Genomic DNA, 45,950 nt, shown 5'->3' on the forward strand with positions numbered 1-45,950 from the left:
CCCTATGACTCGTTCGCCACCAGCGTGCAGCGCTTCATCGAGCAGGCCGCTGCCGACCCGCAGGTCCTCGCGATCAAGCAGACGCTCTACCGGACCTCCGGCGACTCCCCCATCATCGATTCGCTCGTCGACGCCGCGCGTGCCGGCAAGCAGGTCCTGGTCCTCGTGGAGATCAAGGCGAGGTTCGACGAGCAGGCCAACATCCGCTGGGCCCGCAAGCTCGAGCGGGCAGGCTGCCACGTGGTCTACGGCCTGGTGGGGCTCAAGACCCACTGCAAGCTCGCCCTCGTCGTGCGCGACGAGCCCGACGGGCTTCGCCGATATGCCCACATCGGGACCGGCAACTACAACCCCAAGACCGCACGGCTGTATGAGGACTTCGGCCTGCTGACGGCTGATCCTGACATCACACACGACCTGACCGACCTGTTCAACAACCTGTCGGGCTTCGCACAGGACTTCTCCTACCGCCGGCTCATGGTCGCGCCGGCCGGGATGCGTGATGGCATCAGCGCTCGGATTGACGCCGAGATCGCCCATCACGCAGCCGGGCGACCCGCAGGCATACGCATCAAGGTCAACTCACTCGTCGATGAGTCCCTGATAGACAAGCTCTACGAGGCCTCCCGTGCAGGTGTCAAGATCGATCTGATCGTGCGCGGCATCTGCACGCTGCGTCCCGGGGTCCCCGGTCTGAGCGAGAACATCCGGGTGCGCAGCATCTTGGGCCGGTTCCTCGAGCACAGCCGGATCTACTGGTTCGCCGGCGGCGGCGAGGCCGAGGCATGGATGGGCTCGGCCGATCTGATGCACCGCAACCTCGACCGGCGGGTCGAGGTCCTGGTGCGAGTGCCGACTGCCGCGCACACCGAGAAGCTCGGCGACCTGCTCGCGTTGTCGGCCGATCCCGAGACCATGTCCTGGCACCTCGGACCCGATGCGCAGTGGACACGCCACCTGGGCTCGAAGAACCTGCAGTCGGTCCTGATCGAACGCGCCCGAGCGCGCCGATCGCGGCAATAGCGCAGGTCAGCAGCCCGCGAAGACCAGGGGCCCCTCACCGGTCATGTACGGCACGGAATCCGGATCGTGGCGGAACCGCAGGGCCATCGTGCTGCCCTGCACAGCGGACGAGCGCAACACGAGCGACTCCTCGATGCGTCCGGACCGCCCGATGAACGGGCCCGACGCGAGAGCTTCGCGCGCCCGCAGCTGCCGGGCAGCGACCTCCGGTGATGCGAACGCCAGGGCGAATCGCATCGTCTCGGTCGAGCTCGACCCGCCGTCGAGTGCCCGGCCGGTGAATGACGGCCTCACGAGTCCGCCCGCACGATCGATCGCGGCGCGGGCCTGAGCCGCGACCTCGGGGCCGGCGTCCCGCAGGCTCGTCGTCTCGCAGGTGAAGGGTCCGCTCTGGAGCAAAGCCGTGTCGGCGCCGGCGAGTGCGGCGGCCACGCCCGACACGCTCCGCACGCTCAACAGCGACATCGCCTCGCCGTCGACTGTCTTGAGGACGGTCGAGACGTAGGCCGAACGGTCGGCCGCCACGATGAGCCGCTGACGAGGCAGCAGGGCGATCGAGCCGAGCGTCGAGGTCAGCTCAACCCCGGCCTCGGTGGTGGCGTCGTCTGCCCCGAGACTCCACACTCCGCCGTCCTCGGCGTACCCAAGATCCTTCAGCCGCGATCGCACAGTCGAGAACGACACCGACCGGTCGAGACTGGCGATCATGGCAGCCCCATCGGCCGCCTGCCCATAGGCTTCCCACTCCAGATCCGCAGGCGACCAGCCGTAGACGTCGTGCATCTCTTCGGTGTACTGCCCCAGCACGGAGCGAGTCGTCAGATCGCGCAGCAGGGCGTCGTCGGTCAGTGCCGCACGGTCGGCGGGAGTGGTTGCCGAGCCGAGGTCGAGCTCCGCGCGGATCTGCGACCAGTCCGTGAAGCTCGCGACCGAGGTGTCGTCGGGGAGCGCGTCGAGCGCTGCGGTCAGCGACGATCGGGTGTCGGCAGCCACCTCGCCGCCAGCCCACCGTCCCGCCGTGATCGCGGCGGCGATCACGAGCAAGGGGACGAGGATCGAGGTGAGGGCGAGTCGCGGCTGCATCCCGTCCACACCTCCTTCATCCGTCGGCCACCTTCTCAGGGGAGACTACGCGTATGGCAAGTGAACGGATCGTCAACGCTGCAGGTGGACTCGTCTGGCGCAAGCGCGCCGGGTCTGCTCGCTCCGAGCCCCGTGTCGAGCTGTTGGTGGTGCACCGGCCGGCCTACGACGACTGGACGTTTCCCAAGGGCAAGGGTGATCCCGGGGAGGCGCTCCAGGCGACTGCGGTCCGTGAGATCGCCGAGGAGTCCGGGCTTCGAGTGCGCCTCGGGGTGCCGTTGCTGCAGGTCAGCTATCCGATATCGGCCGGCACCAAGGTCGTCGACTACTGGACCGCCCGCCCGGTGGGAAAGGGCGAGGCTGAGCCGTTCGCGCCCAACAAGGAGGTCGACGAGATCCGCTGGCTCGGCGTTCGCGAAGCACGCGACCTGCTGACGTACGAGCACGACATCGCGGAGCTGGAGGCCTTTCGCAGCGTGCGCGAGCGCCAGGGCCACCGCAGCCGCACGCTGGTCGTCCTGCGCCACGGAAAGGCCGCGTCACGCTCAGAGCGCGGCAAGGACATCGACCGACCACTCACTGCGGCAGGTGCCGAGCGGGCGCAGTCGCTGGCGGCGCTGCTGGGCGCCTATGGCGTACGCCGCGTCGTGAGCAGTCCGGCGGTTCGGTGCGCCCAGACCGTCGAGCCCTACGCGCACACCATCAGCACCTTCCTCGAGATCGACGACCGGCTGTCAGAGGACACGCGCGCCGCGCAGGTGCAGCGGTCGGTCGCCGCCCTGCTCGACCGCAAGGAGCCGGTGGTGCTGTGCTCGCACCGGCCGACCCTGCCGTGGATCTTCGACACCATCGGCACCGACGTGCACGATCTCGCACCCGGCGAAGGTGTGGTCATCCACCACCGCAAGGGCAAGGTCGTCGCCACCGAGAAGCTCCCCTGACCTGCGGTTGGTCCCTCACCACCCATTGACCGTTACATCACCGTTCACCCCGCGTTCACCCACGGTCGGACATCGATACACCTGCGACTCCTAGCGTCACGCAGGTAAGCATCTAAAGAATCCCAGAGAGGGACCTCCCGTGAACCGCAACTCACTGCGTACCGCCGCCCCCGCGGCCGTGCTCGCACTCGCCTTCGGCCTCAGCGCCTGCGGTGCCGCGAACGAATCAGATGATCCCGGTACCGGCTCGGGCGACGCCAAGGCAGTCTCCGGCACCCTGAACGCCGGCGGCTCGAGCGCGCAAGAAGCCGCTGTTGCCGCTTGGAAGAAGCAGTTCCAGACCACCAACCCCGACGCCACCGTCAACTACGACCCGGTCGGATCCGGCGGCGGACGCGAGCAGTTCCTCGCCGGCGGCCTGTCGATCGCCGGTTCGGACTCCTACCTGGACGACGACGAGCTCGCCAAGGCCAAGGACGTCTGCAAGGGCGACGTCGTCGAGGTCCCCGTCTATGTCAGCCCCATCGCCGTGATCTACAACCTCGAGGGTGTTGACGAGCTCAACCTCTCGCCGAAGACCATCGGCTCGATCTTCGAGGGCAAGACCACCAAGTGGGACGACGCCGCCATCAAGGCCGACAACCCCGACGCCAAGCTCCCGAGCACCGACATCACGCCGGTACACCGCTCGGACGACTCCGGCACGACCAAGAACTTCACCGACTACCTCGCCGAGGCCTCCGACGGTGCCTGGAGCGGTGGCGAGGTCGAGACGTGGCCCATCAAGGGCGGCGAGGCTGCCGAGGGCACCTCGGGCGTCGTGGCGGCCGTCACCGGCGGCAAGGGCACGATCGGTTATGCCGATGAGAGCCAGGCCGGCGAGCTCGGTCAGGCCAAGGTCAAGGTCGGCGAGGAGTTCACCGCTGCCTCGCCCGAGGCCGCAGCCAAGGTCCTCGACACGGCGGCCCCGGTCGAGGGTCGCGCGACGACCGACATCGCGGTCGACGTCGACCGCAAGTCGACCGAGTCCGGCGTCTACCCGATCGTCCTGGCGTCCTACCAGATCGCCTGCCAGACATACGAGGATGCGGAGACCGCGGAGCTCGTCAAGGCCTGGCTGACCTACATCGCCAGCGACGAGGGACAGGCCGCGGCGGCCGAGTCGGCCGGTTCGGCTCCGCTCTCGGCGGACTTCAGCACGAAGGTCCTGGCCGCGATCGAGACGATCAAGGCAGCCTGACCCAGTTGGCCGCCCGGTCCGACCTCGGACCGGGCGGCTGCTTCACTCTCCAGATCCAGCAGAGCCCGAAAGGCACCACCTGTGAGCAGCACAGTGGCTCCCCGCAAGACCTCCGTCGTGCAGCGACGGGGCGACCGGATATTCTCCGGCCTGTCGCTTGGCGCGGGCTTGCTGATCCTCGCGCTGCTCGCCGGCGTCGCGATCTTCCTCACCGTGCAGGGCATCCCCGGCATCACCGCTTCACCCGATGAGGTCAAGAGCGGCAAGAGCTTCGTGCCGTACGTCTGGCCACTGGTCTACGGAACGCTGATCGCCGCGACCGTCGCGCTGATCATGGCCGTCCCGGTCGCGATCGGCGTGGCGCTGTTCATCTCGCACTATGCACCGCGCAAGCTCGGACAGATCCTCGGCTACCTGATCGACCTGCTGGCCGCCGTGCCGAGCGTCGTCTATGGCCTGTGGGGCATCCAGTTCCTGTCGCCTCGTCTGGTGCCGTTCTATGAATGGCTCGAGGACAACCTCGGTTTCATCCCCTTCTTCGCCGGCCCCGCCTCGGCCACCGGCCGGACGATCATGACCGCGTGCGTCGTGCTGGCAGTGATGATCCTGCCGATCATGACCGCCATCTGCCGGGAGATCTTCCTCCAGACGCCCCGCCTGCACGAGGAGGCTGCCCTGGCCCTCGGGGCAACCCGGTGGGAGATGGCTCGGATGGCGATCTTCCCGTATGCGCGGTCAGGCATCGTGTCGGCCGCGATGCTCGGCCTCGGACGCGCCCTGGGCGAGACCCTCGCCGTCGCGATGGTGCTCTCGGCCACGGCCGGCGTCGTCACCGCCAACCTGATCAGCAGCACCAACCCCAGCACGATCGCGGCCAACATCGCCCTGAGCTTCGCTGAAGCCAGCGGCAAGAGCGTCAATGCGCTCATCGCCAGCGGCCTGGTGCTGTTCGTGATCACGTTCCTCGTCAACTTCGCCGCGCGGGCCATTGTGGACCGCCGCAAGGAATTCTCCGGAGCCAACTGATGACGACAACCCTGACCCCGCCCCCCGTCGACATCTCGCGCGAGCTCTACGGCGCGCAGCTACCGTCGTGGGGCCCTCGCACGGTCGTCGTCCTCGGACTGGTCGCCGGCGTGGGCGCCTATCTCCTCGACCTCGGTGTCGTCCGCAGCGTGCTGATCGCCTGGGCCATCTGCCTGACCGTGCCCCTGTGGTCGGTCGTCGTCGAAGGCCGGCGCAAGGCCACCGACCGGTTGGTGACGACGTTGGTCACCTCGGCGTTCGTGCTCGCGCTCTTCCCGCTCTTCAGCATCCTGTGGACCGTCCTCAGCAAGGGCACCAAGGTCATCTCCGCGGAGTTCTTCACCTACTCGATGCGCAACGTCGTCGGCGAGGGCGGCGGCATCTATCAGGCGGTGGTCGGCACCCTCATCATCACGGGTGCCGCGGCGGTCATCTCGATCCCGATCGGCATCTTCACCGCGATCTACCTCGTCGAGTATGCCGACGGCAACCGGCTCTCACGATGGATCCGCTTCCTCGTCGACGTCATGACCGGCATCCCCTCGATCGTGGCCGGCCTGTTCGCCTACGCCTTGTTCGTGCTGTTCTTCGGCGAGGGCGTTCGCATGGGCATCGGCGGCTCGGTGGCGTTGTCCGTGCTGATGATCCCGGTCCTGGTGCGCTCGACCGAGGAGATGCTCAAGCTCGTGCCCAATGAGCTGCGCGAAGCGGCATACGCACTCGGCGTGCCGAAGTGGCGCACCGTCTCCAAGGTCGTGCTGCCGACCGCCCTGGCCGGAATCGTCACGGGCATCACACTCGCGATCGCCCGCGTCATCGGCGAGACGGCTCCCCTGCTGATCATCGCGGGGACGACCGACTCGGTGAACTTCAACCTGTTCGACGGCCGGATGGCGTCTCTGCCGGTCTTCGCCTATGCCTCACAGCGCAATCCCGGGATCCCGCCGGAGTTCAGCATCGACCGTGCCTGGGGCGCCGCCCTGGTACTCCTGATCATCGTCATGCTGCTCAACCTGATCGCCCGGCTCGTCTCCTACTTCTTCTCGCCCAAGGGCGAGCGCTGAGTTTCGAAAGGACTCTGACATGGCCAAGAGCATCGACGTCTCTGACCTCAACATCTACTACGGCGACTTCCTCGCCGTAGAGGATGTCACCATCCCGATCGCGGCGAAGTCCGTCACGGCGTTCATCGGCCCCTCGGGCTGCGGCAAGTCGACCTTCCTCCGCTCGCTCAACCGCATGCACGAAGTCATCCGGGGCGCCCGCGTCGAGGGCAAGGTGCTGATCGACGGCCAGGACCTCTACGGCGCCGACATGGATCCGGTCAACGTACGCCGGATGATCGGCATGGTCTTCCAGCGACCCAACCCGTTCCCCACGATGTCGATCTATGACAACGTGCTCGCCGGACAGAAGCTCAACAGCAAGCGCATGAAGAAGGCCGAGTCCGACGACGTCGTCGAGCGGTCACTGCGCAGTGCGGGTCTGTGGGCCGAGGTCAAGGAGCGCCTCGACCGTCCCGGGTCCGGCTTGTCGGGTGGTCAGCAGCAGCGGCTGTGCATCGCCCGTGCGATCTCGGTCGAGCCGGAGATCCTGCTGATGGACGAGCCGTGCTCGGCCCTCGACCCGATCTCGACGAGCGTCATCGAGGACCTGATCCACGAGCTCAAGTCGCAGTACACGATCGTCATCGTGACCCACAACATGCAGCAGGCGGCGCGGGTCTCCGACGAGACCGCGTTCTTCAACCTGTCGGGAGTCGGGAAGCCCGGCCGGCTCATCGAGCACGGCCGCACCGAGACGATCTTCTCCAACCCGACCGACTCGGCCACCGAGGCCTACATCCAAGGACGGTTCGGCTAGGCCCCGAGCAAGTCCCGGACCGGACGTCAGGGGAGGAAGATGCGGGCGACGAAGTAGGTCGCCGCAGCCACTCCGGCGGCAGCCGGGATCGTGATGATCCACGCGACGATGATCCCCTTGGCGACGCCCCAGCGAACGGCGCTGAAACGTTTGGTCGCACCGGCACCCATGATGGCTGACGTGATGGTGTGAGTCGTGGAGACCGGTGCTTGGAGACCGATCGCCATGCCATACAGGACGGTCGCCGCGGTGGCTTCGGCCGCGAATCCCTTGGGTGGGTCGAGATCGATGATGCGCCGGCCGAGTGTGCGCATGATGCGCCAGCCGCCCGAGTAGGTGCCCGCCGCGATCGCGGTGCCCGCTCCGATGATGACCCACAGCGGCACGCCGTCGCCGTCGGAATAGCCGCCGGCGACCAGTGCGAGCACGATCACGCCCATGGTCTTCTGGGCGTCCTGTAAGCCGTGACCCAACGACATGGCTGCCGCGGAGACAGTCTGCGCGTGGCGGAAGCCGCGCCCGATGCGGTGCGGATTGGCCCTGCGGAAGATCCAGGTGATGGCCGTCATGAGCGCGAAGGCTCCAATGAAGCCGATCGTCGGGCTCAGCACCATCGGGATCGCGACCTTCTCCACGACCGTGTCCCACTCGACTGTCGTGGCCGAGGCGAGGCCCGCCCCGATGATGCCGCCGATCAGCGCATGGGACGACGAGGACGGGATGCCGAAGTACCACGTCAACAGGTTCCAGGTGATGGCCCCGACGAGTGCCGCAAGCACGATCGTCAGCGCGTGGGCCGAACTCTCACCCGGCGCGGTCTCGATGTCGATGATGCCCTGGATGGTCTTGGCGACACCGACGCCGAGGAGCGCGCCCACGAAGTTGAGGATCGCTGCCATCGCCAGTGCGATGCGCGGAGTCAGCGCCCTGGTCGAGATCGACGTCGCGATGGCATTGGCCGCGTCGTGAAAGCCGTTGGTGTAGTCAAAGATGAGCGCGATGATGACGACAGCGACCACCATCGCGAGAGTCTGATCCACTGCCTAGGACTCCTTGACGGCGATCTGTTCGATGGTGTTGGCCACCGATTCCAGGGCATCGATCGCGTGCTCGAGCGAATCTGTCACGTCTTTGCGCTTCATGACCTCGAGCGACTTGTAGCTCCCGTTGAACAGGTCGGCAACGATCCGCCGGTAGGACCGGTCGCCCTGATTCTCCAGTCGATTGATCTCGATCCAGTACTCGTCGAGATCCTTCATCGTCCGCAACCGCGGCATCGAGTCGGCCGTCAGCTGCGTGGCTCGCTGAAGTACCTCGACCTGGGGCGCGAAGTCGGGCGGCAGATCGCCCAGCTCGTAGAGCCCAACGAGGTCGACGGTCTCCTCCATGTAGTCCATGACGTCGTCGAGGCTGCTGGCCAGACGGTAGATGTCCTCGCGATCGAAGGGAGTCACGAAGGTCGAGTTGACTCGCCGGATGATCCGGTGGGTCGTCTCGTCAGCCTGGTGCTCGGCCTCGCGCATCTGCTCGCCGATCGCGGTCTTGTCGGTGCCGGCGTCCAGCATCTGGGCCAGGAGATCTGCGCCGAGAACGAGGTGGTTCGCCATTTCCGTGAACAGATCGTAGAAAGATGTCTCGACCGGTCGGATGCGAAATCGCACGACTAACTCCTGTCAATGCTGGATAGGCCACGCCCATGCTAGAGCCACGGCGATCAAGAGTGTCAATCGCGGGTGTGTTCTGAGCGGTCAGCTGGCTCTCGGGACGCCGAGGATCTCGTCGACCTCGCTCTGGGAGAGATGGAAGTCACGCGAAGATGCCGCGATGATCAGCTGACTTGTCAGCTCGATCTCGTCGAGTGCCTCGTCGTCGCGAAGGCGACTGTCCAAGGGCTCTGGCATCGGGGACTCCGGGTAGCGGTCGACGGATTTCCTACCCCCCTCCGAGGCTATCCCGTCGGTCCACACGACGCAGCCGATTCCCGGTGAACGAATCATTCGTCGCACTGGCAGACTGTGTACGCGCGACCACGCACGGGCCCCTAGCTCAATTGGCAGAGCAGCGGACTTTTAATCCGCGGGTTGTCGGTTCAAGTCCGACGGGGCCCACCACGAGCCGGCAACGGAACACCATTTTCAGGTCTCTTCACCGATTACCGCGTCGTTCCGTCCCGGTTGGGTAACCAGTCCGTAGTTGACCGGTCCCGTGCACGAGCTCGGTCAATCTTGAGGCGTTACGACGTCGGGGCGACCAGTTGAGAACACAGCTGGTCGCCCTCTCTCTGCCACAACCCGTTGGGCGATCACCGCGAGCTTGACGTTCTCGGCCTGCGACATCTCACGCAGCTGCGCAAATGCGGCCGCAGGGTCAACACCGTCGAGCGACATCAGCAGGCCCTGGGCCTGGCCGATGATCGTCCGTGAGGCCAGGGCAGCAACCAGGGTCGCGGACTCGACCTTGGCGGCCAGCCCGACTGCCGCGTGAAAGGCGAACGTCCCGATGGCTTGGGCCTCGAACTCCGAGAATGCACTGGGTGCCGGCGAGTAGGCACTCAACGATCCGAGCACCCGGTCCGGGGTCTGCAGGCGCACGCTCAGCACGCTGCGCATTCCGAGCCCGGCGCAGCGCGTACTCCAGTGCGGCCACCGGCGGTCGATCGTGGTGTCTCGTACGATGAACAGCTCGCCCTCACCACGTGCTGCCGACGAACCCGGACCTTCACCGAGCTCCAGCTCGAGCGCGAGCGGCAACGCTCCTGATGCTGGGCCACCCGCGTCATGATGGCCGGGTCCTGCAGCGATCAGGAGCCCGCAGGTCTCAGCTTGCACCACCAGACACGCGTGGTGCGCTATCGCGGCGACAGCACGTTCGGGAGTCTCGGAGCCGTGCACCGCGAGCACCATGTCGACGAGCTGCTCGTGCAGATCCGCATCCTGGACCCCGTCAGGCTCACGGTCCAGATCCCACCGCGGCATGTCGCTGCGACCACCCACATCGACGCTCATCGCACTCCCTCCAGAACCCGATGCCACGATTGTTGCTCCGTGGATCTCTGGTCGTTCGATCCAAACTTATGCACTTTGTCCTCAGGTGATGAGACAGTTTGGCCATGGACCCGCATGACGTGCTGGACGAGGCTGAGGGGCCGCCCGTTGCCCTGTCGATCCAGGACGTCAGCAGCCTGCTCGAGGTCCCTGCCCCCACGATCCGCTCCTGGGAGCGCCGCTACGCCATCCCGTCACCGAGCCGCAGCGATGGCGGCCACCGGCGCTACTCGCCCGCGGACGTGACAACCCTGCGGGTCATGCGCGATGAGGTTGCCCGGGGCCAGCGTGCCATCGACGCCGCGGCGTGGGCCCGTGACCAGACCTCCCGCCCGCTCCCCCGCCAGAGCACGATCGACGAACTGATCGAAGCTGCTCGACGACTCGACCGGCCCCGCTTCCTGGAGGTCCTCGATGCCTCGGCCGAGCGTGAGGGGATCGACGTCACGACCTGCGGTGTCCTGCTACCGGCGATGCGTCGCATCGGTGTCTGGTGGCAGGCCAGCCGGTGCGACGTCGCCCACGAGCGGCTGGCTTCCGAGACGGCCATCGCGTGGCTTCACCGGGTGCCACAGCCGGAGGGGACGGGAGTCGGCGTGGTCCTGCTGGCGTGCGGACCGAGCGACCAGCACACGATTGGCCTGGAGTCGCTCGCCGCCTTGCTCCGACAACGTGGCTCGGACGCCCGCACCCTGGGAGCACGCGTCCCGGCGGCCTCGCTGCGCGTCGCAGTCGAGTCGTCAGGGGCCTCTGCCGCGATCGTCGTCTCACACCTCGCGGTCGCACGGCGCTCCGCGATCGAGTCCCTCACGGCCGCATCTGCCGCCGCGACCGAGTTGTTCTACGCCGGCAACGCCTTCAGCTCGCACACGGCTCGCCGGGGTGTGCCGGGGCTCTATCTCGGTGACGACTTCGTCGCAGCGGCCGACACCATCATGTCGGTGCTCGGTGCTCGACGCTCCGCCTGATCGAGCCCAGACCCAACGCTCTGGCTGGACGCCCGCTCGCGATCGGCACCCTGCCGCATGTTCTCGGCGGGAGCGCCGACGCCGCGGAGCTCGGCGACCCGTTCGCGCGTCTTCGCCACGAAGTAGGGCAGATAGATCAAGGCTGCGCCGATGAGGAGACACAGGAACAATCCCCCGAAGGGGCGAATCACCAGATCGACCATCTCAGCGGGTCCCGGATGTGTGACTGGTGGTGCTGGTGGTGCTCGTGGGGAAGGAGTGCATGGTCCATCATTACCCGACACGGGCAAATCTCGTCGCAACCTGACGTTACCGAAGGTCGTGCCGCGTCACGTGCGCCGTGACTCAGCGCGGCCGGCGTCACATCAAGAACTGGCGTAGTGGTCCGGGGTCTCGACGTCACCGCGCAGGATGCAGAACTCGTTGCCCTCGGGATCGGCGAGGACCATCCACCCGAGACCCTGAGGCGTACGTCGGTCCGCGACCTCGGTCGCGCCGAGTGCCAGCAACCGCTGGATCTCTTGCTGCTGGGTGCCGTCGGTGGGCCGGAGATCCAGATGGATCCGGTTCTTGATCTGCTTGTCGTCGGGGACCTCGATGAACAGCAGGCGGGTCCGGCCGTCCTTGGAGAAGATCATGCACTCCTCGTGGCCCGGTTCGTTGGGATCGTCGGGGTCCTGCTGCATGCCGAGGACCTCGGCCCACCACGCCGACTGGGCGTGGGCGTCGCGGGAGTCGATCGTCGTGTGCGAGATGCGGCTCGTCATGTGTCCAATCTGACACACGTCGGTCAGAAGCGGGCTGTTGAGCATCGGCACGTAGCCTCGGAGTGCCCGACCGAACGCACTGATGAGAGAGGCCCCGATGACCGCGCACCTGGTGTACCTCCTCGGCGGCGCCTCGCTCCTGCTGGCGGTCGTCCTCCCGTACGCCCTGCGCACCGTCGCGCTCTCGGCCCCTGTCGTGCTGCTGGGGGTCGGTGCCCTGATCGGGCTGCTCCCCGGAATCCACGAGTCGGCGTTCTCACCCATCGAGCACCACGTCTTCGTCGAGCACCTCACCGAGTTCACCGTGCTCATCGCTCTGATGGGTGTCGGGCTCGCACTTGACCGGCCGCTGAGCCTGCGATCGTATGCTCCGTGGCGACGATGGGGCGCGACGTGGCGGCTGCTGGCGATCGCGATGCCGCTGTCGATCGCCGGAGTCGCGCTGCTGGGGTGGTGGGTCATGGGGCTCGCGCCGTCCGCTGCGCTGCTGCTGGGAGCGGTCCTCGCTCCGACGGATCCGGTGCTCGCATCCGATGTGCAGGTCGGAGGGCCGACCACCGACCAGGAGAATGCCGAGGAGATCGACGAGACCGACGAGGTCCGGTTCGCGCTCACGTCCGAGGCCGGGCTCAATGACGGCCTGGCGTTCCCCTTCGTCCAGGCGGCGATCCTGCTCGCCGCCACCGGCCCGTTCGCGGAGTGGGGCGTGACCTGGCTGGCGTGGGATCTCGTCGGCAAGGTCGTCATCGGGAGTGCTCTGGGCGTCGCGGTGGGGTGGCTGCTGGCGAAGGTCGCATTTCGCTCGACCCGGGCGTCGCTACGTACGTCCGAGTCCGGCGAGCCACTGCTCGCGCTTGCAGCAGTCCTGCTGGCATACGGACTCGCCGAGGTCGCCGGGGGATACGGCTTCCTCGCGGTGTTCGCCGCCGCCATGACGATGCGCTCGGCCGAGCGCAATCATGACTACCACGCGTTGATGCATCAGGTCATCGAGCGGCTCGAGCGGCTGCTGACGCTGATCGTCCTGCTGCTGCTCGGCGTTGCCCTCACGAACGGGCTGCTGGCCGATCTGACCTGGCCGGCCGTGGCTGTCGCCGTGCTGCTGGTGCTGGTGGTTCGCCCCGTGGCCGCAATGCTGGCCCTGACGATCCGTCCGCCGCGGACACCGCCGCGAGTCGGCGATGCAACCCTGGGACCTCGCGAGCGAGCGGCAACCGCATTCTTCGGTGTGCGTGGGATCGGCTCGATCTTCTACCTCGCCTATGCCGCCGGCCACGCGGACTTCGAAGATCTCCCTCTCCTGTGGTCGACCGTCGGCTTCGCGATCACACTCTCGGTCATACTCCACGGTGTGACCGCCACCCCCGTCATGCGTTGGCTGGACTCGCGGCGCGAGGACTTGAGTCCGGGCGAACCATCTCGCTGACGATACGGTGACTGGCATGACGGCTCTCAAGAGTCCATGGCTCATCGCATTCGCGGTGGCCTCGGTCGTGCACCTCGTGCTCAATGGTGCGGACGCAAGCCCATGGGACAGCATCACCAAGTGCCTCCTCGCCCCGTTCCTGGCAGCGTGGGTCATCGAGCAGGATGGCCCGAGGCTGCTCGTCGTGGCGCTCGGATTCTGCTTCCTCGGCGACCTCTTCCTCGAGCTCGACGACGACGTCTTCGTCATCGGGATGGCCGCGTTCGCAGCGGCTCACATCTGCTTCATCCGGTTCTTCGTGCAGCGGGGTGCAGTCGACCGGTTGCGCCGCAGGCCGCTGATCCTGGTCGTGTACGTCGCCGCGGCGATCGGCCTCGTGGCGTGGTGTTGGGGCGGCCTCGAGCCCGGCCTTCGGCCGGTCATACCAATCTATGCCGCGCTGCTGATCGGGACCGCATCCACATCGCTCGCGACGGACCTCAGGGCCGGGATCGGTGGCGCGTTGTTCCTGGTGTCGGACGGCATCATCGCGCTGGGCGAAGCCGACCGGATCGACAAGGAGACCACCGGGACCGGTCTCGCGATCATGGGTCTCTACATCCTCGCGATCTTCTTCCTCACGACTGGCATCCTCGGCCGCGAGAAGGCGACGATCGCCGCCGGCCCAGGGTTCGATCCCACGGTCCGCACCGACTGCTGGCCACGGCTGCCCGACACGATGTAATACCTCACGGCGACGTGGACATAAACGGTCATGACTGCCGATGAGGACGAGCGCCGCCGCGCCTTCGAGACGCTCTACCGGGTCACCCTCCCGTCGATCCGCTCGTATGCGCGACGACGCGCGCCCGAGGACCTCGCCGAGGATGTCGTCGCACAGACGTACCTGACGGCCTGGCGCCGCTGCGACGAGGCAGTGGCGGGCGGGCTGCCATGGCTCTACCGCACGGCGCGCTTCACCCTCGCCAACCACCACAGGACCGAGCGGCGTCAGCTCCGCGTCGTCCAACGCGTCACCAGCACGACCGAGCTCTTCGAGGCTGACGGCACGGCCGTCGTCGACGAGCGATCACTCGTTCTGGACGCGATCGAGCGACTCAACGAGGACGAGCGAGAGATCCTGCTGCTCGTCTACTGGGAGCACCTGACCGTCAAGGCCGTCGCGGTCGTGCTCGACTGCCGGCCCGGCACCGCGGCCGTACGACTGCACCGGGCCCGCCGCAAGCTGCGCGATGCGCTCTCGGATCCACCAGGACAACAGCGCCTGCCGGTCCATCCCCAACCCCACACCACCGAGGTGCCCTCATGAACACCGTCACCCGAACGCTCGCCGAGCTCGATCCCGAGGGCGGCCCGTCCACCGACATCACCGCGCAGGACGAGGACCTGCTCCGCGCCATCATGGCCGTTCCCATCGCTGAGCCGGCCGGCAAGCAGCGCACGCACGTACGCCGCACGCTCGTCATTGGTGGCCTGGTCGCGGCGACCGTCGCGCTCGGCATGACCACGGTCGACATCGGCAGCCACGAGGTCGGCGCGTCCCCGGCTGCGGCGGCCGTCCTGGAGCGCGCCGCCGACATCGCGATCAAGACGTCCGACCCGGTCGTCGGTCCGGGTCAGTACCTGCGCATCACGACGGTCGAGCGATCGTGGATGTCGCCCATGGACCTGACCAAGCTCGGCAGCGACGGCAAGCCGCTCTACTACGAGAGCCTCAGGACGCAGCATGCGTGGGTGCCCCACGACCGAGATGACACCTGGGTCTTCGATGAGCGGTCGGTCGTGACGGACCGGGTCAGCACCGACGCACCGACGCCAGGCTCCGTCGAGGAAGCGCACCACACCTGGACCTCCCCGGGTGGTCGTTCAACGAATTGGCACGAGCACACCAAGTACGAGGACGCCGCCTGGTATGCCTCCCTGCCGCGTGATCCCGGACGGCTGCTCGACCAGCTGCTCGCCGGCGGGCCCAGGTATGACCCACGCGAGCACTACGAGGAGCTTGACCTGGCCGTGACGCCGATCCTCACGAGCGGGTTGGCGCCGGCGGACGTGCGGGCCGCGCTGTTCCGGGCACTCGCGGACGAGCCGCAGGTCAGGATCGTCGACGGCATCAGCCATGTCGACGGCCGCCCGGCGATCGCGCTACGCATGGGCTACGCACAGGAGATGCTGTTCGACCAGCAGACCGGTCAGTACGTTGGGACCCAGGGCCGGGGCACCGACTTCCCGGTCATCCCGCAGGTCGGAGCCGATCAACCCTCGACCACCACGATCGTGCGCACCGCCGTCGTCGATGCGGCGCCCGGACAGGACTGACAGGTCGCGTAGCCTGAGGGGCGTGCCGGGATCTGATCGCACCTATCGGGTGGTGGTCCGGATCTTCGGCATGCTGTTCCGGTTGATGGGCTATCGCTTCGACGTCCGGGGTGTCGAGCACCTCCCGACAAGCGGCGCCGCTGTGGTCGCCGGCAACCACATCGGATTCCTCGACTTCACCTTCATCGGGTATGCCGCTCGGCCCCGCAGGCGCCGCATCCGCTTCATGGCCAAACGCTCGGCGTTCGAGCTGCCCGTGGTCGGGCGACTCATGCGGGCGATGCACCACATCCCGGTCGACCGCCGCTCCGGCGCTCGGGCGTACCGGCAGGCCCTCCGCCTCCTCGATGCGGGCGAGCTCGTCGGCGTCTTTCCCGAGGCGACCATCAGTCGCTCGTGGCTGCTCAAGCCGTTCAAACGCGGCGCCGCAGGACTGGCGATCAACCGCCAGGTGCCCCTGATCCCTGCCATCGTGTGGGGCGGCCATCGCATCTTCACCGTCGACGGCCATCGATCGCTGCGGCGCGGCATGCCGATCACGATCGTGGTCGGTGAACCGCTCCGGCCCCGCGAGGGTGAGACCGTTGCGCAGCTCTCGCTGCGGCTGCGTGCCGCAATGAACGCCCTGCTCGCCGAGGCCATCGACACGTACCCGGCGATGCCCACAGGCGATGGGGACCGCTGGTGGCTGCCCTACGACCGCGGTGGGAGCGCGCCGGATCCCGAGACAGCGGCGGTGCTCGACCGCGAGGCGGTCGCCCGCATCGGCGACGTGTTCGACTGACCGATCCGACAAAGGAGCGACATGACCTACGACGAGATGACAGCTGTGAGGGTAGGCGAGCTGACCTTCGACGTGCGCACGCTCGGGGCCGATGACGGGGATCCGATCGTCCTGCTGCACGGGTTCCCGGAGAACTCGCTGTCGTGGTCGGCGGTCGCACCGCTGCTGGCCGACGCCGGCCTGCGAGTGATCGCACCAGACCAGCGCGGCTACTCCCCCGGCGCGCGGCCGCCGGGTGTCGAGTCATACACGACCGACGTGCTGGCCGACGATGTCGCCGCTTTGGCAGATGCCCTCGGACTCGACACATTTCACCTCGTCGGTCATGACTGGGGCGCGGCCGTCGCCTGGGTCACGGCCGTTCGACACCGGGATCGTCTGCGTACGCTGACCGCCGTGTCGGTGCCCCACCTCGCGGCATACGGAGCGGCCCTCCAAAGTGATCCCGACCAACAGGCTCGTGGCTCCTACATCGGGCTGCTGCGTCAGGCCGGCAAGGCCGAGAAGCTGCTGCTCGACGCGGACGCCGGGCGGTTGCGCGCGATGTATCAGGACCACGTCCCGCCTGCGCAGGTCGACAGCTATGTCGCCCAGCTCTCCGAGCCAGGTGCCCTGACGGCGGCGCTCAGCTGGTATCGCGCGATGACGTCCGACCTCGACTCGTTGCCGCCCGTGACCGTCCCGACGACATTCGTGTGGAGCGATGAGGACCAGGCCATCGGTCGCGCCGGCGCCGAACGCTGCGGCGACTACGTCGATGCCGACTACCGATTCGTCGAGCTGGCCGGCATCAGCCACTGGATCCCCGAGCAGGCTCCGACCTCACTCGCTGAGGCTGTCCTGGACCGCACCGTCGGGCGGCCGTGACCCTCGATCAGCCGAGGACTGCGCCCGCGTCGACGTCGCCGTCCTGAGCCTCGATTGCCTGGGCGAGCCGATCGAGCTCGTCCGCGGAGACCTCGACCCCGGCCTCGTCGAAGCCCTTGGTCAGCTCGGCGTTGACGGTGCCCTCGGGCGCGCCGTCCTGATAGGCCGAGACCCGGTCGACGACGGCCTGGATGGCTTCGGTTCTTGCTGTCTGCTCTTCACTCATGGGTGTGGAGTACCCACCTGCAGGTCCTCCACACGCGGCCGCGACGCCGTCACGCGATCTGCGAGATCGCCCCGTCGAGCCGCAGGAGCGGCCAGCCTGCGGGATCATCGAGCGAACGGCCGACCCTGCGGGCGTAGTGATTCCAGTCCTCGGCTCGACCGGCGTACCAGACGCCCTGGTGCCTCATGAGGTTCTCGAGGTCCCCGGCCGCGACCGTCTGATGACGCCGGCCGATCTCGTAGGCGATCTCGCGAGCGGCCCGGGCATCGGCGGCCGCGTCGTGGGCGTTGTCGAGCGGCACGCCGTAATAGGCGGCGACGTCGGTGAGTCGGCGTGGTCCAAGGCCCCCGCGCTCGATGCCCCAGTCGATGACATAGGGGTCGACGACCAGCAGGCGGTCCCAGTCAGGCTGGGCCAGGGCCCAGCGGGTCGCCTCGGCACGCAGCATCGTGAGGTCGTATGCCGCGTTGAAGACCACGAGCCCGACCCCGCGCTCGATCAGGTCCTGCACCCACGCGATGACCTCGGCGAGTGCGTCGACGGGCGCCGGGGCGCCGGCGAGCGCTTCGGCGGTCAGGCCATGGACCTCGGCCGAGGCGGCGGGGATCGGGACCCCGGGATCCACGAGACCCGAGAAGTCATGCCCCCGATCGTCGAGCAGCGCATAGCTCAGGACCCGGTCGGTCAGCGGGTCGATGCCCGTCGTCTCGAAGTCCATCGACGCCAGTGCCGTGCGATGCCATCCGTCATGATCCCCGCGCGGAGGTGGTGAGGGCGAGCAGGTCACACAGATCGTGCGCCAGCTGCCGGGCAGACCTATCAGCTGTCCGGCCGCGGCCCCCACCGCGGTCTCGCACTCGGCACACGTGCCGGCGTACTTGTTTGCTCTCACAGTGCTGTCACCCTCACTTCTGACGTCTGCTGCTCACGGTAGGCCGCCGCGGGGACAACAAGACTTCACGACACGAAAACGATACGATTGCCTCACTTTGAGTTCGAGGGGATCCACATGACAAAGAGCACATTCGACGCCAAGACGGTCGTCATCACAGGCGCTGGCAGCGGGATCGGACGATCAGCCGCGATCCAGGCCGCGGCGAAGGGCGCGCGGCTGCTGCTGACCGACGTCAACTCGGCAGGACTGGACGAGACCGTGGCACTGGTCGCGGCATCGGGCGGCACGGTCCTGCTCCATGAAGCGTTCGACATCTCCAACGAGGATGCCGTCGCGGCATTCGCCCACCGCGCACTCAGCGCCGCGGGAGCCGTCGACATCGTGATGAACGTCGCCGGCATATCGACCTGGGGCCGCATCCAGGACCTCGATTCCAAGCACTGGCGCGATTGCGTCGAGATCGACCTGATGGGACCTATCCACGTCATGTCGGCATTCGTGCCGACCATGATCGAAGCGGGCAACGGCGGGCACATCGTCAACGTCTCGTCGGCCGCGGGGTTGTTCGGGCTGCCGATCCACGCGCCTTACAGTGCCGCGAAGTTCGGGCTGCGTGGCGTCAGTGAGGTCCTGCGCTTCGACCTCGAGCAGTACGACATCGGGGTCACGCTGGTGTGCCCCGGCGCGGTCGACACACCTCTGGTCGGCACCGTCGACATCGTCGGGGTGGACCGCGACAGTCCTGTCATCGCCAACAGCATCGGCAAGTTCCAGCGCCACGCGGTCAGCCCCGACAGCGCCGCCGCGACGATGATCCGTGGAGTCGAGAAGGGCAAGTACCTCGTCTTCACCTCCCCCGACATCCGCATCGGGTGGTACGCCCAGCGCTACGCGCCGTGGGGATACAACTTCGCCATGCGCAGGCTCAACCGGCAGTTCACGGCAATCCTGCAGAAGGCCACGAGCAGCGCCTGACTCATGGCGATCAGGACTGGCCGCCGGCGGCATCGACCAGGGCACGGAACAGGCCGGCATCTTCCTTGGTCTCGGGATGCCATTGGACGCCGAGCCAGAATCGGCGCGACGGGTCCTCCATCGCCTCGAGGGTGCCATCGGCCGCGTGCGCCGCGGGTATGAATCCAGGATGCTCCCGCACCGACTGATGGTGGTGGCAGTGCACGAGCCCCTTGTCACCGACCGCGCGGCCGAGGAGCGTACCGGGTACGACGTCGACGTCGATCACGCCGAACTCGTCACCCCCGGGCGAGTGGTCGTCACCGCCGACCAGGTCTGGGGTGTGCTGGTCGAGCGTGCCGCCGGCATGCACCGCCATGACCTGCATGCCGCGGCAGATCCCGAGCGCCGGGAGCCCCGCCGTCGCAGCCGCGTCGAGCAATGCGAGCTCCCACGCGTCGCGGTCCGCGCGCCAGCCCACCGTCAGGTCGTGGGGCTGCGCGGCATACCGAGCGGGCTCGACATCGGCGCCCCCGGCGATGATCAGGCCGTCGACACGCGCGACCACGGCTTCCGCACCGCTGGGGTCACCCGGTGGGAGCAGCACCGCGATCCCCCCAGCCGCCTCGATCGACCGCGAATAGACCGCGTGGAGCACATCGGCCTGCTCGTGCCAGATCCCCCACCGGACCTGCTCCCGGTAGGTCGTGACTCCAATGAGTGGTCTCATGCTCATACCGGCGTGACGTAGGCCCCGGAGATGCCGCCGTCAACGAGGAACGTCGATGCGGTCATGAAGCTCGACTCGTCCGATGCCAGGAACAGCACCGCATTGGCCATCTCCGCCGGCTCGGCGAAGCGGCCCATCGGGACGTGCACGAGCCGGCGCGCAGCGCGGTCGGGATCGCTCGCGAACAGCTCCTGCAGCAGCGGGGTGTTGACCGGGCCGGGGCACAGGGCATTGACGCGTACGCCCTGGCGGGCGAACTGCACGCCGAGCTCTCGCGACATCGACAGCACGCCACCCTTGGACGCCGAGTAGGAGATCTGCGAGGTGGCCGCGCCCATGACCGCGACGAACGACGCCGTGTTGATGATGGATCCGCGCTTCTGGTCCAGCATGTAGGGCAGCGCGGCCTTGCAGCAGAGATAGACGCTGGTCAGGTTGACGTCCTGGACCCTCTTCCAGGCCTCGAGGTCGGTGTCGAGGATCGAGTCATCCTCTGGCGGCGAGATCCCGGCGTTGTTGAAGGCGATGTCGACCGAGCCGTAGGTGTCATTGGCCGCTTTGAACAGTGCGTCGACCTGCTCCTTGTCGGTGACATCGACGTGCACATATGTCCCGCCCACCTCGTCGGCGATGCCCGGGCCCTTCGTGTCGTCGAGGTCACCGATCACGACGTTGGCGCCCTCCTCCGCGAAGCGGCGTACGGTCGCCAGCCCGATGCCCGAGCAACCACCCGTGACGACTGCGGTCCTGCCTGCGATGCGTCCTGCCATGATTCCTGCTTTCTGGTCCATTCCCCGCTGGGAGTGACGGTCTTGAGGCCCGTGTCGGCGTGTCGCCTCAAGAGCGTCACTCCCAGCGCGGGCGCGAGGCTAGTCGTTGGAGATGAAGATGTTCTTGACATCGGTGAAGGAGTGCGGCGCGTCCGGGCCGAGCTCGCGACCGATGCCGGACTGCTTGAATCCACCGAACGGCGTCCAGTAGCGGACCGAGGAGTGCGAGTTGACGCTCAGCGCACCAGCCTCGACCGCGCGTGAGACTCGCAACGCCCGCCCTATGTCGCGGGTGTAGACCGAGCCGGACAGACCGAACTCGGTGTCGTTGGCCAGCTCCACGGCGTGCGCCTCGTCGTCGAACGGCATGACCGCGACGACCGGGCCGAAAATCTCCTCACGCCAGATCCGCTGCTGCGGGTCGTCGGCAAGGACGACGGTCGGAGCGAACCAGAACCCCGGACCCTCGGGCGTCGTGCCGGCAAAGGCGACCTCAGCCTCGTCGACGAATCCCTTGACGGTCGACCGCTGTGCCGCCGAGATCAGCGGGCCCATGTCACTCGTGCGGTCTGCCGGGTCCAGCACCTTGACTCCCGCCACGGCGGGTTCCAGGAGCGAGACGAACTCGTCGTACGCCGACCGCTCCACCAGGATCCGCGACCGGGCACAGCAGTCCTGCCCGGCATTGTCGAACACTGACGCCGGAGCTGAGGCCGCGGCCTTGGCCAGGTCGGAGTCGGCGAACACGATGTTGGCACTCTTGCCCCCGAGCTCCAGGGTCACGCGCTTCACCTGATCCGCGCAGCCCGCCATGATCTTCTTGCCGACGTCGGTCGACCCCGTGAAGCACACCTTGCGAACGGCCGGGTGGCTCACGAACCGCTCACCGACCACCGAGCCCTTGCCGGGGATGACTGTGAAGACGCCCTCGGGCAGGCCCGCCTCGAGGCCAAGCTCGCCGAGCCGGATCGCGGTCAACGGGGTCAGCTCGGCCGGCTTGAGCACGACGGTGTTGCCGGCCGCCAGCGCGGGAGCGAAGCCCCATCCGGCGATCGGCATCGGGAAGTTCCACGGCACGATGATGCCGACGACGCCGAGCGGCTCGTGGAATGTCACGTTGATCCCACCGGCGACGGGGATCTGGTGACCCGTCAGGCGCTCGGGTGCAGCCGAGTAGTAGTTGAGGACGTCGCGGACGTTGCCTGCCTCCCAGGTCGCATTGCCCCAGGTGTGGCCTGAGTTGCGCACCTCCAGCTCGGCGAGCTCCTCGATGTGCTCGTCGACGAGGGTGGCGAAGCGTCTCAGGAGTCTGGCCTTCTCACCCGGGGCGACATCGCGCCAGGCCGGATAGACCTCGGCGGCGCGCGCGATCGCCGCGTCGGTCTCGTCGAGGGTCGCCAGGTGCACGTCCGTGACCTGTTGCTCCGTCGCCGGGTTGACGACGGTGTACGTACTACTCATTTCATCTCCTCATTGACTGAATGATTGCTGGACCACGCGATGCAGCCACTGGCCGAGCGAAGCGAGGCAAGCGCCCACGCGGAGCGTGGCAGCGACGAAGTCGCTGGCCGGGCGCAGCCCGGCGCGCTACATGCGTTCGAAGCTTCTTCGCAGCTCCCAGTCGGTCACGGCCGCGTCGAACGCCAGGAGCTCGACGTCGGCCATGTTGGTGTAGTGGTCGACGACCTCGTCGCCGAAGACCTCGCGGGCGATCGCCGAGCCGGCCCACGCCTCACGCGCCTCGCGAAGCGTCGTCGGAACCTTGGGCTTGTCCGACGCATACGCGTTGCCGGTCTGCTCGGGTTCCAGCTCCAGCTCGTGCTCGATGCCGTAGAGGCCGCCGGCCACCATGGCCCCCAGCGCGAGGTAGGGATTGGTGTCGCCGCCCGGCACGCGATTCTCCAGCCGGGCCGACGGCCCTTTGCCCACGAGACGAACGGCGCAGGTGCGGTTGTCCAGGCCCCAGGCCACGGCAGTCGGCGCGAACGAGCCGCCGGCAAATCGCTTGTAGGAGTTGACGTTGGGCGCATACAACAGCGTGAAGTCCCGCATCGTCGCGAGCACTCCCGCGATGAAGCGGTCGTATGCCGGCGTGCGTTCCCCTCCATCAGGACCAGTGCCGTCCCAGAACACGATGCCGTCATCGGTGCCGCGAAGCGAGAGGTGGATGTGGCACGAGTTGCCCTCGCGCTCGTTGAACTTGGCCATGAATGTCAGCGCCTGCCCGTGCGCAGCGGCGATCTCCTTGGCAGCGGTCTTGTAGACAGCGTGGTTGTCGGCCGTCACGAGAGCCTCGTCAAAGAGGAAGCCGATCTCGTGCTGGCCGAAGTTGCACTCGCCCTTGGCGCCCTCGACGTTCATCCCGGCGGCGTACATCGAGTTGCGAATGTCGCGCAGCAGCGGCTCGACCCGCGTCGTCCCGACGATCGAGTAGTCGACGTTGTACTGGTTGGCGGCCGGCAGGTCCTGATAGCCCGCGTCCCACGCCGCCTCGTACGTCGTGTCGAACACGATGAACTCGAGCTCCGTGCCGGCGACCGCCGTGAAGCCTGCCTCGGCCGCCTTGGCGAGCTGCGCCTTGAGGATCGTGCGCGGGGACTGGACGACCGGGGCATGGTCGAGCCACACGAGGTCGCACTGGATCATGACGGTGGCCGGCAGGTGGGTCAGCAGCCGAATCGTGTCGAAGTCGAGGGCGAACTCCATGTCGCCGTAGCCCTTGTCCCATGACGACATCGCATAGCCGTCGACGGTGTTCATGTCGACGTCGACGCTGAGCAGGTAGTTGCACCCCTCCGTGCCCTGCTCGACGACGTAGTCGAGAAAGTACTGCCCGTGCAGCCGTTTGCCCTGCAACCGGCCCTGCATGTCGGTGAAGGCCACGACCACGGTGTCGACCTTGTCCTCCTCGATCTGGACGCGCAGCTGCTCGAGGCTCAGCAGGTTCGGGTGTCGTGTGGTCATTGGTTCCCCTTCACATGAGTCCTCGGAGCAGAGCCGCCGTGTCATCGCAGTGGCTCTCCATGGTGCGTCTGGCCCTCGTCGCATCGCCGGCGAGGATGGCCTCGGCGATCGCGGCGTGCTGCTGGCGCGAGTGAGCGATGTTGCGGTCGAGCACCGGGATCGCCGCGAGCATGTCGTGCAGACGGATCTGCACACTCGTCACCGCGTCGATCAGCATCGGCGAGTCGGTCAGCGACGCGATGGCGAGGTGGAACAACGAGTCCGCCTGGCGGTGCAGCGCCTTGCTCGACGCCGAAGTGACCTGGTCGAGCGAGGCACGCAGCATCGCCGCCTGTTGATCGGTCAGAGGCCTCCCGGCGGCCGCGTGTGCAGCACCTGGCTCGACGATCCGCCTGAATCCCAGCGCGTCGAGCAGCTCTTCGCGCGGCCGGTCGAGGATCGGCGAGGAGCCGGGCTCCTCGGGCCGGAAGTCCACCACGCTGCCGCCGCCGCGCCCGCGACGGGTCGTCAACAGGCCCGCGTCACGCAGCGCGCCGATCGCATCACGCAAGGTCGACCGTGACACCCCCAGGCGCTCGGCGAGCTCCCGCTCGGGTGGCAACGTGCTGCCATCGGGATGGATGCCGAGCCGGATCGAGGTGGCCAGCACCTCGACGCAGGACTCGAACGCGTGGTGGGCCCGCCGCGGCCGAAGCAGGACAGCGGCGAGGTCGTCCTGCCGCTCGACGACTGCCACCTGCACTCCTCACGACGGCTTAAGGTCTGATTTCGAACCTTATCGCCCGCACGGCGCCGATGTCCACGCTCAGGGTGGCCGGATCTTGTCACCGGCGGGGTCGAACAGCGGCTTGAGGCTGACTCGTGCGGGGACACGACGGCCCCCGACGTCGAGCTGATAGTCGCCCGCGCGGACATACGCCGCATCGACCTTCCCGCCGACGGGCGCCTGCACCCACGCCAACCCGACACCGGTCCCGAGCGTCGCCCCCCAGGATCCTGAGGTCACCTGCCCGGCGGCGACCCCGTCACGTATGAGCAGCTCGCCGCCCCACACCATGACGTCCGGGTCGTCGAGTGCGAACGACACGAGCCGGCGGGACGGGCCGGCGGCCTTGACCTTCTCGACCGCCTTCCGGCCGAGGAAGTCGACGTCGGTGCCGAGCTTGCAGGTGAAGCTGAGCCCCGCCTCGACCGGGTCGACCTCGGGGGTGAGCTCACGGCCGAACGCGCGATAGCCCTTCTCCAGGCGCATTGCCTCGATCGCGTAGTAGCCGGCGTCCACCAGACCGAGGTCGGTGCCGGCGGCCTTGAGCGCGTCGTAGACAGTGAGCGCATCGGCGGTGCGGACATACAGCTCCCAACCCAGCTCGCCGACGTAGGTGATGCGGGTGGCTCGAACCAGGACACCCCCGAGCTCGATCTCCCGGCTCGATCCGAAACCGAAGCTGTCATCGCCCAGCGCCACATCCGTGAGCCGCGCCAGCAGCTCCCGTGATCGCGGGCCCATGACGCCGAGCACCGCGAGCCGATCGGTGACGTCGATGACTTGCGCGTCGAGGCCCGCAGGGATGTTGCGCCGGATCCAGTCCTGGTCCCGCTCGGTCGTGGCCGAGCTCGCGACCAGGAAGAACTCGTCGGACGCGATCCGGGTGACGGTCAGGTCGGATTCAAAACCCCCGCGTCCGTTGAGCAGCGCCGTGTAGACGGTCTCGTCGGGCGCGACCGCCACGTCGTTGCTGCAGATCCACTGCAGGGCAGCCTCGGCATCGCCGCCCCACACGACATATTTGGAGAACGAGGACTGGTCGAATATCGCGACGGCTTCACGGCAGGCCCGTTGCTCCGCCGCGGACCAGGGGACCCAATTCTGCTTGCCCCAGGCATAGTCGATCGCGGGGTCCTGCCCGCCCGGTGCGAAGAAGTTGGCCCGTTCCCAGCCCATCTTGCTGCCGAACCCGGCGTTGGCCTCGGCCAGCCGCTGGTGGACCGCTGAGGTGCGCAGCGGACGGGCTGTGTCGTACTCGCGGTTGGGCCACGGCACGGCGTAGTGCAGGCCGAGCACCTCAGTGACCCGTTGCCGCAGGTAGGTGAGGTCGTTCTGGAACGGTGCAAACCGGCGGATGTCGACGGCGAGCAGGTCGACGGTCGGCTCGCCCTGCAGGATCCACTCCGCGAGCGCGCGCCCGGCACCACCGGCCGACGCGATGCCAACGGAGTTGAAGCCCGCTCCGACGAAGAAGCCTCGGACCGCCGGCGCCTCGCCGAGGATGAACTGGTTGTCCGGCGTGAAGCTCTCGGGCCCGTTGTAGAACTTGCGGATGCCGGCCTCGTGCAGCGCCGGGATCCGCGCAAGCGCGCTGTCCATCAGCACCTGGAAGTGGTCCCAGTCCTCGGGAAGCAGCTGGAACTCGAACGGGTGAGGGATCTGGTCGGGCGCGACCCACGGCTTGGCCTCGGGCTCGAAGCCACCGACGACGAGCCCGCCGACCTCCTCCTTGAAGTACGTGTATCCGTCCGGGTCGCGCAGGATCGGCAGGTCCGCGCGCACGCCTTCGATCTGGTCGGTCACGACATAGAAGTGCTCGGCGGAGTGCAGTGGCACCACGACCCCAATTTGGGCCGCGAGGTGGTGGGCCCATTGCCCGGCGCAGTTGACCACGATGTCTGCCTCGATGTCGCCCTTGTCCGTGCGCACGCCGGTGACGGCTCCCTCGCCGACCAGCACTTCGGTGACCCGGACGTGCTCGATGATCTCGGCTCCCCGACGCCGCGCTCCCCTGGCCAGCGCCTGGGTGAGATCGGTGGGGTTGGCGGTGCCGTCACCCGGGATCCAGATGCCGCCGACCAGGTCCGCGGTCTCGAGCAACGGATAGCGCTCGCCAGCCTGATCCGGCGTGAGCAGCTCGCACTCCAGGTCGTATGCAGCCGCGGTCGCGACCGTACGACGCAGCTGCTCCATGCGGTCCTGCGTGCGGGCGACCGTGACACCCCCGCACCGCTTGAATCCCGAGCTGAGGCCGACCTCGTCCTCGAGCTGGGCGTAGAGCTCGGCGCTGTATTGCACCAGGGTCGTGCCGCTCTGCGTCGCACGGAGCTGACCGACGAGCCCGGCAGCGTGCCACGTCGTCCCGCAGGACAGCTCGCCCTGCTCGAGCAGCACGACATCGGTCTCACCGCTCTTGGTGAGGTGATAGGCCACGCTCGTGCCGACGACCCCGCCGCCGATGATGACGATCCGCGCCCTGCCCGGCACGCTCATTCGACACCCGCCGCAGTGGCGAGCCAGGTGTTGAAGTGCGGTCCCCGGAAGTCTGCGGCAGCCTTGTCGAGGCGCTCGGCACCCCAGCCGTGAAAGTCGAAGTCCGCACTGTTGGTCGCGGCCTGGATGAATCCCCAGAGCGACCAGCCATAGCGCGACACCGTGGCCTGCAGCCGCGTGCGCGCGATCAGCTCGGGCGACTCCCGTCCGACGTATGCCGTCACGAGCTCGGCGAGCTGGCCGTCGTCGAGATCGCACTCGGTCCACGTGTTGCCGAGCTCGAAACAGGGATCGTTGTTGCCCGCGTAGTCATAGTCGATCAGCCAGATCCGCTCACCGTCGTCGACGATGTTGCCGGCCAGAAGGTCGTTGTTGCACGGGACGGTCGGGACCGGCCGATGCGCGAGCGCAGCGCGGATGCGGAGGAAGTCGTCGGCGTGCGCCGAATAGTCGTCGGGGATCGGGAAACCCCTGTCGAGGCAGGTCCGCAGGTAGCCGTGCTGGCGCGTGAACATGTCGAAGTCGCCGAGGAAACGCGGACCCGCATGGAGCGTGCGGATCACCTCGGCAACGCGTACGAGCGCACCAGGCTTGTGCAGGTCCGCATTGACGTAGCTGCGCCCGCCCACGAAGCCGATCACGAGAAGCCCGAGGTCAGGACGGTAGTCGACGAACGGCGCTCCGGCGCCGGAGCGCTCGGCCGCCCGGGTGTTGTGGGCCTCGGCTTCACGGTCGATGCCGAGCAGGTCGTTGTCGCTGCGGCTGAACCGCACGACGAAGACGCCGGCAGGAGTTGTGACCTTGAGATTCTGGTTGGTGAGACCCCCGGGCAGCTCCTGCACCGTTCGCGGAGAGCCCGCAAAGACGGGGACCTGGTCCAGCAGTGCCTCGAGGTCCGCCATGCCCGCACCCTATCCGCGGCGCATCCTAAGGTCTAGACAGATCGACATCTCCAGCAGTGGGCATCCCTGCTCGCGATCGTGAGACTCTCGATGTGTGAAATTGACGCAGACCTTCGATTGGCGTGGCCGCTCGGTCGCTTGGGATCGGGTCGGAAGCGGGCCCGCAGTCGTCATGTGCCACGGAACGCCGTGGTCGTCCGAGGTGTGGGTGCCGTTCGCAGAGGCCCTCAGCCGAGATTTCGCCGTCTACCTCTGGGACATGCCCGGCTACGGACAGTCGTCGAAACGGCCGGCCGATGCAGTCGACCTGGGCACCCAGGCAGAGCTCCTGAGCGATCTGCTGTCGCACTGGGATCTGCCGGCGCCCCACGTGGTCGCTCACGACTTCGGTGGCGCCGTCTCGCTGCGCGCGCATCTCCTGCACGGCGTCCCGTGTGCCAGCTTGGCGTTGGTTGACGTCGTGGCGCTGCGCCCGTGGGGCTCCGACTTCTTCCGGCTCGTCGGCGAAAACGAGCACGTCTTCGCCGCCCAGCCTCAGGGCATCCATCGGGCCGCACTCGAGGAGTACATCGCCGGCGCCAGTCATCATGGGCTGTCGCCGGCGCAGATGGACTCGCTGACGGCGCCATGGCTCTCAACGGAGGGGCAGAGCGCCTTCTACCGGCAGATCGCCCAGGCTGATGAGAGATTCACCGACGAGATCCAGGATCGCTACGCCGAGATCGACCTCCCCGTGAAGATCATCTGGGGCCGTCAGGACGCCTGGATACCGATCGAGCGAGCCATCGACCTGGCTCAGCGGATTCCAGGAGCGGACCTCGAGCAAGTCGACGGGGCCGGCCATCTGATTCAGTACGACGCGCCGGTGCATCTCGCCATGGCCCTGCATCGCTGGCTCGTGGACCAAGCCGCCAGCCGCGAGGCGTGAGGCGGCTGGGAGATCAGACCGGCTCGACGAGCAGCTCGGCGCCGGCGCCAGGGTCGACCCCGGTGTTGAGACTGATCCGCGTACGGTCGGGGCGATAGCGGTCCCGCGCGAACTCGATCGCCACCCCCGATGAGGTCGACGCCTTGCGGGTCACGAGCATGACCGCCGACCCAGGCTCGATCTCGAGCAGCACGGCATGCTCGTCCGAGACGATCTCCGGCTCGAGCCACTCCTGGGCGTGGTGGGGTGAGAGGTCGTAGTGCTCGCGCATGAGTCCGTACAACGAGCCGGTGAGGCTGCGGTCGAGCAGGCCGGGGAACAGCTGCGCAGGCAGATAGGTCTCTTCCAGCGCAAGCGGGCGGCGACGGGCCGACCTGACCCGGACGACCTCGATGACGTCCCGCTGCCGGCCGAGATCGAGGGCCGAGGCGATCTCCGACGTTGCCTCCACCAGTCCGGCCCTGACGATGCGGGCGCCCGCTCGTACGTTGGCCCGGCGCATCAGCTCGGTGAATCCCGGAAGCCCGCTGAGGTCGACCTCGATCAGCGGCTCACGGACGAAGTTGCCGCCCGAACGGCCGCGTCGGCGTTCGATGAACCCACGCGACTCCAGCGATCCGAGTGCCTGCCGCAGCGTCATGCGGCTGACGCCGAGCGCCGCGGCAAGCTGCTCCTCGGGGGGCAGCCTGTCATCAGCACGGATCCTGCCCGCACCGAAGCGCCCGAGGAGCCACGACGCGATGCGGGCGTGTGAGGGATCAGTGCTCGGCGCCTGGAGGTCGGGCATGTCACCCAAGGCCTCGCCGCCGACCTCCAGATTCCTCACCCGCCCGACCGTATCGACTCCACCTAGTCCTTGAACGCCTCAGTCACTGCGGTGTCGATCGTGTGCTTCGGACCGGTGAACCAGTTCTTCGCAGACGCGAACCACCAGATCGTCAGAGCGAGCAGCGTGCCGCCGGTGAGAATCGGCGCATAGTTGACGAACTTCCAGGAGAAGTCGTCGTTCCACGGAATGGCGGCCGGCGTGAACGGCAGGACGAAGTAGATCGAGATGATCACGATCTCGGCACATGCCACCAAGTTCATCCACTTGTACTTCTGGCCGTTGTTCCAGCTGCCCGGGACGAACTCGTCACCCATCTTCCACCTCAGGAAGATCGGGACGAGGAATGCAAGGTAGAGCCCGATGACCGCTACCGACACCACGGCGTAGAACGCGATCGGCACTGGCGCTCCGTTGATGTCGACCTCGATGAGGGCTGGCAGCGTGATGATCGCGCCGATGACGGCGACGAACACGACGGCATTCGCCGGCACCTTCGAGGACGAGACCTTCGACCAGATGCCTGAGCCCGGGATCGCTCCGTCACGGCTGAACGCGAACGTCATCCGCGACGCGCTGGTCAGACAAGCGATGAGGCAGAAGAACTGACCAGCAGTCGAGAGCGCCAACACCGTCACGTGCCAGCCCTGCGACAACGCCTGGTCGAGGATCAGGTTGACACCTCCACCACCCTTGGTGACCGCATCCTTGTCCTGGACCGCGAACAGGAATGCCAGCAGGAGCACCCAGCCACCTATCGCGGAGTAGAGGATCGAGCGCCAGATGCCCTTGGCAGAACCCTCCGAAGCCCCCTGCGTCTCCTCCGAGAGGTGGGCGGATGCGTCGAAGCCGGTGATCGTGTATTGAGTCAGCAAGAATCCGAGCGGCAGGACCAGGAACCAATAGGTGTTGCCGGATGACGCGAAGTTGGCATAGCCGGAGTTGTTGACCTTGTCGGTGAAGACGAAGTCCAGCGACTGGTGCGCCTTCGGGACGAAGGCGAGAATCGCGATGATGAGGGCGACGCCGCCCACGTGCCACCACACGGAGATGTTGTTGATGACCGCGAGGAGGTGGCCACTGAAGATGTTCAGCACGGCGGCAACTGCCAGCAGGACCACGAAGATGAGGAAGACCCGCTGCAGGCTGTAGTCCTCTGCCCACCCGGTGCTCAGTGTGCCCAGTGTGAGATCGAGGAACGTCGCGCAGCCATAACCCACGGAGGCCGTGACCGCGAGCAGACCGATCAGGTTGAGCCAGCCGGTGAAGAATCCGGCGGCGGGTCCACCCATCTTGGAGGCCCACCAATAGATGCCGCCAGAGGTCGGATAGGCCGACACGAGCTCGGACATCGTGAACCCGATGATGAGGATGAAGATCGAGATGATCGGCCAGCCCCAGGAGATCGCGACCGGTCCGCCGTTGTTCCACGCCTGGCCGAATGTCGTGAAGCAGCCCGCGAGGATCGAGATGATCGAGAACGAGATCGCGAAGTTCGAAAAGCTGGACCAGGAGCGGTTCAGCTCCTGCTTGTAACCGAGTGATGCGAGGTGCTTCTCGTCATCGGTGAGCTGATCCGCCATGGTGCACCCAACTTTCAGTGAAGTTGGGTGCATGCTAGCGCGGCATCACCCCAAGCATCTAGACCTTTGATGCTTCGGGTTCACAGAGTTCACGCGACGGAAACCGTGGCAGCCGCCGACCGACTCAACTCGATCCGTTGCCGCCCTCATCGCGCCGTTGGCTGCGTCTGAGGTCGTCCCGTTCACCGCGAAGCCGCTTGACCTGCTTCTTGCTGTGCTTCATCCGCATGCTGGTGCCAGCGATGATCAGCACCAGGATGGCTCCCACGATGACGCCTCCGAGCGTACCGGCCCGGAAGCCGGGCGCCTCGACATCGAAGATCCGTTCGCCGGCGTGCGCGGCCTTGCTGTTGCCGGCGACGACCGACAGAGTCAACCAGTTGGGTGCGGCCAGGAGCAGCGCGATCACCGCGACGATGATGCGCCAGGTCCAGCTGAAGAATCCGCGCCGGACCTGGAGGAGCAGCAGCAGCGGGATGGCGGTGAACACGAATCCGTAGAACAGGCCCCAGAGAGTTCCCTTCGTGACGCCGCCGCCAACCTGGTCACCGATCCGCTGCGCCCACCAGCGCGGGAAGAACGCTGCCGAGATGCGGAAGACGACATATGCCGCGACGGCCAGGACGAGGAACAGCACGATCCGCTTGATCCAGCGGCTCGGCGCTATGTCGGGTTGATCCTTGATCCTGCGATCGAGCTCGTCGTCCTCGTGTGGCTCGTTGGTTGCGGCTGATTCGTCCCGGGTCATGGCCCCATCATGGCATCGAGGCCGTCCCGCCGTGGGTCACCGGAGTGCGACCGCCATGGCCCGCCACTCCTCGCCGCGGACCACGCCGTCCTGGGTGAGGCCTGCGGACTCCTGCATCTTCTTGACAGCGGCGAGGGTCACGGTGTCAAAGAACCCGTTGCGGTCCGCGGCCGGCAGGCCGAGGGCGATCTGGAGGAACATCGTCGCCTTGCCGACATTCGTACGTTTGATCGTGCTGCCGGAGTAGTGCTCGAGCCCATAGGCGACGGCTTCGGACCGGGTATAGCCGGACACGACCCTGCTCGTGACGCTCGACCGGCTGAGCGAGGCCCAGGTGGGTTGGTCGAGCACGCCGGTGTAGGGAATGTCGTGGGCGCGTTGATACTTCTTCACCGCGGACCACGTTGCGGCGTCGAACCTGGAGGTCTTGGTGACCCCCAGCAACACCTGGGCCTTGGCGACGGTGTCACCGGTCCGGCCATATTGCCGGTCCCCGAGCGACGTCTTCACGAGCAGGCCCGAGGAGGGCGGGCAACTACCGGTGCGAGGCGTGCTGGTCCGCGCGCCGTAGGTCCCGGTAAACCGTACGCACGGGCCGTAGTCAATCGCGCCGACCTTGCCGGTCCAGAACGAGGTGTTGCCGCGGGCGCCGTTCCAGCTGAACGAGACGTGCACGTGATCGGTGTGTCCTGAGCTCGTCCGCCAGCCCTCACCAGCGCGATAGACCGACCAGATCTTCTTGTTGTAGATGACGTACATGATGCCGAGCCGCCGCGCATTGCGGCCATCGTTGCGAGTCACCCAGGACAAGAAGTCAGCCGCGGCGGCCTTCTCGCTCCTGTCGCCGACATCGACCATCCAGTCCCAGGCGCGGCCCTCGCTGTGCTCGGACAGGCCGTCGGTGCAGCCGCGACTGATGCCACCGGAGCGGCCTTCGGCGTACGTCTTGAGCACCAGCGCCTGCAACTTGACGACGCCCGGCATGTCGATCGGGCTGCACGAGATCTGCGGCAGGTATGGCGAGGCTGGATCAACGCCGGACGGCAGCGCCACCGGTCCGCGGAGTCCCGTGGGGCTCGAGGCAAGCGCGACCGGCGGATCGCCGGCGAGAGCCGGCGAGGCCAACAGCCCAGCACCCATCGCAAGGGCCGCCAACACGATCACCAACCGGCGCATCTCAGCGCCCCCTTCCGCAGACAATCTCTCCATACTGCGTCCCACAGGCCCCTTCTGTCACGCGAACGGCCCAGCCCCTGCGTGCCGGGTTGCGTGTCAGCGGGGTCCGATAGGTTCAGTGCGTGCGCATCGCGACCTGGAACGTCAACTCCATCCGCAGCCGGATCGACCGCGTCACCGGGTGGCTCGAGCGCAACGACATCGATGTGCTCGCGATCCAAGAGACCAAGTGCCGCGAGGACCAGTTCCCCGGCCTCGAGCTGGCGGCGATGGGATACGAATACACCCATGTCGGACTCAACCAGTGGAACGGCGTGGCGCTGATCTCTCGCGTCGGGCTCGACGACATCGCGACCTCATTTGCCGACGACCAGCCGATGTTCGGCGACCCCGAGGTCGTCGAGGCCCGGTCGATCGGCGCGACCTGCGGCGGTGTGCGCGTCTGGAGCTTCTACGTCCCCAACGGCCGCGAGGTCGACCACCCGCACTACGTCTACAAGCTGGCCTGGCTCGAGCGTCTACGTCAGGCCTCGGCTGATTGGCTGGCCGAAAACCCCGAAGCGCAGATCGCCCTGACCGGTGACTGGAACGTCGCGCCCCAGGACGATGACGTGTGGGACATGTCGGTCTTCGAGGGTCACACCCACGTCTCGGCGCCTGAACGAGCCGCCTTCCACGCCATGATCGACGCCGGCTATGCCGATGTCGTACGCCCGCACACCCCCGGAGAGTTCACCTACTGGGACTACCAGCAGCTTGCGTTTCCCAAGAAGCGCGGTCTGCGCATCGACTTCATCCTCGCCTCCGAGGCGCTTGCCGCGCGGGTCGACTCCGCCTGGATCGACCGTGAGGAGCGCAAGGGCAAGGGCGCGAGCGACCACGCCCCCGTCGCGATCGAGATCAGCTGAGCGAGATCGGGCCCGCAGGCGCTTGGGCCTGGAGCAGCGCGCCGCTCAGCTGCCCCAGGTCGGGCGCAGCGGCCAATCGGCGTTGCCGTGCGCGTCGGTCTTGACCGCGAGGACGTGGTGCAGCTCGATCTCGTTGCGCTCGAACGCGAGTCGTGAGCCGGCCATGTAGATGCCCCACACCTTGGCCCGGCCCAGACTGACCTCGCCCAACGCCTCGTCCCAGTGCTCGGCCAGGTTGTCGCACCAACCCTCGAGCGTCAGCGCGTAGTGCTCGCGCAGGTCCTCGACGTGGCGCACCTCGAGACCGGCGTCCTGGATCGCCGTGGTGATGCGGCCGACGCCGGTGAGCTCGCCGTCCGGAAAGACATAACGGTCGATGAACGCCCCGGTTGACATGGTCTTGTTGTGTGGCCGGGTGATGCAGTGGTTGAGCATCCGGCCGCCGACCTTGAGGTGATCGCGGAGGAACCCGAAGTAGGCGCTGTAGTTGCGTACGCCGATGTGCTCAGTCAGGCCGATCGAGCTGATCGCATCGAAGTCGGTCTCGGTCACGTCGCGATAGTCGAGGAAGCGCACCTCGGCCAGATGATCGAGCCCCTGCCGCTTGATCTCCTGCTGGGCCCAGGTCGCCTGCTCGCGGGACAGCGTCACCCCGAGGGCCTTGACGCCATGGTGCTTGGCGGCGTGACGGACCATGCCGCCCCACCCGCACCCGATGTCGAGCAGTCGCTGACCCGGCGCCAGAGCGAGCTTGCGCGCAATGAGGTCGTACTTCTCGAATTGCGCCTCCTCGAGACTCGACTCGAGGCTCGGGTAGACCGCGCAGGTATAGGTCATCGACGGGCCGAGCACGAGCTCGTAGAACCGATTGGAGACGTCGTAGTGGTGGTGGATCGCGTCGGCGTCACGCTTCTTGTTGTGGCGCAGACCCTCCATGGCACGGCGCCACTTGGGGAGGTGCTCCTCGGGCGGAGGCGGAGGCGGCTTGAGGTTGCCGAACCCCAGGCTGCGGACGATCTGCAGCATTTCCGCGGCCGAGGGGACCTTGAACTTGAGCTGGCTCATGATCAGGACCATGGCGTCGTAGGGGTTGCCCGGGTGGACTCCCTCGAGCTCGAGATCGCCCGAGACGTACGCCCGCGCGAAACCGAGGTCGCCCGGCGAGGTCATCAGGTAGGACAGGCCCCGTTCGTTGAGGAGGCGCATCTTGATGGGGGCGTCCTCAGGCCCGGCCACGCTGCCGTCGAAGGCCTCGAAGCGGAAGGGCAGGCCATCCTTCATAAGCCGGCCGAGCGCGCCCGCGATTGACAGCCGTACTCCGACGTCTGTGGTCATGAGTTCGTCACCGCTTTCTCATAGAGAGTGCTGAGTCTGGCCTCGGGGTCGTATCGCCCGCGGACGGCGGCGAGCACCTCGCCGCCATACATCTGGTCGAAGGTCTCCTGGTCGTAGAAGGCCTCCGAATAGAGGGACTTGTGTCCGCCGAGCTCGTGCACGGCGGCCTCGATCCGGCGGTTGACCGTGCCCGCGGGGGTGCCCGCCGGGACCTCGACGGTGCCCCAGAAGCCCACGTTGACATAGGTATGGCCGGGTGCGAGCGGATAGACCGGCCAGGGTCGGGTCGTACGTAGCGGGCACAGCCACACCGGACGCATACCGACCTCCGCGTCGAACCACTGCAGGAACTCTGGCAGCCGGTCGAGCGGCACCTCGATGTCCTGGATGACCCGCTCCCGACCGGGGACACGCTTGAGCCGGTCGAGCACCTTGACGATCCCGACCTTTTCGTCGAGGCCGACCAGGCGGTGGTAGACGTCGCTGCGTCGCCACTTGGCCGGCCAGACGCGACGCACCCACGGGATCTGCGCGCCGAAGGCCCCCGAGCACCAGAACCAATCGGTGTCCCAACGCCAGATGTAGTCGTGGATCGTCAGCGCATCGGTCTCGCGCCGTTGGATCGACCGGTAGTAGACATCCATGCCGGTGTAGTCGCTGACCGGCTGCTCGACGTCGGTGAATGACGCCAGTGTCAGATAGATCTCGTCGGGGCTGAATGCCGTGCCATCGAGTCCGTCGACCCGCTCGCCGTGCCACTCACCGGTCTCGGCAATGACTTCGATGGCCTTGACCGCTGCGGCGGAATCGGCGACCTGGACGTGCCTCAGCGTGACGTAGGCCGGGACCCGCTCGAGTGAGATCTTGAGCCGGGTGGCATAGCCGAGACTTCCGTAGGAGTTGGGGAACGCCTCGAACAGATCGGCGTGAGCGCCATCGGAAGACGCTGTGACGACGTGACCCGCGCCGGTCAGCACGTCCATCTCGAGCACTGACTCGTGCGGCAGGCCGTTGCGGAACGACGTCGACTCGATGCCGAGCCCCGTGACGGCGCCGCCAAGAGTGATGGTCCGTAGTTGTGGAACGACCATGGGCATCAAGCCCAAGGGGAGGGTCTCGGCCACGAGCTGCTCGTAGGTGCACATGCCCTGCACATCGGCGGTCCAGGTGTCGACGTCGATCGCGATGACGCCGTCCAGACCGCTGACGTCGAGTCCCGCAGAGTCATTGCTCTGGCGCGGACGAAACAGGTTGGACGTCTTCTTCGCCAGTCGTATGCGGTCGCCCGGCGCCAGGCGCCCGTAGGACGCGAGCAATCTCTCGACGGCTTGGGCGTGGGCCTGCCAACCTTTCACGTACTTCAGGCTAGACCCGGGGGCGGACATCCTGTTCCGCAGGTCGCTCTATGAGACGGCCAGGTATCGGATCGCAGCGGCATAGCCCTCCAGGCCCATGCCCACCACGACAGCCGCGGCGATGTCGCTGAGGTAGGACGTGTGGCGGAAGGCCTCCCGCGCATGCACGTTGCTGAGGTGCACCTCGACCAGCGGAGCGCTGAGCTGGCTCGCCGCATCACGCACGGCGACCGAGGTGTGGGTCCAGGCACCGGCGTTGAGGATCACCGGCGAGCCGGCGTCGGCGGCGTCGTGCAGCCAGCCGATCATCTCGGACTCGGTGTCGGTCTGCCGAACCTCGAGCTGCAGCCCGACCTCCCGGGCGACCTGCTCGCATCGCGCGACGAGGTCGGCATAGGTCGACGTGCCGTAGACGTCGGGCTCGCGCACGCCGAGGCGCCCCAGGTTGGGGCCGTTGAGGACGAGGACCGTCATCGGTGTCACCTCTGCAGTTGCCAGATCAGCGCGGTCGCGGCGCTGGACGCCCTCAGATCGTACTCACCCGAGTCGGTGAACCGGGCTTCGTCTCCGGCCTCGAGCGTGGTGTCGCCCGATCCGGTCGCGTCGGCCAGGCCGATCGAGCCGCTCGTCACGTGCACGAGGCTCCGCCGGGACGCAGGAACCGTGACGCCCTGGCCGGCTTCGAGGCGCACTGCGAACAGCTCGGCCGCGGCATGGACGCCGACCGTCGGGGTGAGCTCTCCCGGCTGAGGGTCGACCTCGACCTGGGCATAGTCGGGCTCGCCGTCGTGGTCGGAGGCGAGCATCATCTGCACGAAGACCAACGGCTCATCGGCCGAGGCGTTCTGCTCGGAGTGCTGCACGCCGGTGCCGGCGCTGAGTCGCTGCGCCGTGCCGGGACGGATGACACCGCGGTGACCGGTCCCGTCCTCGTGCCGAAGCGCCCCTTCGAGGACCCACGTGACGATCTCGACGTCGGCATGGTGGTGCAGGTCGTAGCCCCGGTCGCCCTCGATGCACTCGGTGTTGATCGCGATGAGCGGCCCGAAGCCGACATTGTCCGGGTCGTAGTGCGCTCCGTACGAAAAGCTGTGCCGGGTCGACACGCCCTGTCCCTCGGTCCGGAAGCGGTCAGCGGAGCGCCGGATGTCAGGCATAGCCCAGCTCGTGCAGACGGTCGTCCTCGATGCCGAAGTGATGCGCGATCTCATGCACCACCGTGATGCCGACCTCCTCGACGACGTCCTGCTCGGAGTCACAGATCGAGAGCGTCGGATTGCGGTAGACGAAGATCCGATCGGGCAGCACTCCGCCGTATGACGTGTCCCGCTCGGTCAGGGGGATTCCGTCATAGAAGCCGAGCAACGTGGGGTCGTCGGCCGGGGCGTCGTCCTCGATGAACAGCACGACGTTGTCGAGCAGCCCGGCGAGCTCCTCGGGGACCGCGGCGAACGCGGCCTCCACCAACTCCGCGAAGCGATCCGCGCTCACGTCGATCATGACCCCATCCTGCCCCACGCGGTTTGGGCGCGACTCGCCTCACCCACTATGCTGAACGGGCTTTCCGGCCCCCATCGTCTAGCGGCCTAGGACGCCGCCCTTTCACGGCGGTAGCACGGGTTCGAATCCCGTTGGGGGTACTTCTCGGTCGAGGTGGCGCCACCATCCGACCGAAGGTCGCAGCTTGGTGTCACCTTGAGCGAGAAATCGTCTCAGCACAGTGATTCGAGGAGGAGCCGCGAGGCACGAGCGGCGACGGAGTCCCGTTGGGGGTACTTCAAGGTCGCATGGCACCGCCATCCGACCGGAGTCGCCGCTACCCGGTGCGGCGCAGCACGTAGGCGTAGGTCACGGCGAGCAGCAGAGGCGCCCACAAGATGGCGGGGCCGTACGCGGCGACCATCAGGATCGCCCACCCCGATGTCGGTGAATCGGCGAACCCGCTGACCTGTGACCAGTTGGTGATGCTGAGCGCGACCAGCCCGGCCACCGCGACCGCGCCCAGGACGGCCAGCCCTGCTGCGAGCCAGATGGGTACCCGTCTCCCGCCCACGACTGGGACGACAGACGGAATCTCCTCGCCCCAGCGGTAGATCAATCCCAAAGTGAGCGCGGCAGCGGCTATTGATCCAACGCTGAGTCCGATGACGTAAAACGTGCCGAAGCCCGGTATGCGTTCGAGTCGCAGGTGCGCGTCACTCCAGCCCAGGGGCACGCCCAGTCCAACGGCGGTCCTCCACACGCTCGACGGGAGCACGCACACCAAGGTCGCCCACGCGGCGACCACCGCCCACCGTGGCGTGCCTGGTAGCGCGGTCAAACGACCCGCGGCTGCTGGTCTCCTCATGGGTCCGTCTTCCTCGAGACTTCTGAGAGGCCAGCCTCTCAAGGTTGTCGACAAGGGTGGACAGAGGGCTTCGATCTCCGGTCCGGGTCAGACCGCGAGACTCATCTGGCCGCCGCTTCGGCTCGCGCTACTTCGCGAGGAAGTCGATCAGCGCGGCGTTGAGCTCGTCGGCGTGGCTCACGTTGAAGCCATGAGGTCCGCCCTCGACCACGTGCAACGTTGCGTCGCTCAGCTGCTCAGAGCTGCGCTTGCCGGACACTTCGAACGGGACGATGGCATCGGAATCGCCGTGGATCACGAGCACCGGCACGTCCACCGCGTCGAGGTCTGCACGGAAGTCCGTGCGCGAGAACGCCTCGATGCACCCGACGACGGCCTCGTCGAGGGCCGGCCGCGCCAGCGTGAGCGCCTCCTGCCGCTGCTCCTCGGTGACCTGGAGCTCGCCATTGGCCGAGAAGAAGTTGGTCATGAACCCGTCGAGGAAGCCCTCGCGGTCATCACGAGCGCCGGACTTCATGCCCTCGACGTCATCGTCGCCCAAACCGCCGTCCGGGTTGTCGTCGCTCTTGAGCAGGAAGGGCGGCACGGCGCCGGCCAGGACCGCCGAGCGGATGCGACCGGATCCATTGCTGCCGATGTAGCGAACGACCTCGCCGCCACCCATCGAGAATCCGACGAGCGTGGCGTCGGAGATGTCCAGGGCCTCAAGGAGGCCGGCGAGATCAGCGGTGAAGGTGTCATAGTCGTATCCGCTCGTCGGCTTGTCGGACTCACCGAAACCGCGACGGTCGTAGGTGACGACCCGGTAGCCCGCTGCCGTCAGCGCCGGAACCTGATCCGACCACGAAGCCCCGCTCAGTGGCCACCCGTGGATGAGCACAACGGCGCGTCCGTCACCACCGGAGTCGGTGTAGTTGATCTCGATGTTGTTGGTCGTCGTGGTGGGCATGGTGCGTCCTCTCGATGGCAGGCGTGACACCTGCATCCTCCTCGATCATGGCTCCCGCCGCTCGGTCAGTCGCAGGGTGACGGTGTCGCCCGCGTGTCTGTGCAGCGTGCTCACCGTGACTCCTCGATGACCTCGAAACCGTTGCCGAACGGGTCTTCGAAGGTGTACATGGGAGGGACGCCCTCCCAGCGCAGGAGGTCCCCGACATTGACGCCGCGGTCACGCATCGCATCGTGCTCAGCCCCGGCGTCGGGCACGGTGAAACGCACTCCGGTCTCGCCGCCGGCGGCCGGGGTGTCGTCACCGCCGATGAGCGCGATGGTCGTGGCGGCGCCCGGTGGTGCGACCTCGATCCAGCGCATGGTCGGGCTGATCGTGGCGTCGAGCCGCTTCTCGAACCCGAGCGTGTCGACGTAGAACTCGACGGCCTTGTTCTGGTCGCTGACGTGCACGCCAATGGTGTGGACGCCAGTGATGGTGGTCGATTGCATCATGCCTCCTGTTGTCGGTCGGGTTCAGGGCGCTCCGTACATGAGCGAGCCGGGGGTGGTGAGCTCCTCCCCGGTTTCGAGCCAGGTCTTCAATCCGGACAGGATCATCGACCAGCCGCCATACACCTCTTCAGGGGCGTCTTCGGCCAGCTGGTCATGGGTGACGGTGAGCCGGCAGGAGTCGCCGACCGGTTCGATCTCCCAGGTGACCCTGGACGTGCCCGCGGCGTCGGCGTGCTCGCCCCAGATGGCGTGCATGGACTGCACCAGCCTGCGCGGCGGATCCACCTCGAGGTTCTCGCCCTCGATCAGTGGACCGTCGGCCAGGGGATTGGTGACGACGTATGTCGAGCCGGGTGTCCATTCGGACTCGACCCGATTGCCGAAGTGGAAACGGCGCCGGGTGTCAGGGTCCGTGATCGCGGTCCACAGACGTTCGGGCGTGGTTCGGATATAGATCTCGAAGACCTTTTCCATGGGTGTCTCCAGCTCCTTCTTGAGTTCGACGAGCCCTGCGGCCCAGTCCTCGGTGTACTTGCTCACCCACCGATCGTGGATGACCCGGATGGGGACGGCGTTGAGATAGTGGAGCTTTTCCCGACCCCTGGGTCGGGTGGTGACCAAGCCTGCGTCGCCCAGCAGACCGAGATGCTTGGCGATCCCGACCCGGGTCATCTCGAACCTCGAGGACAACGCCACCAAGGACTGCCCGTCCTGCGCGAACAACTCGTCGAGAAGGGCCCTTCGAGTCGGGTCCGCCAACGCCTTGAACACCAAGTCCATGACCACAGAATAGGAAACCAAATGGTTTCCTGTCAACCTGCGGCGGATCCCCGCCGCGGCTGTCTGCGAGCTGGGTCAGGCCGAAGGCAGGTCGACCCCTGGTCTCGGCCGGCCGGCCAGGGCGAGGATGAGATCGGCAGCCTCTGCCTCCACCGGCCTGCCTGCGCCATATGACCAGTCGAGGTCTGACGCACGCAGGGCGAGGCCGCCGACGCGGGTGCCGAACTCCTGGTGGACGCCCCCGACCGTCAGGATGTCGAGCACGAGGTGCACCGCTTGATCGCTCGCAGTCCGGGGCAGACCGACGGCCGAGGTGATGTCGAGACCGTGGATGACGGCGTGACTGAGGGCGCCCGACGAACCGCCACCGGGCGGAGTCCACGCGGCCATCGTCTCGCCGCTCAGGTCGGTGAGCAGCTCCTCGAATGAAAGCTGGCCGTCTCGACGGGCGACGGTCTCGCTCAGGACCGGGAAGTCGTATGCGGCTGCGGCCAGCTCGGCCTGGAAGGCTGCGCTGTCGTAGCGGGCGGCCATCGTCATGTGCGCGAGCACATGGCGCACGGCCCAGCCCTCGCACAGCGAGGGAAGGTCGGCGACGCTCGCGGGCTGAGCGGCCAGTGCGTCCGCGAGGGCACGCAGCTGTGGGCCGGCGAGGGGTTGCGGGTCGTCGGCTTCTGGGTCGATGGATCGGATCGTCATGCCGGCAGCTCGCTCACGTATCGGGCGAACCGGTCGAGGCTCGTCTGCCAGCCTGCGCGGGCCTGTGGGGTGCGATAGCGCGGCGGAAGACCGCTCTGATGGGTGACCACCTCGGTCCTGTCGTCACCCAGGTCGATGAAGGTGATCGTGGTCAGCACCCCAGAGTCGATGTCGCGCCACGACAAGGTCGAGGGGGGATCGATGTCGATGTAGACCGCGCGCATCCGGTGCTCAGTGCCGTCCTCGTCGTTGACCATCGTGGTCTCGAAGCGTCCGCCAGGTCTCAGGTCGACCACGATGTTGGCCAGCGGCGTATGGGTGCCGACCGGCCCCCAGAAGTGGGCGAGGTCAGTCGCAGTCGTCATGCACGCAAACACGCGGCCTCGATCACGGCTGTGCACGCGACGGTGGGTGAACTCGTCGATTCCGTCAGTCATCGCGGCCCCCCAGCAGATGCGCCTCGAGTCGATCGTGCCGGTCGACCCACATCTGGCGCTGATCCTCGATCCAGCCGATCGCCGTGTCGAGCCGTTGTCGTTCGAGCCGGCACGGTCGGGACTGTGCCACCTTGCGACGGGAGATGAGGCCAGCGTCTTCCAGCACCTTGAGGTGCTTCGAAACCGCCTGCTGACTGAGATCGAAGGGCCTCGCCAGCTCACCCACCGTCGCCTCGCCGCGGGCAAGGGCAGCCACCAGCGAGATCCGCGTCGGATCGGCCAGTGCCGCGAATGTCTTGGTCAGCTCGACTGTGGACTGCATGCACACTCCTTAGTTGTACAACTACTTAGTTGCAGACTAGGCGACGGCCATCGTTTCGGCAAGCGGAGACAGACCGCGTCGGACCACCCGAGTCGCCGCTTCCATCCCCGGGATCGGCCGATCATGGGAGGCTGTTCCGATGAAGGTCATCCGCGCGCAGCTCGCCGACATCACCCAGGCCGCTCCGCTGTTCGCGGCCTACCGCGAGTTCTATGGCGAGCCGTACGACCTCGAGTCCTCGGCGACGTTCCTCGTCAGCCGCCTTGCGCGCGATCAGTCGATCGTCCTGATCGCCCGCGATGACGCAGATGCGCCGGTCGGATTCGCGCAGATCTATCCTGCCTTCTCCTCCACCAGACTCGCCCCGATCTGGATCCTCAATGACCTGTTCGTTGCTGAGCAGGCCCGGGGCACCGGCGCGGCCGACGCCCTGCTCGAGACGGCCTCAAAGCTCGCCGTCGAGGCCGGGGTGATCGCGATCGAGCTCGCCACGGCCCACACCAACCTGAGGGCGCAAGCGGTCTACGACCGCAGCGGCTATGCGGTCGACGAGGTCTATCAGCACTACGCGAAGCAGCTACCGTGACGGGCGTGCACGACCTCAAGCCGGCGTGAGCGCCGGGAGATTTGCCCCGTCGCCGTCGGGAGACCTGCATGTCGGCAATCTCCGCACGGCGCTGCTGGCATGGCTGTGGGCCAGGCGATCGGGTCGTGACTTCCTGATCCGCGTCGAGGACCTGGATCGCGTACGCCCGGGTGCCGAGCAGCAACAGCTCTCCGACCTCAGAGCCATCGGCCTCGACTGGGACGGTCCGGTCGAACGACAGTCCCGCCGCCGCAACCGATACGACGCGGCAGTCGCCCGCTTGCAGGACGCGGGTCGTGTCTATGAGTGCTTCTGCACCCGGCGCGAGATCCTCGAGGCACCCACGGCGCCGCACCATCCGCCAGGCTCCTACCCCGGCACGTGCCGCGGACTCAGCGCTGCGGAGCGCGACGACCGCCGGACTGAGCGGCCCGCAGCCCTGCGACTGCGCGCCGCTGTCGCGGTCTTCGCGATCGAGGACGAGATCCACGGGACATACGAAGGCCCTGTCGACGACTTCGTGCTGCGCCGCGGCGACGGTGTGCCGGCCTACAACCTCGCGGTCGTCGTGGATGACGCCGATCAGGGCATCGACCAGGTCGTGCGGGGCGACGACCTGCTCAGCTCGGCCCCACGGCAGGCCCTGCTCGCGACCCTGCTCGGGACGGCCCCTCCGACATACGCTCACGTGCCGCTGGCGCTCAACCGTGCAGGTCAACGACTTGCGAAGCGGGACGGGGCGGTCACCCTCGCCGAGCTGGCGGCCAGGGACATCGATGCGTTCGAGCTCATCGCCGGCTCGCTCGGGCTGGCTGGCACGACGCCGACCGAGCTGCTCAGGACGTTCGACCCGGCGAGGCTGCCCGCCGAGCCATGGGTGTTCGACCCGCCTCGTCAGTGCTGATCGATGAACGCCTCGAGCAGGTCGCACAGAGCATCAGGCTGCTCGATCGTGCTGGAGTGGCCGGCGTGCGGCACGATCTCCAGACGCGCTCCAGCGATCGAATCGGCGATCGCCTCGGACTTGGCGACAGGGGTCGCGACATCGTCTGCGCCGACGACCACCAGAGTCGGCGCGGTGATCGCGTCCAGCTCCTCGAGGATCGGCACACGGTCGGTGACTCCATAGATCGCCTGCTTCATCCCGGAGCGTCTGACCGCCTTGACCTCGTTCATCCATGCCTCGACCTGAGGCCCAGCCTCGGGGCTGGCGAGGTAGGTCGGCCCGAACATGATCGGCTTGACCTGCGATGTGACCGGACCGAGACCCAGGAGGCCGTAGACCTTGGCGAGCAGCCGGTACTTCTTGACCTTGCTGGCGTCTTCCGGCCCGGCGCTGGTGTCGAGGAGGCTGAGCGATCGGATGAGCTCGGGTCGCCGTGCGGCCAGGCGCATCCCCACGAAGCCACCCATCGAGAGGCCGACGAAATGCACCTTGCCGAGTCCGAGCTGCTGGATGACCGCGGCGGCGTCGTCGGCCAAGGTGTCCATGTCATAGCCGCCGTCGGCAGCCGGTGATCTCCCCTGGCCTCGCCAGTCGATCGTGACACAGCGATAGTTGCGGGCCAGTCGGTCGACCTGCGCGTCGAACATGCGCCCGCTGAACAGCAGCCCGTGACCGAAGACCACGGCGGCTGCGTCTGGCCTTCCAGCCGGAGCTTCGGTGTCCTCGATATTGATCTTGGCGCCGTTGGCCTCGACGAGCGGCATGCAGAACCTCCTGGTTGCCGTCCAGCATGTCAGGGCTGGCCGCCGAGCGCCCAGCGTTCTGCCGGACGCTCCCCTCACGGGTCAACCCTTGACAAGGTTGTGAGTCATCACTAACTTAATCCCCATGGTGACTGGAAAACGGATGAAGGCCGAGGATCGCAAGGTCCTGATTCTCGAGGCGGCGATGGAGGAGTACGGCCGATCGGGCATGCATGCGACCTCCACAGAGGTCATCGCCGAGCGCGCCGGGGTCTCTCAGCCATATCTGTTCCGGCTGTTCGGCACCAAGGCCGACCTGATCGCGGCGGCGATCGAGCACCACACCACCAAGCTTCGCCGCACGTTTCGTGAAGCCGCTGAGCGGCGTGACCCAGACAGCTCTCCGCTCGAGGCCATGGCATTGGCCTACATCGGCTTCATGAATGACGACGTCAACTCGTTGCGCTGTCAGCTCCACACCTGGGCTGCCGCCTCCGACCCGGCGATCAAGGACGTCGCCCAGCGGACATACCGCGAGATCTGGGAAGACATCGCCACCTTGAGTAGCGCGAGCGCGGACGAGGTCCGCGACTTCATGGCCCACGGGATGCTGCTGACGATCCTCGCAGCCCTCGACCTGACCGAGCTGTACGGCGATCCACTCGCCGTCGCGAAGGAGTTCTGATGTTCACTGCACTCGCCCGACTGGCCAATTCGCACCCGCGACGCGTGCTCGG

51 protein-coding genes and 2 tRNA genes are annotated in these 45,950 nt (G+C 67.1%); 21 read left to right on the top strand and 32 right to left on the bottom strand.

The window, feature by feature from the left end; genetic code table 11:
- A partial coding sequence (gene ppk1, locus WKF39_RS14700; RefSeq protein ID WP_340389726.1) for a polyphosphate kinase 1 occupies positions 1 to 1,023 on the top strand: 1,023 nt, incomplete at its 5' end.
- Positions 1,024 to 1,029: 6 nt separating this feature from the next.
- On the opposite strand, the gene WKF39_RS14705 is transcribed toward ppk1, so the two are convergent.
- Positions 1,030 to 2,106: a hypothetical protein gene (locus tag WKF39_RS14705; RefSeq protein ID WP_340389728.1), complete on the bottom strand. Its 1,077-nt coding sequence runs from the start codon at positions 2,104 to 2,106 to the stop codon at positions 1,030 to 1,032.
- A gap of 53 nt (positions 2,107 to 2,159) precedes the next feature.
- On the opposite strand from WKF39_RS14705, the gene WKF39_RS14710 reads away from it, so the two are divergent.
- The 5 genes from WKF39_RS14710 (at position 2,160) to pstB (ending at position 7,176) form a co-directional block, all read left to right on the top strand.
- Positions 2,160 to 3,047, top strand: coding sequence for an NUDIX hydrolase (locus tag WKF39_RS14710; protein WP_340389730.1), 888 nt, complete (start codon positions 2,160 to 2,162; stop codon positions 3,045 to 3,047).
- 139 nt (positions 3,048 to 3,186) lie between these two features.
- Entirely contained in the window at positions 3,187 to 4,287 is a 1,101-nt protein-coding gene (pstS, locus tag WKF39_RS14715; protein ID WP_340389732.1) for a phosphate ABC transporter substrate-binding protein PstS, read from the top strand.
- A gap of 81 nt (positions 4,288 to 4,368) precedes the next feature.
- Positions 4,369 to 5,313, top strand: a complete 945-nt coding sequence (gene pstC, locus WKF39_RS14720; RefSeq protein WP_340389734.1) for a phosphate ABC transporter permease subunit PstC — start codon at positions 4,369 to 4,371, stop codon at positions 5,311 to 5,313.
- Positions 5,313 to 6,377: a phosphate ABC transporter permease PstA gene (gene pstA, locus WKF39_RS14725; protein WP_340389736.1), complete on the top strand. Its 1,065-nt coding sequence runs from the start codon at positions 5,313 to 5,315 to the stop codon at positions 6,375 to 6,377. The genes pstC and pstA overlap by 1 nt, the downstream gene beginning before the upstream one ends.
- 19 nt (positions 6,378 to 6,396) lie before the next feature.
- A complete protein-coding gene (gene pstB, locus WKF39_RS14730) occupies positions 6,397 to 7,176 on the top strand; it encodes a phosphate ABC transporter ATP-binding protein PstB (protein ID WP_340389738.1) in 780 nt (259 codons plus the stop codon).
- A 26-nt stretch (positions 7,177 to 7,202) separates the two neighbouring features.
- On the opposite strand, the gene WKF39_RS14735 is transcribed toward pstB, so the two are convergent.
- The 3 genes from WKF39_RS14735 to WKF39_RS14745 form a co-directional block, all read right to left on the bottom strand.
- Entirely contained in the window at positions 7,203 to 8,216 is a 1,014-nt protein-coding gene (locus WKF39_RS14735; RefSeq protein WP_340389740.1) for an inorganic phosphate transporter, read from the bottom strand.
- A gap of 3 nt (positions 8,217 to 8,219) precedes the next feature.
- Positions 8,220 to 8,837 carry a DUF47 family protein gene (locus WKF39_RS14740; RefSeq protein ID WP_340389742.1) on the bottom strand — a complete coding sequence of 206 codons (618 nt, stop codon included), beginning with the start codon at positions 8,835 to 8,837 and terminating at the stop codon, positions 8,220 to 8,222.
- Between the two features lie 87 nt (positions 8,838 to 8,924).
- Entirely contained in the window at positions 8,925 to 9,077 is a 153-nt protein-coding gene (locus tag WKF39_RS14745) for a hypothetical protein (protein ID WP_340389744.1), read from the bottom strand.
- Between the two features lie 134 nt (positions 9,078 to 9,211).
- Between WKF39_RS14745 and WKF39_RS14750 the strand changes: the two genes are divergently transcribed.
- Positions 9,212 to 9,287: transfer RNA gene (locus tag WKF39_RS14750), tRNA-Lys, on the top strand.
- A 108-nt stretch (positions 9,288 to 9,395) separates the two neighbouring features.
- Here the strand turns inward: WKF39_RS14750 and WKF39_RS14755 are convergent.
- Complete coding sequence (locus WKF39_RS14755) at positions 9,396 to 10,181, bottom strand: GAF and ANTAR domain-containing protein (RefSeq protein WP_340389746.1); 786 nt, start codon at positions 10,179 to 10,181, stop codon at positions 9,396 to 9,398.
- A gap of 104 nt (positions 10,182 to 10,285) precedes the next feature.
- Between WKF39_RS14755 and WKF39_RS14760 the strand changes: the two genes are divergently transcribed.
- Positions 10,286 to 11,188, top strand: a complete 903-nt coding sequence (locus WKF39_RS14760; RefSeq protein ID WP_340389748.1) for a MerR family transcriptional regulator — start codon at positions 10,286 to 10,288, stop codon at positions 11,186 to 11,188.
- Positions 11,189 to 11,553: 365 nt separating this feature from the next.
- On the opposite strand, the gene WKF39_RS14765 is transcribed toward WKF39_RS14760, so the two are convergent.
- On the bottom strand, positions 11,554 to 11,955 hold the full coding sequence (locus tag WKF39_RS14765; protein ID WP_340389750.1) for a VOC family protein: 402 nt from the start codon (positions 11,953 to 11,955) through the stop codon (positions 11,554 to 11,556).
- 97 nt (positions 11,956 to 12,052) lie between these two features.
- Here WKF39_RS14765 and WKF39_RS14770 point away from each other — a divergent pair, with 97 nt between their 5' ends.
- The 6 genes from WKF39_RS14770 to WKF39_RS14795 are packed head-to-tail and all read left to right on the top strand — an operon-like array spanning position 12,053 to position 17,351.
- Positions 12,053 to 13,381 carry a cation:proton antiporter gene (locus WKF39_RS14770; protein WP_340389752.1) on the top strand — a complete coding sequence of 443 codons (1,329 nt, stop codon included), beginning with the start codon at positions 12,053 to 12,055 and terminating at the stop codon, positions 13,379 to 13,381.
- Positions 13,382 to 13,397: 16 nt separating this feature from the next.
- Positions 13,398 to 14,105 carry a lysoplasmalogenase gene (locus WKF39_RS14775; protein WP_340389754.1) on the top strand — a complete coding sequence of 236 codons (708 nt, stop codon included), beginning with the start codon at positions 13,398 to 13,400 and terminating at the stop codon, positions 14,103 to 14,105.
- Between the two features lie 30 nt (positions 14,106 to 14,135).
- Positions 14,136 to 14,690 (top strand): sigma-70 family RNA polymerase sigma factor, encoded by a 555-nt coding sequence (locus tag WKF39_RS14780; protein ID WP_340389756.1) that lies wholly within the window; start codon positions 14,136 to 14,138, stop codon positions 14,688 to 14,690.
- Positions 14,687 to 15,700: a CU044_5270 family protein gene (locus WKF39_RS14785; RefSeq protein WP_340389758.1), complete on the top strand. Its 1,014-nt coding sequence runs from the start codon at positions 14,687 to 14,689 to the stop codon at positions 15,698 to 15,700. Before WKF39_RS14780 ends, WKF39_RS14785 begins: the two co-directional genes overlap by 4 nt.
- A 22-nt stretch (positions 15,701 to 15,722) precedes the next feature.
- Entirely contained in the window at positions 15,723 to 16,484 is a 762-nt protein-coding gene (locus WKF39_RS14790; protein ID WP_340389760.1) for a lysophospholipid acyltransferase family protein, read from the top strand.
- Positions 16,485 to 16,505: 21 nt separating this feature from the next.
- Positions 16,506 to 17,351: an alpha/beta hydrolase gene (locus tag WKF39_RS14795; protein WP_340389762.1), complete on the top strand. Its 846-nt coding sequence runs from the start codon at positions 16,506 to 16,508 to the stop codon at positions 17,349 to 17,351.
- A 7-nt stretch (positions 17,352 to 17,358) separates the two neighbouring features.
- On the opposite strand, the gene WKF39_RS14800 is transcribed toward WKF39_RS14795, so the two are convergent.
- Entirely contained in the window at positions 17,359 to 17,577 is a 219-nt protein-coding gene (locus WKF39_RS14800; RefSeq protein WP_340389764.1) for a hypothetical protein, read from the bottom strand.
- Between the two features lie 49 nt (positions 17,578 to 17,626).
- Positions 17,627 to 18,469 carry an exonuclease domain-containing protein gene (locus WKF39_RS14805; protein ID WP_340389766.1) on the bottom strand — a complete coding sequence of 281 codons (843 nt, stop codon included), beginning with the start codon at positions 18,467 to 18,469 and terminating at the stop codon, positions 17,627 to 17,629.
- A gap of 117 nt (positions 18,470 to 18,586) precedes the next feature.
- Here WKF39_RS14805 and WKF39_RS14810 point away from each other — a divergent pair, with 117 nt between their 5' ends.
- Complete coding sequence (locus tag WKF39_RS14810) at positions 18,587 to 19,447, top strand: SDR family oxidoreductase (protein ID WP_340389768.1); 861 nt, start codon at positions 18,587 to 18,589, stop codon at positions 19,445 to 19,447.
- Between the two features lie 10 nt (positions 19,448 to 19,457).
- Here the strand turns inward: WKF39_RS14810 and WKF39_RS14815 are convergent, their stop codons facing one another.
- The 7 genes from WKF39_RS14815 to WKF39_RS14845 all read right to left on the bottom strand — a co-directional run bounded on the left by WKF39_RS14815 (position 19,458) and on the right by WKF39_RS14845 (position 28,051).
- Positions 19,458 to 20,156: a gamma-glutamyl-gamma-aminobutyrate hydrolase family protein gene (locus WKF39_RS14815; protein WP_340389770.1), complete on the bottom strand. Its 699-nt coding sequence runs from the start codon at positions 20,154 to 20,156 to the stop codon at positions 19,458 to 19,460.
- A 2-nt stretch (positions 20,157 to 20,158) separates the two neighbouring features.
- Complete coding sequence (locus WKF39_RS14820; RefSeq protein WP_340389772.1) at positions 20,159 to 20,926, bottom strand: 3-oxoacyl-ACP reductase; 768 nt, start codon at positions 20,924 to 20,926, stop codon at positions 20,159 to 20,161.
- Between the two features lie 99 nt (positions 20,927 to 21,025).
- Positions 21,026 to 22,387, bottom strand: a complete 1,362-nt coding sequence (locus tag WKF39_RS14825) for an aldehyde dehydrogenase family protein (RefSeq protein WP_340389774.1) — start codon at positions 22,385 to 22,387, stop codon at positions 21,026 to 21,028.
- A 126-nt stretch (positions 22,388 to 22,513) separates the two neighbouring features.
- Positions 22,514 to 23,890 (bottom strand): glutamine synthetase family protein, encoded by a 1,377-nt coding sequence (locus WKF39_RS14830; protein WP_340389776.1) that lies wholly within the window; start codon positions 23,888 to 23,890, stop codon positions 22,514 to 22,516.
- Between the two features lie 10 nt (positions 23,891 to 23,900).
- Positions 23,901 to 24,626, bottom strand: a complete 726-nt coding sequence (locus tag WKF39_RS14835) for an FCD domain-containing protein (RefSeq protein WP_340389778.1) — start codon at positions 24,624 to 24,626, stop codon at positions 23,901 to 23,903.
- Between the two features lie 69 nt (positions 24,627 to 24,695).
- Entirely contained in the window at positions 24,696 to 27,149 is a 2,454-nt protein-coding gene (locus WKF39_RS14840; protein WP_340389780.1) for an FAD-dependent oxidoreductase, read from the bottom strand.
- Positions 27,146 to 28,051: a phosphotransferase gene (locus WKF39_RS14845; protein WP_340389782.1), complete on the bottom strand. Its 906-nt coding sequence runs from the start codon at positions 28,049 to 28,051 to the stop codon at positions 27,146 to 27,148. Before WKF39_RS14845 ends, WKF39_RS14840 begins: the two co-directional genes overlap by 4 nt.
- 94 nt (positions 28,052 to 28,145) lie before the next feature.
- Here WKF39_RS14845 and WKF39_RS14850 point away from each other — a divergent pair, with 94 nt between their 5' ends.
- Complete coding sequence (locus WKF39_RS14850; RefSeq protein ID WP_340389784.1) at positions 28,146 to 28,979, top strand: alpha/beta fold hydrolase; 834 nt, start codon at positions 28,146 to 28,148, stop codon at positions 28,977 to 28,979.
- 13 nt (positions 28,980 to 28,992) lie between these two features.
- Here WKF39_RS14850 and WKF39_RS14855 read toward each other — a convergent pair whose 3' ends face one another.
- The 4 genes from WKF39_RS14855 to WKF39_RS14870 all read right to left on the bottom strand — a co-directional run bounded on the left by WKF39_RS14855 (position 28,993) and on the right by WKF39_RS14870 (position 33,312).
- Positions 28,993 to 29,805: a GntR family transcriptional regulator gene (locus WKF39_RS14855; protein ID WP_340389786.1), complete on the bottom strand. Its 813-nt coding sequence runs from the start codon at positions 29,803 to 29,805 to the stop codon at positions 28,993 to 28,995.
- Between the two features lie 23 nt (positions 29,806 to 29,828).
- On the bottom strand, positions 29,829 to 31,388 hold the full coding sequence (locus WKF39_RS14860; RefSeq protein ID WP_340389788.1) for an amino acid permease: 1,560 nt from the start codon (positions 31,386 to 31,388) through the stop codon (positions 29,829 to 29,831).
- 124 nt (positions 31,389 to 31,512) lie between these two features.
- Positions 31,513 to 32,136, bottom strand: a complete 624-nt coding sequence (locus WKF39_RS14865; protein WP_340389790.1) for a hypothetical protein — start codon at positions 32,134 to 32,136, stop codon at positions 31,513 to 31,515.
- A gap of 36 nt (positions 32,137 to 32,172) precedes the next feature.
- Positions 32,173 to 33,312, bottom strand: coding sequence for a peptidoglycan-binding domain-containing protein (locus WKF39_RS14870; RefSeq protein WP_340389792.1), 1,140 nt, complete (start codon positions 33,310 to 33,312; stop codon positions 32,173 to 32,175).
- A gap of 122 nt (positions 33,313 to 33,434) precedes the next feature.
- Between WKF39_RS14870 and WKF39_RS14875 the strand changes: the two genes are divergently transcribed.
- Positions 33,435 to 34,220, top strand: a complete 786-nt coding sequence (locus WKF39_RS14875; RefSeq protein ID WP_340389794.1) for an exodeoxyribonuclease III — start codon at positions 33,435 to 33,437, stop codon at positions 34,218 to 34,220.
- Positions 34,221 to 34,265: 45 nt separating this feature from the next.
- On the opposite strand, the gene WKF39_RS14880 is transcribed toward WKF39_RS14875, so the two are convergent.
- From WKF39_RS14880 to WKF39_RS14900, 5 genes are read right to left on the bottom strand one after another with little or no spacing between them, the layout of a single operon-like run.
- Positions 34,266 to 35,555, bottom strand: a complete 1,290-nt coding sequence (locus WKF39_RS14880; protein ID WP_340389796.1) for a cyclopropane-fatty-acyl-phospholipid synthase family protein — start codon at positions 35,553 to 35,555, stop codon at positions 34,266 to 34,268.
- Entirely contained in the window at positions 35,552 to 36,910 is a 1,359-nt protein-coding gene (locus WKF39_RS14885; RefSeq protein ID WP_340389798.1) for an FAD-binding oxidoreductase, read from the bottom strand. The genes WKF39_RS14880 and WKF39_RS14885 overlap by 4 nt, the downstream gene beginning before the upstream one ends.
- Before the next feature lie 48 nt (positions 36,911 to 36,958).
- On the bottom strand, positions 36,959 to 37,384 hold the full coding sequence (gene aroQ, locus WKF39_RS14890; RefSeq protein ID WP_340389800.1) for a type II 3-dehydroquinate dehydratase: 426 nt from the start codon (positions 37,382 to 37,384) through the stop codon (positions 36,959 to 36,961).
- A 5-nt stretch (positions 37,385 to 37,389) separates the two neighbouring features.
- Positions 37,390 to 38,067, bottom strand: a complete 678-nt coding sequence (locus WKF39_RS14895; protein ID WP_340389802.1) for a pirin family protein — start codon at positions 38,065 to 38,067, stop codon at positions 37,390 to 37,392.
- The gene (locus tag WKF39_RS14900) at positions 38,060 to 38,410 is read right to left on the bottom strand and encodes a metallopeptidase family protein (RefSeq protein WP_340389804.1); all 351 of its coding nucleotides are present in this window, start codon (positions 38,408 to 38,410) and stop codon (positions 38,060 to 38,062) included. Before WKF39_RS14900 ends, WKF39_RS14895 begins: the two co-directional genes overlap by 8 nt.
- A 67-nt stretch (positions 38,411 to 38,477) precedes the next feature.
- Here WKF39_RS14900 and WKF39_RS14905 point away from each other — a divergent pair.
- Positions 38,478 to 38,550 (top strand) — tRNA-Glu (locus tag WKF39_RS14905).
- Between the two features lie 176 nt (positions 38,551 to 38,726).
- Here WKF39_RS14905 and WKF39_RS14910 read toward each other — a convergent pair.
- The 7 genes from WKF39_RS14910 to WKF39_RS14940 form a co-directional block, all read right to left on the bottom strand.
- A complete protein-coding gene (locus tag WKF39_RS14910; protein ID WP_340389806.1) occupies positions 38,727 to 39,257 on the bottom strand; it encodes a hypothetical protein in 531 nt (176 codons plus the stop codon).
- A gap of 127 nt (positions 39,258 to 39,384) precedes the next feature.
- Positions 39,385 to 40,206: an alpha/beta hydrolase gene (locus WKF39_RS14915; RefSeq protein ID WP_340389808.1), complete on the bottom strand. Its 822-nt coding sequence runs from the start codon at positions 40,204 to 40,206 to the stop codon at positions 39,385 to 39,387.
- Between the two features lie 110 nt (positions 40,207 to 40,316).
- On the bottom strand, positions 40,317 to 40,697 hold the full coding sequence (locus tag WKF39_RS14920) for a VOC family protein (protein ID WP_340389810.1): 381 nt from the start codon (positions 40,695 to 40,697) through the stop codon (positions 40,317 to 40,319).
- A 24-nt stretch (positions 40,698 to 40,721) separates the two neighbouring features.
- A complete protein-coding gene (locus WKF39_RS14925) occupies positions 40,722 to 41,480 on the bottom strand; it encodes an SRPBCC domain-containing protein (protein ID WP_340389812.1) in 759 nt (252 codons plus the stop codon).
- A gap of 75 nt (positions 41,481 to 41,555) precedes the next feature.
- On the bottom strand, positions 41,556 to 42,179 hold the full coding sequence (locus tag WKF39_RS14930; protein WP_340389815.1) for a maleylpyruvate isomerase family mycothiol-dependent enzyme: 624 nt from the start codon (positions 42,177 to 42,179) through the stop codon (positions 41,556 to 41,558).
- Complete coding sequence (locus WKF39_RS14935) at positions 42,176 to 42,616, bottom strand: SRPBCC domain-containing protein (protein ID WP_340389816.1); 441 nt, start codon at positions 42,614 to 42,616, stop codon at positions 42,176 to 42,178. The genes WKF39_RS14930 and WKF39_RS14935 overlap by 4 nt, the downstream gene beginning before the upstream one ends.
- On the bottom strand, positions 42,609 to 42,938 hold the full coding sequence (locus tag WKF39_RS14940; protein ID WP_340389819.1) for a metalloregulator ArsR/SmtB family transcription factor: 330 nt from the start codon (positions 42,936 to 42,938) through the stop codon (positions 42,609 to 42,611). Before WKF39_RS14940 ends, WKF39_RS14935 begins: the two co-directional genes overlap by 8 nt.
- A 139-nt stretch (positions 42,939 to 43,077) precedes the next feature.
- Here WKF39_RS14940 and WKF39_RS14945 point away from each other — a divergent pair, with 139 nt between their 5' ends.
- Positions 43,078 to 43,524: a GNAT family N-acetyltransferase gene (locus tag WKF39_RS14945; protein ID WP_340389821.1), complete on the top strand. Its 447-nt coding sequence runs from the start codon at positions 43,078 to 43,080 to the stop codon at positions 43,522 to 43,524.
- A gap of 25 nt (positions 43,525 to 43,549) precedes the next feature.
- Entirely contained in the window at positions 43,550 to 44,428 is an 879-nt protein-coding gene (gluQRS, locus tag WKF39_RS14950) for a tRNA glutamyl-Q(34) synthetase GluQRS (RefSeq protein WP_340389823.1), read from the top strand.
- Here the strand turns inward: gluQRS and WKF39_RS14955 are convergent.
- Positions 44,419 to 45,234, bottom strand: a complete 816-nt coding sequence (locus WKF39_RS14955) for an alpha/beta fold hydrolase (RefSeq protein WP_340389825.1) — start codon at positions 45,232 to 45,234, stop codon at positions 44,419 to 44,421. The genes gluQRS and WKF39_RS14955 overlap by 10 nt on opposite strands.
- 124 nt (positions 45,235 to 45,358) lie before the next feature.
- On the opposite strand from WKF39_RS14955, the gene WKF39_RS14960 reads away from it, so the two are divergent.
- The gene (locus WKF39_RS14960) at positions 45,359 to 45,898 is read left to right on the top strand and encodes a TetR/AcrR family transcriptional regulator (RefSeq protein ID WP_340389827.1); all 540 of its coding nucleotides are present in this window, start codon (positions 45,359 to 45,361) and stop codon (positions 45,896 to 45,898) included.
- The last annotated feature ends 52 nt before the right edge of the window (positions 45,899 to 45,950 follow it).

The sequence above is a fragment of the Aeromicrobium sp. genome (assembly GCF_037719875.1).
GTDB lineage: Bacteria > Actinomycetota > Actinomycetes > Propionibacteriales > Nocardioidaceae > Aeromicrobium.

Coding starts and splice junctions, on each gene's coding strand:
- WKF39_RS14705 (WP_340389728.1), bottom strand. CDS start 2,106: ATGCAGCCGCGACTCGCCCTCACCTCGATCCTCGTCCCCTTGCTCGTG.
- WKF39_RS14710 (WP_340389730.1), top strand. CDS start 2,160: ATGGCAAGTGAACGGATCGTCAACGCTGCAGGTGGACTCGTCTGGCGC.
- pstA (WP_340389736.1), top strand. CDS start 5,313: ATGACGACAACCCTGACCCCGCCCCCCGTCGACATCTCGCGCGAGCTC.
- pstB (WP_340389738.1), top strand. CDS start 6,397: ATGGCCAAGAGCATCGACGTCTCTGACCTCAACATCTACTACGGCGAC.
- WKF39_RS14745 (WP_340389744.1), bottom strand. CDS start 9,077: ATGCCAGAGCCCTTGGACAGTCGCCTTCGCGACGACGAGGCACTCGAC.
- WKF39_RS14755 (WP_340389746.1), bottom strand. CDS start 10,181: ATGAGCGTCGATGTGGGTGGTCGCAGCGACATGCCGCGGTGGGATCTG.
- WKF39_RS14760 (WP_340389748.1), top strand. CDS start 10,286: ATGGACCCGCATGACGTGCTGGACGAGGCTGAGGGGCCGCCCGTTGCC.
- WKF39_RS14765 (WP_340389750.1), bottom strand. CDS start 11,955: ATGACGAGCCGCATCTCGCACACGACGATCGACTCCCGCGACGCCCAC.
- WKF39_RS14770 (WP_340389752.1), top strand. CDS start 12,053: ATGACCGCGCACCTGGTGTACCTCCTCGGCGGCGCCTCGCTCCTGCTG.
- WKF39_RS14775 (WP_340389754.1), top strand. CDS start 13,398: ATGACGGCTCTCAAGAGTCCATGGCTCATCGCATTCGCGGTGGCCTCG.
- WKF39_RS14780 (WP_340389756.1), top strand. CDS start 14,136: ATGACTGCCGATGAGGACGAGCGCCGCCGCGCCTTCGAGACGCTCTAC.
- WKF39_RS14785 (WP_340389758.1), top strand. CDS start 14,687: ATGAACACCGTCACCCGAACGCTCGCCGAGCTCGATCCCGAGGGCGGC.
- WKF39_RS14795 (WP_340389762.1), top strand. CDS start 16,506: ATGACCTACGACGAGATGACAGCTGTGAGGGTAGGCGAGCTGACCTTC.
- WKF39_RS14800 (WP_340389764.1), bottom strand. CDS start 17,577: ATGAGTGAAGAGCAGACAGCAAGAACCGAAGCCATCCAGGCCGTCGTC.
- WKF39_RS14810 (WP_340389768.1), top strand. CDS start 18,587: ATGACAAAGAGCACATTCGACGCCAAGACGGTCGTCATCACAGGCGCT.
- WKF39_RS14815 (WP_340389770.1), bottom strand. CDS start 20,156: ATGAGACCACTCATTGGAGTCACGACCTACCGGGAGCAGGTCCGGTGG.
- WKF39_RS14820 (WP_340389772.1), bottom strand. CDS start 20,926: ATGGCAGGACGCATCGCAGGCAGGACCGCAGTCGTCACGGGTGGTTGC.
- WKF39_RS14825 (WP_340389774.1), bottom strand. CDS start 22,387: ATGAGTAGTACGTACACCGTCGTCAACCCGGCGACGGAGCAACAGGTC.
- WKF39_RS14830 (WP_340389776.1), bottom strand. CDS start 23,890: ATGACCACACGACACCCGAACCTGCTGAGCCTCGAGCAGCTGCGCGTC.
- WKF39_RS14840 (WP_340389780.1), bottom strand. CDS start 27,149: ATGAGCGTGCCGGGCAGGGCGCGGATCGTCATCATCGGCGGCGGGGTC.
- WKF39_RS14845 (WP_340389782.1), bottom strand. CDS start 28,051: ATGGCGGACCTCGAGGCACTGCTGGACCAGGTCCCCGTCTTTGCGGGC.
- WKF39_RS14860 (WP_340389788.1), bottom strand. CDS start 31,388: ATGGCGGATCAGCTCACCGATGACGAGAAGCACCTCGCATCACTCGGT.
- WKF39_RS14865 (WP_340389790.1), bottom strand. CDS start 32,136: ATGACCCGGGACGAATCAGCCGCAACCAACGAGCCACACGAGGACGAC.
- WKF39_RS14870 (WP_340389792.1), bottom strand. CDS start 33,312: ATGCGCCGGTTGGTGATCGTGTTGGCGGCCCTTGCGATGGGTGCTGGG.
- WKF39_RS14880 (WP_340389796.1), bottom strand. CDS start 35,555: ATGACCACAGACGTCGGAGTACGGCTGTCAATCGCGGGCGCGCTCGGC.
- aroQ (WP_340389800.1), bottom strand. CDS start 37,384: ATGACGGTCCTCGTCCTCAACGGCCCCAACCTGGGGCGCCTCGGCGTG.
- WKF39_RS14895 (WP_340389802.1), bottom strand. CDS start 38,067: ATGCCTGACATCCGGCGCTCCGCTGACCGCTTCCGGACCGAGGGACAG.
- WKF39_RS14900 (WP_340389804.1), bottom strand. CDS start 38,410: ATGATCGACGTGAGCGCGGATCGCTTCGCGGAGTTGGTGGAGGCCGCG.
- WKF39_RS14910 (WP_340389806.1), bottom strand. CDS start 39,257: ATGAGGAGACCAGCAGCCGCGGGTCGTTTGACCGCGCTACCAGGCACG.
- WKF39_RS14915 (WP_340389808.1), bottom strand. CDS start 40,206: ATGCCCACCACGACGACCAACAACATCGAGATCAACTACACCGACTCC.
- WKF39_RS14920 (WP_340389810.1), bottom strand. CDS start 40,697: ATGCAATCGACCACCATCACTGGCGTCCACACCATTGGCGTGCACGTC.
- WKF39_RS14925 (WP_340389812.1), bottom strand. CDS start 41,480: ATGGACTTGGTGTTCAAGGCGTTGGCGGACCCGACTCGAAGGGCCCTT.
- WKF39_RS14930 (WP_340389815.1), bottom strand. CDS start 42,179: ATGACGATCCGATCCATCGACCCAGAAGCCGACGACCCGCAACCCCTC.
- WKF39_RS14935 (WP_340389816.1), bottom strand. CDS start 42,616: ATGACTGACGGAATCGACGAGTTCACCCACCGTCGCGTGCACAGCCGT.
- WKF39_RS14940 (WP_340389819.1), bottom strand. CDS start 42,938: ATGCAGTCCACAGTCGAGCTGACCAAGACATTCGCGGCACTGGCCGAT.
- WKF39_RS14945 (WP_340389821.1), top strand. CDS start 43,078: ATGAAGGTCATCCGCGCGCAGCTCGCCGACATCACCCAGGCCGCTCCG.
- WKF39_RS14955 (WP_340389825.1), bottom strand. CDS start 45,234: ATGCCGCTCGTCGAGGCCAACGGCGCCAAGATCAATATCGAGGACACC.
- WKF39_RS14960 (WP_340389827.1), top strand. CDS start 45,359: ATGGTGACTGGAAAACGGATGAAGGCCGAGGATCGCAAGGTCCTGATT.